Source organism: Cohnella fermenti (assembly GCF_004801405.1).
Taxonomy (GTDB): domain Bacteria; phylum Bacillota; class Bacilli; order Paenibacillales; family Paenibacillaceae; genus Cohnella; species Cohnella fermenti.
In genome coordinates, this window is the sequence record NZ_SSOB01000011.1 from 115,343 (window position 1) to 173,013 (window position 57,671).

General features: G+C 59.2%; 41 protein-coding genes (1 of these 41 cut by a window edge). 9 read left to right on the forward strand and 32 right to left on the reverse strand.

Annotation, left to right across the window (positions count from 1 at the left end; all coding sequences use genetic code 11):
• From E6C55_RS10685 to E6C55_RS10710, 6 genes are all read right to left on the reverse strand, one after another.
• On the reverse strand, positions 1 to 314 hold the 5' portion of the coding sequence (locus E6C55_RS10685; protein WP_136369778.1) for a DinB family protein. It extends 160 nt beyond the left edge of the window; only the first 314 of its 474 coding nucleotides appear in the window; it begins with the start codon at positions 312 to 314; its stop codon lies beyond the left edge, outside the window.
• 382 nt (positions 315 to 696) lie between these two features.
• Complete coding sequence (locus tag E6C55_RS10690; RefSeq protein WP_168735574.1) at positions 697 to 1,314, reverse strand: SGNH/GDSL hydrolase family protein; 618 nt, start codon at positions 1,312 to 1,314, stop codon at positions 697 to 699.
• 28 nt (positions 1,315 to 1,342) lie between these two features.
• A complete protein-coding gene (locus E6C55_RS10695; protein WP_136369780.1) occupies positions 1,343 to 2,473 on the reverse strand; it encodes an SGNH/GDSL hydrolase family protein in 1,131 nt (376 codons plus the stop codon).
• Positions 2,470 to 5,610 carry a right-handed parallel beta-helix repeat-containing protein gene (locus E6C55_RS10700; RefSeq protein ID WP_136369781.1) on the reverse strand — a complete coding sequence of 1,047 codons (3,141 nt, stop codon included), beginning with the start codon at positions 5,608 to 5,610 and terminating at the stop codon, positions 2,470 to 2,472. Before E6C55_RS10700 ends, E6C55_RS10695 begins: the two co-directional genes overlap by 4 nt.
• Before the next feature lie 133 nt (positions 5,611 to 5,743).
• On the reverse strand, positions 5,744 to 6,583 hold the full coding sequence (locus E6C55_RS10705) for a hydroxypyruvate isomerase family protein (protein ID WP_136369782.1): 840 nt from the start codon (positions 6,581 to 6,583) through the stop codon (positions 5,744 to 5,746).
• Between the two features lie 30 nt (positions 6,584 to 6,613).
• The gene (locus tag E6C55_RS10710; protein WP_136369783.1) at positions 6,614 to 7,666 is read right to left on the reverse strand and encodes a zinc-dependent alcohol dehydrogenase; all 1,053 of its coding nucleotides are present in this window, start codon (positions 7,664 to 7,666) and stop codon (positions 6,614 to 6,616) included.
• Positions 7,667 to 7,778: 112 nt separating this feature from the next.
• Between E6C55_RS10710 and E6C55_RS10715 the strand changes: the two genes are divergently transcribed.
• Complete coding sequence (locus E6C55_RS10715; RefSeq protein WP_168735575.1) at positions 7,779 to 8,645, forward strand: helix-turn-helix domain-containing protein; 867 nt, start codon at positions 7,779 to 7,781, stop codon at positions 8,643 to 8,645.
• A gap of 738 nt (positions 8,646 to 9,383) precedes the next feature.
• On the opposite strand, the gene E6C55_RS10720 is transcribed toward E6C55_RS10715, so the two are convergent.
• The 11 genes from E6C55_RS10720 to E6C55_RS10770 all read right to left on the reverse strand — a co-directional run bounded on the left by E6C55_RS10720 (position 9,384) and on the right by E6C55_RS10770 (position 27,852).
• Positions 9,384 to 11,102, reverse strand: coding sequence for a sensor histidine kinase (locus E6C55_RS10720; RefSeq protein WP_136369785.1), 1,719 nt, complete (start codon positions 11,100 to 11,102; stop codon positions 9,384 to 9,386).
• A 15-nt stretch (positions 11,103 to 11,117) separates the two neighbouring features.
• Entirely contained in the window at positions 11,118 to 12,734 is a 1,617-nt protein-coding gene (locus E6C55_RS10725; RefSeq protein WP_136369786.1) for a response regulator, read from the reverse strand.
• A gap of 34 nt (positions 12,735 to 12,768) precedes the next feature.
• Entirely contained in the window at positions 12,769 to 16,725 is a 3,957-nt protein-coding gene (locus E6C55_RS10730) for a chitobiase/beta-hexosaminidase C-terminal domain-containing protein (RefSeq protein ID WP_168735576.1), read from the reverse strand.
• A 100-nt stretch (positions 16,726 to 16,825) separates the two neighbouring features.
• Positions 16,826 to 18,748 carry a type 2 periplasmic-binding domain-containing protein gene (locus E6C55_RS10735; protein ID WP_136369788.1) on the reverse strand — a complete coding sequence of 641 codons (1,923 nt, stop codon included), beginning with the start codon at positions 18,746 to 18,748 and terminating at the stop codon, positions 16,826 to 16,828.
• A 55-nt stretch (positions 18,749 to 18,803) separates the two neighbouring features.
• On the reverse strand, positions 18,804 to 19,700 hold the full coding sequence (locus E6C55_RS10740) for a carbohydrate ABC transporter permease (RefSeq protein ID WP_136369789.1): 897 nt from the start codon (positions 19,698 to 19,700) through the stop codon (positions 18,804 to 18,806).
• 12 nt (positions 19,701 to 19,712) lie between these two features.
• Positions 19,713 to 20,636 (reverse strand): ABC transporter permease, encoded by a 924-nt coding sequence (locus E6C55_RS33765; protein WP_168735577.1) that lies wholly within the window; start codon positions 20,634 to 20,636, stop codon positions 19,713 to 19,715.
• 1,013 nt (positions 20,637 to 21,649) lie between these two features.
• Complete coding sequence (locus E6C55_RS10750; RefSeq protein WP_136369791.1) at positions 21,650 to 23,833, reverse strand: beta-galactosidase; 2,184 nt, start codon at positions 23,831 to 23,833, stop codon at positions 21,650 to 21,652.
• A 128-nt stretch (positions 23,834 to 23,961) separates the two neighbouring features.
• Entirely contained in the window at positions 23,962 to 24,180 is a 219-nt protein-coding gene (locus E6C55_RS10755) for a hypothetical protein (protein ID WP_136369792.1), read from the reverse strand.
• Between the two features lie 31 nt (positions 24,181 to 24,211).
• Complete coding sequence (locus E6C55_RS10760; RefSeq protein ID WP_136369793.1) at positions 24,212 to 24,682, reverse strand: nucleotidyltransferase domain-containing protein; 471 nt, start codon at positions 24,680 to 24,682, stop codon at positions 24,212 to 24,214.
• A 52-nt stretch (positions 24,683 to 24,734) separates the two neighbouring features.
• Positions 24,735 to 26,282, reverse strand: coding sequence for a glycoside hydrolase family 31 protein (locus E6C55_RS10765; RefSeq protein WP_136369794.1), 1,548 nt, complete (start codon positions 26,280 to 26,282; stop codon positions 24,735 to 24,737).
• Between the two features lie 694 nt (positions 26,283 to 26,976).
• On the reverse strand, positions 26,977 to 27,852 hold the full coding sequence (locus tag E6C55_RS10770) for an Rpn family recombination-promoting nuclease/putative transposase (protein ID WP_136369795.1): 876 nt from the start codon (positions 27,850 to 27,852) through the stop codon (positions 26,977 to 26,979).
• Between the two features lie 139 nt (positions 27,853 to 27,991).
• Between E6C55_RS10770 and E6C55_RS10775 the strand changes: the two genes are divergently transcribed.
• Entirely contained in the window at positions 27,992 to 28,861 is an 870-nt protein-coding gene (locus E6C55_RS10775; protein ID WP_136369796.1) for a helix-turn-helix transcriptional regulator, read from the forward strand.
• A gap of 394 nt (positions 28,862 to 29,255) precedes the next feature.
• Here E6C55_RS10775 and E6C55_RS10785 read toward each other — a convergent pair whose 3' ends face one another.
• Both E6C55_RS10785 and E6C55_RS10790 read right to left on the reverse strand, forming a co-directional pair.
• On the reverse strand, positions 29,256 to 30,137 hold the full coding sequence (locus E6C55_RS10785; protein WP_136369797.1) for an SMP-30/gluconolactonase/LRE family protein: 882 nt from the start codon (positions 30,135 to 30,137) through the stop codon (positions 29,256 to 29,258).
• A gap of 95 nt (positions 30,138 to 30,232) precedes the next feature.
• Complete coding sequence (locus tag E6C55_RS10790; RefSeq protein WP_168735578.1) at positions 30,233 to 30,913, reverse strand: GntR family transcriptional regulator; 681 nt, start codon at positions 30,911 to 30,913, stop codon at positions 30,233 to 30,235.
• An 89-nt stretch (positions 30,914 to 31,002) separates the two neighbouring features.
• Here E6C55_RS10790 and E6C55_RS10795 point away from each other — a divergent pair, with 89 nt between their 5' ends.
• The 5 genes from E6C55_RS10795 to E6C55_RS10815 all read left to right on the forward strand — a co-directional run bounded on the left by E6C55_RS10795 (position 31,003) and on the right by E6C55_RS10815 (position 35,667).
• The gene (locus E6C55_RS10795; protein WP_136369799.1) at positions 31,003 to 31,638 is read left to right on the forward strand and encodes a GntR family transcriptional regulator; all 636 of its coding nucleotides are present in this window, start codon (positions 31,003 to 31,005) and stop codon (positions 31,636 to 31,638) included.
• Positions 31,639 to 31,762: 124 nt separating this feature from the next.
• Positions 31,763 to 32,911: a mandelate racemase/muconate lactonizing enzyme family protein gene (locus tag E6C55_RS10800; protein ID WP_168735579.1), complete on the forward strand. Its 1,149-nt coding sequence runs from the start codon at positions 31,763 to 31,765 to the stop codon at positions 32,909 to 32,911.
• A 15-nt stretch (positions 32,912 to 32,926) separates the two neighbouring features.
• A complete protein-coding gene (locus E6C55_RS10805) occupies positions 32,927 to 34,000 on the forward strand; it encodes a zinc-dependent alcohol dehydrogenase (RefSeq protein WP_230986643.1) in 1,074 nt (357 codons plus the stop codon).
• Between the two features lie 41 nt (positions 34,001 to 34,041).
• Positions 34,042 to 34,881: a fumarylacetoacetate hydrolase family protein gene (locus E6C55_RS10810; RefSeq protein ID WP_136369801.1), complete on the forward strand. Its 840-nt coding sequence runs from the start codon at positions 34,042 to 34,044 to the stop codon at positions 34,879 to 34,881.
• Between the two features lie 18 nt (positions 34,882 to 34,899).
• On the forward strand, positions 34,900 to 35,667 hold the full coding sequence (locus E6C55_RS10815) for an SDR family NAD(P)-dependent oxidoreductase (protein WP_136369802.1): 768 nt from the start codon (positions 34,900 to 34,902) through the stop codon (positions 35,665 to 35,667).
• Positions 35,668 to 35,724: 57 nt separating this feature from the next.
• Here E6C55_RS10815 and E6C55_RS10820 read toward each other — a convergent pair whose 3' ends face one another.
• From E6C55_RS10820 to E6C55_RS10850, 7 genes are all read right to left on the reverse strand, one after another.
• Entirely contained in the window at positions 35,725 to 37,740 is a 2,016-nt protein-coding gene (locus E6C55_RS10820; protein WP_136369803.1) for a discoidin domain-containing protein, read from the reverse strand.
• Positions 37,741 to 37,758: 18 nt separating this feature from the next.
• Positions 37,759 to 38,589: a response regulator transcription factor gene (locus E6C55_RS10825; RefSeq protein WP_136369804.1), complete on the reverse strand. Its 831-nt coding sequence runs from the start codon at positions 38,587 to 38,589 to the stop codon at positions 37,759 to 37,761.
• Positions 38,583 to 40,289, reverse strand: a complete 1,707-nt coding sequence (locus tag E6C55_RS10830; protein WP_136369805.1) for a sensor histidine kinase — start codon at positions 40,287 to 40,289, stop codon at positions 38,583 to 38,585. The genes E6C55_RS10825 and E6C55_RS10830 overlap by 7 nt, the downstream gene beginning before the upstream one ends.
• 22 nt (positions 40,290 to 40,311) lie before the next feature.
• Positions 40,312 to 41,967 (reverse strand): ABC transporter permease, encoded by a 1,656-nt coding sequence (locus tag E6C55_RS10835; RefSeq protein WP_136369806.1) that lies wholly within the window; start codon positions 41,965 to 41,967, stop codon positions 40,312 to 40,314.
• A complete protein-coding gene (locus E6C55_RS10840) occupies positions 41,960 to 43,084 on the reverse strand; it encodes an ABC transporter ATP-binding protein (protein ID WP_136369807.1) in 1,125 nt (374 codons plus the stop codon). The genes E6C55_RS10835 and E6C55_RS10840 overlap by 8 nt, the downstream gene beginning before the upstream one ends.
• Before the next feature lie 77 nt (positions 43,085 to 43,161).
• Positions 43,162 to 44,208: an ABC transporter substrate-binding protein gene (locus tag E6C55_RS10845; RefSeq protein WP_136369808.1), complete on the reverse strand. Its 1,047-nt coding sequence runs from the start codon at positions 44,206 to 44,208 to the stop codon at positions 43,162 to 43,164.
• 175 nt (positions 44,209 to 44,383) lie between these two features.
• On the reverse strand, positions 44,384 to 46,756 hold the full coding sequence (locus E6C55_RS10850) for an alpha-L-arabinofuranosidase C-terminal domain-containing protein (RefSeq protein ID WP_136369809.1): 2,373 nt from the start codon (positions 46,754 to 46,756) through the stop codon (positions 44,384 to 44,386).
• A 128-nt stretch (positions 46,757 to 46,884) separates the two neighbouring features.
• On the opposite strand from E6C55_RS10850, the gene E6C55_RS10855 reads away from it, so the two are divergent.
• Positions 46,885 to 47,673 (forward strand): helix-turn-helix domain-containing protein, encoded by a 789-nt coding sequence (locus tag E6C55_RS10855; protein WP_168735580.1) that lies wholly within the window; start codon positions 46,885 to 46,887, stop codon positions 47,671 to 47,673.
• Between the two features lie 31 nt (positions 47,674 to 47,704).
• On the opposite strand, the gene E6C55_RS10860 is transcribed toward E6C55_RS10855, so the two are convergent.
• Both E6C55_RS10860 and E6C55_RS10865 read right to left on the reverse strand, forming a co-directional pair.
• Positions 47,705 to 48,649, reverse strand: coding sequence for an ROK family protein (locus tag E6C55_RS10860; RefSeq protein WP_136369810.1), 945 nt, complete (start codon positions 48,647 to 48,649; stop codon positions 47,705 to 47,707).
• Positions 48,650 to 48,695: 46 nt separating this feature from the next.
• Positions 48,696 to 49,874, reverse strand: a complete 1,179-nt coding sequence (locus tag E6C55_RS10865) for an ROK family transcriptional regulator (RefSeq protein WP_168735581.1) — start codon at positions 49,872 to 49,874, stop codon at positions 48,696 to 48,698.
• 327 nt (positions 49,875 to 50,201) lie between these two features.
• Between E6C55_RS10865 and E6C55_RS10870 the strand changes: the two genes are divergently transcribed.
• Positions 50,202 to 51,308, forward strand: coding sequence for a GntR family transcriptional regulator (locus E6C55_RS10870; protein WP_136369812.1), 1,107 nt, complete (start codon positions 50,202 to 50,204; stop codon positions 51,306 to 51,308).
• A 349-nt stretch (positions 51,309 to 51,657) separates the two neighbouring features.
• Here the strand turns inward: E6C55_RS10870 and E6C55_RS10875 are convergent, their stop codons facing one another.
• The 4 genes from E6C55_RS10875 to E6C55_RS10890 form a co-directional block, all read right to left on the reverse strand.
• Positions 51,658 to 52,761, reverse strand: coding sequence for a sialidase family protein (locus tag E6C55_RS10875; protein ID WP_136369813.1), 1,104 nt, complete (start codon positions 52,759 to 52,761; stop codon positions 51,658 to 51,660).
• A gap of 95 nt (positions 52,762 to 52,856) precedes the next feature.
• Positions 52,857 to 54,902, reverse strand: coding sequence for an RICIN domain-containing protein (locus E6C55_RS10880; protein ID WP_168735582.1), 2,046 nt, complete (start codon positions 54,900 to 54,902; stop codon positions 52,857 to 52,859).
• 88 nt (positions 54,903 to 54,990) lie between these two features.
• On the reverse strand, positions 54,991 to 56,085 hold the full coding sequence (locus tag E6C55_RS10885) for a glycoside hydrolase 5 family protein (RefSeq protein WP_136369815.1): 1,095 nt from the start codon (positions 56,083 to 56,085) through the stop codon (positions 54,991 to 54,993).
• A gap of 23 nt (positions 56,086 to 56,108) precedes the next feature.
• Entirely contained in the window at positions 56,109 to 57,578 is a 1,470-nt protein-coding gene (locus E6C55_RS10890) for an ABC transporter substrate-binding protein (RefSeq protein WP_168735583.1), read from the reverse strand.
• Positions 57,579 to 57,671 lie beyond the last annotated feature (93 nt).

Here is a 57,671-nt window from a genome sequence, read left to right on the forward strand (position 1 = left end):
TCTTCGGCCATCTGCTCGTCCGTCCACTTCGCTTCGGTCTTGTACGCCTCGGCGATCTCTTCATACTTCGCCGCGACGTCCGCGATTCGGTCGGGCGCCGGGGCGCCGCGCTCCGCAGCCGGTATCTGCAGCCCCGCGATGAGGCCGAACGCTCCCGCCGTTCCGGTCAGATGCCAAGCCAGCCAGTTCAGCGTATTGTGTCCCTCGACGATTGCGGTTTCTTTTTTCTCATCGGTAATCGCTTTGAATACGGCCAGCGTGCCCGCGGCCGAAGCCGACCAATCCTGCAGGAAATCTTCCGTTGTCCGGTACATTCGTATGTTCCCTCCACAAAGTAAGTAAGTATCTCTTCTATTGTATGTGGGATGAGCGGCGAATTCAAACGGAACGGCGGACGAACGCCCCTGGCACCATTCGTCCGCCCCCATACACGGTTCTTTTTTTAAAGCCAGGGCCTCCAGCATAACGCGCCACACATCGCCCCCTCCCTCGTTCTCGATGCCTTCCGCCTCAGGCGGACATACGGCAACAGCCTCCATCGTCCGGATCGGCGCCACGTATTCGGCTTCGCGCACATAGGCCATAAAGGCGCTGCCGCCTTGAATCGGCGGAATTGCTCCTGCTTCACCGAGCGCGCCGACAGATCAAAGATGGGAACCCACGAAGCAAATTCCCTGACAGCCAATTGCAGCCGAATCAGTCGGCTGCGCGCGCTTCGCATGAAAGTCCCTTCACGAATCCCGCGATATAAGCCGCCTGCAGACAGCGGGCTTCCTCCGTAAAGTGGACGTGATCGCAATAGACATGCTCTCCCAGCGCGCGGCTGAAGGCATAGAGATCCAGCACCGGAATGCCGTACCTCCCCGCCGTTGCTTCTGCCGCTTCGTTAAACCGCAGAAGATCCCGATCATAGCGTTTAAACTCGCTGACTCCGGCATTGTGCCGTTCGTCCGGCACGGGAGTGGATTGAATCCAGACGACCTGCCCGATCCCCGTCCGTTCGAGGACCGCGAAGATCGCCGCCAGATTGCTCTTGTAGCTGTCAAGCTCGACCAGTCGGGCGCCCGTTCGCGGGTCCCGCTTGATGTCGTGAAGACCGCAATTCAGCAGCAAGCCGTCGTAGGCCAGATCGCCGAGCACGGCTCTCTCCCGCACATACTCCAGCACCCGGCCGCTGTCGCCGCCGTTCGCCCCGGCGGGCCGGTCAAGATTCGCCGCCGCGTCCCTGTCGCCTTCCTTCGTATGAACGTCGTATTCGCCCGCCAGCAGCCTTCTCAAATACGGGGTGTAATGGAAGGCGATGCTGTCTCCCAACACCAACAGCCTCTTGTTCCGTTCGATGCTAATCCCTCTCCCTTCCGCCGCTTCCGCCGATCAGGAACGCCCCGATCCGAATCCATGTCCCCGCGGACAACGGCTGGCGCTCCGATAGGATGGTCAACGTGCACGTGTGCATCGCGTCGTCCAATCGATCGCACAGCAGCACATAATGGGCCCGTGCGAATTGCGTTGCATAGCGATCCCAAGCGGACGCCCTCTCGGGAACGGAGCCGTCCACCGACCACTCGATGTCCCCGGAATCCTCCGCCACCAACCAATAGATGCCGAGCGCCGTGCCCGCGAACGTGAACCGCAGCACCGTTCCCGGCTCATTCGCTGTCAGCATGTGCGGATATTTGCCCTTTAAGGAGCGGCTGTCCCTCCGCCACCCCGGCTGCGCGACCTTCCATGCGTCAAGCAGATGGCCCTCCAACGGCTGCCTGTGCAGCGCGGGCGGCAGCAACGGTGCGGATGGCATCGGCAACTGCCGTTCCCCGCGATCCTCCCGCGCGCGGCAGAGGTATCGCATGCGCTCCTGCTCCAGATACTCCCCCACCGAATCGGCGTAGAGTCGATGCCCTCGATCGGAAGGGTGCGTCCCGTCCGGCAAGAGGAGCTCGATTCGGCCCGCTTCCCCAGCCGCGAATAACGCCATCGCCCGACCCGCGTCCACCGATCCAAGGCCGTAGTGCTTCGCGATGCGCTCATGGGCCCTCACGCTGCGGGGAACCTGCTTCGTCTTGTCCTCCAGCCAGCGGCGAATGGCCGTATAGACCAGCACGATACCGGCCTCGGGACGCCGGCGCCGAATCTGCCGCACGATTCCTTCCATCGCTCGTTCGACCCTGGTCTCATCCGTTCCCGCATCGTTCACGGCGAACTCCACGAATACAAGGTCCGGGTTCGCGTCCAGCAGGTCCTCCCCGCAGCGGAACGCCCCCAGGTCGGAGCCCGTTCCTCCGATGGCCGCATTGCGCTCCCGGATGTCCGCGCCGGGGAACCGTTCCCGGAACCAGCGCGTCGTCAGCGCTCGCCAAGAAGCCGTCTCTCTATCGGATGCCCCTTCTCCGACAGTAATGGAGCCGCCGAAGTAGCCGATGACGACAGAATCTCCGCCTGCCGCCCGGCGCCATACAGCATCCAGCTTGCTCACTGCGGTTCGCTCCCTTCCTTGCCGTCCCTTGCTTCATTCGGCGGTTCCCGAAGCGTGATGCTGCCCCGGGTGACCGTAAGTCCGAAGTATCCGGGCTCCCGGATGCAGCCGTCCCACCGGTCCAGGGCAGCGAACACTTCCTTCCCGTCGACCCGCAGCGTCAGCCGAACCCCGTCCGCTTCATTGACGGCAGCCGTCTCCAGGCAACACGGCTGCCCATTGCGAATGAAGGCGTTCGGAATGGTATCCCCCGCCAACGCGGGATAGGGATACACATTGCCGAACAATTGCGTGCGCTGACGATCCCGGAAGCGATGAAGCTCGATCCCCTTCGGCGCAATAACCATGACATAGCCGGCATTGTCGGCATCGAAGGCTCGGCCGGAGGGCTGTCGGCTGCGCAAGTATAGGCAGACCAGCTCATTGTCTGCCGCTTCCAGCAGCAGGCCGAAGCGCAGCCGCTCGTCGCCGAAGGCCCGCCCCCGATACACCGCCGTGCCGATCCCGCCTTCCGTGAACGCCCGCAGCAGGCCGGGGCCGTTCGCGATCTCCATATCGGGACTGACGCTCCAGTAAGCCGGATCGCGAACGAAGCGGCCCGCCGGGTCCGGACTCCCGCATACGCGAACCTCGGTGCTCGCTCCTTTCGCTGCGTTATTTTCCCCTTCGCCTGTCCCTGTTCCCGAACCCGCTTCCGCCCGAAGAAGCGCTTGGCCCGGGGCCGCCGCGGTCAACTTCCCATCCGGATCGACCCGCAGCACCTCCGGCCGATCGGAATGGAAGCGTGCCTCCTCGTCGACATAGCTTCTTCCCAGACTCGTGCGGCAGACCAGACGGGCTCGCTGGCTTGCGCCGGGCAGCATCGCATCCGTCTTGAGCTCGATGTGCCTGCCGACAACGGAATCTCCGACATAGACATCGATGTCCGCCGACTTGACGATTCCCCTCCGTTCGACCGTTACCCGAATTCTGCAGCGCCCCGGGGCGATCCCCCGCGCCATACCGCGCGAATCCGCCGTCGCAATCGCGTCGTCGTCCGACGAATAGTGCACAACAGCATCTGCCAGATTGTCGATGCGCACGCCGCGCACCGTCCGGGCGACGAACCCGGGCACCCGCTCGCCGCCGACCTCAAGAAGCAGACATTCCTTGTCCGACAGCACCTCTCCGAGATCGTCGTAGTCCGGACGAAGATGGGCATAAGCGGGCGGCAGCCCGGCTTGCCGAATGACCGCCTCCACCGGCTCGGGCCAATTCCGGCGAGGATATCGCTGCGGCTCTTCGATCTCTACACCCGCCTGGCCCAGGCTGCGATTCATGTAGCAATACCCTTGATCGATCCAGGTGTTCGCAATGGCAATATCGTGAAGCTTGCGGCTGATTCCGCTGATGTTGCACCACAATTCCGTCTTCTCGAACACATTGCCGTCCGCCTGCCAGTCGGAGCTGCCCTCGTCGAAGTAGAAGCCGCCGTACTTGGGTTCGACCTGATTGCGTATATAGTTGTTGGAGATAACGTTCGGATGCTCCCGCGTTCCTCCCGTCGCCCCGATAAAGTACATGCCTCCTCCATCGAACATGGTCGTCATGAAGGTGTCCACGACATTCCGGCAGATGCTCATGCCGCGAGTGCAAGTCACATCTGGCACATCCCAGCCGTATCCGATATGCAGAGCCGAATAGGGGACCCGGCAGATCTCGTTGTTGCGGATCTCCGTATTCCGGGTAAACGTCGCGGAGATGGCTGTTGCGGACCGGTATTCCAACCCGATGTCGTGCAAATAATTGCCGACGATCCGGTTGTCCGAGATCATGTCCGCTTCTTCCGGCAAGCAGTTGCTCCGGTTCTCCGGATTGCGGAATTCGGGGTCGCCGATGCTGATCCCGCCCCCCGATACGTCGGCGATCTCGCACCCTTCGATCCGGTTGCGGCAGCTTGCCTTGGTGATCCGCAAGGCGGTGATGCCCAGCTTGGTCAGCCGGCAATCCTCGAGCGTCACATCATCGGCATACTCGATCTCCACAGCCGCATCGCTCTGATGGTCGCTGTCGAACTCCTCCCCGATCGATTCCCGAATATAGTTGTTCTGGCTGTCGCAGTGCCCGTTGGCATAATTGGGCCGCAGCCAACCGGCATACTCGAAGTCGAGGCTGCGGAAGGTCAGACGGCCTGCCTTGCGGGAGGATGAGCTTCCTCTGACGGACAGCAGCACGTCGATCGTCGGCACCACCGCCTCTGCCGTGCCCATGTCCTCTTCCGGAAGCGGGATGTAATACAACAGGCCTTCGCCGCTGTCCAGGCACCACTCGCCGGGATTGCGAAGCAAGCCGGGGTCGTTCTCGATCCATGAGGGCAGCTTGGCCGACGTTCCGTATTTGTGCGTGATGTAGAAAAAACCGGGCTGCTTCATATAGATCGCCGTTCGGTTCCCGAGCGGCTCCACCCGGTCCACGGTGCAGCGGGACATGGTAAAGCTGTTCGGGTAGACGAGTTCCACATCGCCCGGATTGCGCCACGAGAGGGGGGACGGATCGTCCGTGATATAGGCGGGGCCTCCGGTCAGGCGGCATTCGGGATCGAACTCCGTGCGGCCGAGGAACCCCCGATCGCTGCGGGCGCGCTGGGCTCTGCGTCCGTTGACGTACAATTGCCGGGTCGACAGCGTGCCGACGAAGGCCCGATAGATCCGCTTCTCCTCGTCGCAGCATTCCCATTCTTCGATGCGCCGTCCGCCCGAGATGACCGCCCGTTCTCCGGGATACGAGCGGTAGACGACCTGATGGCCGTTCCTCCCCGAGTCCTCCTCGCCGAAGATCAGGCCGGATTCGCGCAGCGGATAGCGGTCGTCCGTTCCCCCGAAGCGGTTAAACAGCGGCACGCTGCGGGTCTGCCAAGACGGCCGGTAGACGCCGCCCCGGAGATAAACGCATAGGTCGGCGCTTATCCCGGGAATGAGCGATCGCACTCTTCTCTTGGCTTCCTCGATCGTCCGCAGCGGGCAATCGAGCCCTCCTTCGTTGTTGTCATCCCCATGAAGTGCATCCACGTAGAGGCTCGAGCCGTCTGCCGTATCTGCCACATCTGCCGTAACTGCCGTCCCTGCCGTATCTATCGTCACAGCTATCTCTGCCGTCATTGCCGAACATCTCCTTTGGTATAATCGACGCTGTAGCCTCCCTCATTATAAATTTGGAGCATAACCCCCGTAAGATAGCGTTTCCATTAAAAACCGTGCGAAAGTGACGATCGAGACGTACTATTTTCCACATTCACCCGTTTGGCTTCCGGAACAATTCGTGCACAGAGACGACGGCTCGAACTTGCTGCTCTTCCGTTAGGGCCTCAAAATGGAGAAACTGGCTCCGCATCTTCATTAGACTTGTCTTCGCATCGGACAACGGAAAGTATTCCATCCCGACATACCCGTCGTAACCCGCTCCGCGAATCGCCTCAAGGACATTCGGATAATGAATCTCGCCGGTGCCCGCTTCATGCCGTCCGGGATGATCCGCCATATGGAAATAGGCGATTCGATCGATATGGGAAACAATCGCGGGAATGAGATTGCCTTCGGTGATCTGCTGATGATACATATCGAAGACAAGCTTCACATACGGGCTGTCCACTTCGTCGATAATGGCGAAGGCTTCCGACGAACGCTCCAGATAGTAACCCGGATGGTCGATCCGGGTGTTAAGCGGCTCGATGAGCAAGGTGATGCCGGCTTGTGCAAGCAAAGGCACGGCTTCCTTCAGACCGGCGATCAGGCTCATCCGCTGCGCCTCCCGCGACACGCCCGGCAATAGGTTGCCTGTCTGGCTGATCAGATGAGCACAGTTCAACCGGCGGGCAACGGTCAGGCTCTCCTGCAATCCGGCGATATAACGACTGCGGCAGGCCGGGTCCACCAGAGAAACCATCCGTGTGCACATCGAAGCCAATGTCAATTCGAGACGATCTTTGGCGCGCTCCAGCTCGTCCAGTTCCTTGTCCCACCAGCCCCACATTTCAAAAGCGTTGTAACCGATCGCCCGCACCAGTTCCAGTTGTTCGCCGATGCTCATGCGCGTTTGCCCGAAAACAGCATCGATTGAAGGAGAAAATATCATATCCGCGCTCCTCTTCTTATCCTTTACTTTTTAATAGGTCAACACGACCTGAATGATATCGTCGGCATGCGAATCGATCATACGATAAGCGTCGGCCGCCTGTTCATAGGGAATGCGATGAGTGATCAGGTTGTCCAGCTTTAATCTCGCGAGCAGCGACAGACAGGTCTCTTCCTTCCGCTTGTGATCCCACATATGACGAATGTCGGGATTGATGCGGCTGGTCTGCGAGGACTTGAGCGTGATTCGATTGTGGTGGAACTCTTCCGCCAGGTTCAAGTCGACGCACGCCCCCTGGTACCAGCCGAGCGCCGTCACCGTACAATCCGGCGCCGCCATGCGAATCGCCTGCTGCAACGCCCGCTGGCTGCCGGATACCTCAATGACTGCATCCGCCCCTCTTGCATTCGTCAGCTTGCGAATCTCGTAAGCGACATCTTCCCCGGACGCGGCGTTAAACACGTGATCGGCGCCGACCGCAAGAGCAGTCTGCAGCCGCTTGTCCAGCACGTCGACGCCGATGACCCGATGCGCCCCCGACATCTTGGCCATCTGCACGACCAGTTGCCCAAGCACACCGAGGCCGGAGACGACGACCGTGTCGCCCAGTTTAATCCGGGTATCGAGAATACCGTTATAGGCCGTCATCAGGTTAGTAAACAGGACGCCAAATTCAGGAGGCAAATCTTGAGGAAGTTTGATCACTTCCCTGTGGGACTTGACCGCTTCCGATTGATGAGGCGCATTAGCGTAAACGAGATCGCCGGGCTTGAGGTCCCCCGCATCCTCGCCGGTCTCCACCACCTCTCCTACGCAGGCATAGCCCATATACCACACGCCGGGGTCGCAACTGCGGATCGGATAATGCCACGCTTCCTCTGTCTCGACGGGACGGAACAACCGGTATTCGCTGTCGTTGTTGCGGCTAAAGAAGGGGGCGATGCCCCGGTAAACGTTCATCTCCGAGCCGTGACTGATACCGGAATATAATGTGCGAATACGGACTTGTCCCGGCCCGGCCTCCAAGTCGCCTCTTTCGACCACTCGCAATTGCTTTGGACCTTCATATACCAAAATTCTCATCGCAGCCTCCACCTTTCCGATTCTTTCACCAGAAGTATACTGAAATTCCGGCTTCGACATGTTATCGTCGATACAGAGGAATTTACCACTTTTACAGATATCGGAGGCAGCCATGTTAAATGATCGACTGGAGGAGACGATTCATTTTCTACTGCGCAAAGCGGAATTAAACATTCTGGCTTTCGAACAGAATCGCCGGACGAAGATGGGCTTTATGAATCGTCGGCTCCCCTTCTATGTGATGTCCTATCACAAGGAAGGCACGGCAAAACTGCGCATCGGCGGCGATCAGTTGATCGAGGTTCCTCCGAAAACCGTTTTGTTCATCCCTCCGTTCGTCCTGCACGATCACTTCAAAGATACGGGCGAGCGCACGGAATTTATGTACTGGCACTTTACCTTCATGATAGATCGCGTGTTTGACGTGCTGCAGTTTTTTCAAATCCCGTACCAATTCCCACTGAGGAACTTCAAGCTGTTTGAAGAGACCTTCGCCGGTTATCTGGCAGAATTGGAGAGGCCGAAGACAGGCTTCCCGCTAGGGCCTATTCTGGAAAAGGCGAAATCCTACGAGTTGCTATATTATCTGCTGCAGGAAGCATTGGCTTGCGACGAGATGAGCGCCTTGACTTCGCAAGCCCACCGTTTCCTCGACATTCTGGTGCATATCTTCCAAAAACCCGAGCAGCCGCTGTCGCTGCGGGAGCTGGCCGTCGACTACCACATGAATGCCACTTATATCTCGAACAGATTCAAGGCGCTTTACGGTATCGGTCCGATTCAACTGCAGCGTGAAGTGCGCATTCAGAAAGCCCGGTCGCTGCTGGCTGCAAGCGATCTGCCCGTCGCAGAGATCGGCCGGCTGGTCGGCTGTGAAGAACTGCAGCATTTCTCGCGGCTCTTTAAATCCATCGTCGGCATGTCTCCGTCCGACTATCGGAGAGCAAGCCGGAATTCTATCAAATCCGAGCTTCTGTAAACGAAAAGCGTAAGCGTAAATTGCCGATGTACTGTAACTGTGCGATCGGTGATCCATCGAGCTTTCTCATCCCGCCGTGCGCTAGCTCTCCTTCTCTCCACCTCCTCGCAAGAAAATTTCCATATTATAGTTGATACAAGGCCGCTATCCCCCCTTCTGCGCGGTTATGCCTCTTCTCCCCTTGGATCAGGAACCTCCGCTTGCCGATCATGCCCTTGGGTCTTAGGACAGCCCATTCCCCTTGCACCTCCTTATCCTGAACGAAAGGGAGAAGAGACCTAATGCCGCCAGAGGAATTACTCAAGTGTGGGCGTTCGAGCGGGCATGGTGGGGGCAGATGAGTAACCACGGGTCAACTGGAGCGGCGATTGGCGCGCGGAGGGACTGAGATGAGTCACCATTACTCAAGTGTGGGCGTTCGAGCGGGCATGGTGGGGGCAGATGAGTAACCACGGGTCAACTGGAGCGGCGATTGGCGCGCGGAGGGACCGAGATGAGTCACCATTACTCAAGTGTGGGCGTTCGAGCAGGCATGGTGGGGGCAGATGAGTAACCACGGGTCAACTGGAGCGGCGATTGGTGCGCGGAGGAACCGAGATGAGTCACCATCACTCAAGTGCGGGCGTTCGAGCAGGCATGGTGGGGTCGAAATAACCAAATGGGACGCAGCGGAGGTATCCCCGCTGCGTCCCGTTTGTATTCTGGCCAATTGCCGCTTCAAGCGGAGACCGTCCGCCCTCACTCCTCTTCCTCCAGCTCCTTGTCCGGAATCCAGATCGACACCTCCGTGCCCTGCCCCGGTTCGCTGTCAATCGCCAGCTCCGCCTCCGGGCCGAAGTACATCTGCAACCGCCGCAGCAGGTTCTTCATCCCGTAGCCGCCGGGCGAGGCCGGATGGCTCTGCCCGTTCAGAAGCTGCTCCCGCCGCTCCGGCGGAATGCCGGAGCCGTTGTCGACGACGGTGAATACCGTCCGTCCCTCCCGCGCGGCGATCGAGATGCGAATGACTCCGCCGCCCTCGCGCCCGTTAAGGCCGTGCAGAATCGCATTCTCCACAATCGGCTGCAGCATATGCTTGAAGATGCGCCGCCCGCGAACGTCGGAATCGGCCGCGATGATCAGCTCGTAGCTGCAATTGTAGGAGGTCTCGTTGATTCGCACATAATCCTCGACCATGGCCAGCTCCTCCGCGACCGTGACGATCGTGTTGCCTTTGTTCAAGGAAGCCCGGTAATAGCGGGACATGTAATCGATGAGCTGCGAGGTGCGCCGGTCCTTGTTCCATTGGGCGTTCCACTTGATGACCGACAGCGAGTTGTACAGCAGATGAGGATTGATGCGTGCCTGCAGCAGCTCGAGCTCGAACTTGGCGCGGTCCCGGTCGGCCTTGAGCCGCTCCTCGTGCAGCCGGTTCATCCGTTCGAGCAGCATATAGAACTTGTTCTTGATGATCGCGATCTCGTGATCGTCCGCCTCCGCGGCGAATTTATCGGCGGTCCAGAACCGCTCGTCCGTCTTCAGCGTGTCCAGGAATTGCTTGAGGATGCGCAGCGCCATCCGGGACGAATAGCCGGACACGTACAGCATAATCGTGAGCGCCACAACAAAAATCAGCACGACGAGCGCCACCATGCGCAGAATCGACTGCAGGACGACCGTCTCCGGGACGGCTGCGATAATCGTCAGCGACGGATTCAGCGTTCGAACGGAGGTCCGGTAGCCCTTGCCGTCGAACGGGGAGCCGACAGCGGCCGCGAACGTCCCGCCCCGGGCATACTGCACCGTCCCGCCGCCATCCGCGAGCAGCAGCGAAGCCTTCTCGGGCAGCGCCGTATTGTCCGCAATCTGAACGAGCTGCGCGAAGGAGATGTTGGCCTCCAGAATGCCGAGCCCGCCATTGTAGCCGCGAATCTCCCGGTAGAACTGCAGGAACTTCGCATCTCCCCGGTACTTGCGAACGCTAAGCGCCTCCGCCCAATAAATGCCGGACGCGCCGGCCTCCTGCAGCTTCTGTTCGATATGCAGGTCGCGGATTCGGTCGTATCGTTCGATGAAGCTGCCCTCGTAGATACTCTCGTTGTACGGATACACGGTGAAGAAGCTGCGGTCCCGGCTCCCCAGCGGCTCTGCGATCAGCAGCTCGAGGTTGTCGTACAGCGGCAGCATCTTCTCGATATCCTTGTCGTATTCCACTTGCAGCGCCTGCAGCAAATAACGGTTCTGCACGACCATATCGCTCTTCAGGTAGACCGTCTCGATCTGGTTGGCGATCAGTTGCCCGCTGCTCTCGGCGGCGTCGCGCAGCCCGCGATTGAATTCCTTTGTCGTATCGTACGCGATGTAGAAGCAGATGGCGACGACGACGAGCAGCAGCGGAATGCTCGTAATGAGCACCATATTTTGCCGCACCCGGCGTTCCAGTCCCGTACGGACGGCTGCTTGTCCCCCGATGTCCATAAGTCCTCCCGCTTCTTATCCGACTGCGGATTCCTGGAACTTGCTGGGCGTCATGCCCGTATGCGCCTTGAAGACGGAGCGGAAGTGCGCCTCGGTGCGATAGCCGACCCGCTCGGCCGCCTCGTAAATCTTCATATAGGGGTCCTTCAGCATCTGCTTCGCGGCTTCCACTCTCCGGTAGGTTAAGTAATCGAAGATCGTCTGCCCCGTCTCCTTCTTGAAAATAACGTTGGCATGGCTCGCGCTGATCTGCAGATGGCCGACAATCTGGTGCACGCTCTCAATCTGCGCGTAGCCCCGGTCGATAATCGCCTTGATATCGTCGACGATCCGGGCATTCTTGCCGATCGCCTCGTCGTGGATCAGGCCCCGGCAGGCGGAGGACAGCAGCTCGCGAATCAATTCGCGCACGTCGGCCATCGTCTCGAACAAGGACAGCTCCTTCCACACCTTAAGCTCGTCCCCGCACACATCGCCCAGGCTTTTGCCCGCCTCCAGCAACGACGTCTGTATCGCATGAACGATGGCGTATGCGAGCGTCTTCGCCTCTTTCTCCGAATAGTCCGCCCGCTCCCCGTAGCGCCTCTCCATGAAGGCGTCGATCTCCGTCGGCTGCTGCGTCGCCAGCAGGCTGCGCACCTCCTTGGCGATCTCGCCCGGGCCGATCTCCGGCTGCGTCCCTTGGCGGCCGACCTCCGAATAGAAAATCACGCGGTTGCCGCGGCTGTAAAACTTCGAACGGGCGGCCGATTCGGCCTGGCGATAGGCGGCGGATACGGCCGTCCAGTCCGACGAGAGCTCGCTGATCCCGATCGTGATCTGAAGCTCAAGCCGCTCGTTCGCGTACTCGATGCAGCGGTTGGCCCATTCGGTCGCTTCGTTCAGCGTCGTCCGGCCCGACGTGACGCGGCAAGGCACGAGCGCAAGCAGCGTGTCGTAATGATCGGCGGCAACATAGCCGGAGAACGTATCCGCGATGCTCGATCGCACGAACGTCTGCAGCGCCACCATCAGCAGGTGCCGCTGCTGAAGCGGCATCTCCTTGTAGCGAACCTCGTAATTGTCGATCTGCACGAACAACACGGCATAGCTGCCGCGGCCCGCTTCCAGCTTCAAATACCTTAAACGCTCGTCCAGCTCCTCCAGAGGAATGCGCTCGCGGAACAGCAGCTCGCGGATAAATTGCTCCTGCAAGAGCGGCAGGCTCTCCTCCACCAGCTTGTGAAGCTTCTCTTCCGCGAGCCGCTTGTGATTGTCGCGCTCCTTCACCCCGCGAAGCTTCTCGAACACCCGGACGAGCTCGTCCAGCTCGATCGGCTTGAGCACGTAGGCGTTCACTTCCAGATCGATCGCCCGCTGCAGATAAGCCAGATCGTCGAAGCAGCTCATGAAGACGAACCGGGTGTCGGGCAGCTCCCGCTTGATCTTCTCGGTCATCTCGATCCCGTTCATCATCGGCATCGAGATGTCCGTCAGCACGAAGTCCGGACGCAACTCGATGGCCTTCCGGTAACCGTCCTCGCCGTTGACCGCCGTACCCGCCACTTCGATCCGCATCTCCGTCCAGTCGACCAATCCCGTCACGCCGATCCGATCGTTCGGATTGTCGTCGACCACCAGCAAGGTGTACATGGCGCTCCTCCCAAGTCGTGTGCCTGCCCGAGCGTTACTCTGTCTCTTCAATCATACCATTGCTGATTATACCATTGCCGATTATAACATTGTCGATCTGCATGCTTCCAGACACGGAGACGTCGTTGCCGAAGCGAATCTGCTCGATCTCCGCGCTTGCGGTGCGGAAGCTCGCCTGATCCAGCAGCTTGACCCCGTTCAGATACAGATCGAACGTGTCCGTATCCGTGTCCGCCTCGATGCGGAGATGGTACCAGGTGTCGGCTGCGAGCGAAGCCAGTTGATCCTGAACGCTTCCTCTGTTGTTCACCAGGTAACCGTTCATGATGCCGAGCGTAATCACCGGCTCCGAGCGCGCATTCAGCAGGTAAGGCGCCAGCCGGAAGCCCGACGTGGCCGACGTCTTCAGATCGAGTTCGATCGACAGCTTGCCGTGCGTATTGCGGAAAATACGGTAAGCGACGACGGCGCCGCTGCCGCTTCCCCCGCTGTTCAGCTCCAGCGCTTGGCCGCTCCCCGTCGGCGCAACGCGGACGGTGCCGCCGGTCTCCACCTTATCCCAGTTCAGCGGGTTGCCGCCCGGTGTGTACGACTCGAAGTCGTCGTCGACCAGCTCGCCGTCCGCTTCCTCCTCCGGAGGCGGGCTTGCCGGAAGAATATCGCTGTAGACCGAAGTAATGCCGCTGTCTGCGATAATATCCAGTGCGGCCTGCGGCCACTCCCCGTCCGTGACGAACGTCGTGCCGGTCAGGATGCCTTCCGGCGCCGCGATGCCCAAGGTGTCGGAGAAGTTGCCCGTTCCGGAGATGTTGGCGTTGCCGCCGTTCGTGACGAACAGCTTCTGGGACTGCCGAACGACGTTGTCGTTCACCCGCCAGTCCGAGGTGCCCTGGTCCAGATAGATGGCGCCATGGTAGTTGGGCACGCCTCTGATGTCATTGTCGTGAATGAACGACTCATGGCCCGTTCCGTAGGAGCTTCCGACGGCGTAGATGGCGCCGCCGTCGTGGAGCACCTGCATGACGTCGCGGATTTTGTTGTAGGCGATCTCGTTGTCCCGGGTCGCGTTGGCCGGGAAGTTGGACCAGCCCCAGCCGATGTGCACGGCGCTGTAGGGCAGCCGCGCGAATTCGTTGCGGGCGATCGTCAGACCGACCGGATATGCGGCGGACACGCCGACGCCCGAACGGTATTCCACGGCGATGTCGTGAATGTAGTTGTTGTCCACCGAGATATTGCGAAGCAGGTACTTCGGGTCCGACGGATAACGGTTGTTCGGGTCGTTCATATCGACCTCTCCGATCTGGATCGCCGAACCCGATATATCGTAGAACCGGCTGCCGCGAATATACATATCCTGGCTGCCTTCCAGAATGTTCAGCCCCGTCGCGCCGAGCCGCGTGAAGTCGTCCCGTTCGAAGTCGATCTGCCTGCCCGTCCGCACGACAACGGCCGCATCGGCGATGAACTCCTGCGGATACGCGTTCCCGGGCAGAGCGGGCTCGCGAATATAGTTCGCCTGAATGTCCGCGTGGCCGGAATCCGTGCTCGGGCGCAGCCAGCCGGCGTCCGCGAACGTCAGCCCCTCGAATGCCATGTCGTGCACCGGCTCGTCGATGCTGTCGCCCTCAATCGTCACCAGCTCGGTCAGCGTCGGCGCAACGACGGACACCGTCGCCATGTTCTCTCCGGCTCTCGGCTTGTAATAGAAGTAGCCCGCGGATTTATCCAGGTACCACTCGCCGGGGCTGTCCAGCAGCTCGTAGGCATTCTCGATATACCACGGCACGGTCGGCGCCGTGCTTCCCTTGGCCAGACCGTACGCCCAGCCCGGCTGATCCATGACGATCGTCGCCGTCGAGCCGCTTGCCGTGATCTGGTCGACGCTGAAGCGCGGCGCGGTCCAACGCTCCTTGTAGACGAATTCGATATCGTCCGGATTCGCCCAGCCGGCCATGTCCGTCCAGGTTGTCGTATGCCCCGCGCTGTCCGCCGTCCCGTCGGGCAGCCCCAAGTCGCTGCGGGCGCGGACGGCGCGCTCGCCGTTCACATACAACTGCCTGGTGTCGATCGAACCGGACGGGGCGCGGTAGATGCCGTTCACGCTGTCATACAGCGTCCAGCCCGCAACGACCGTCCCGCCGCTGAGCACCGGCTTCTCCCCCGGATAAGCCCGATAGACGACGCGGAAGCTGCGCGTGCCGGAATCCTCCGTGCCGAACGCGAGCGTATCGTCCAGCGAATAAGTGCCGCCGCGCAGGAAGACAACGATATCTCCCGTCATCGCGTCATTAAGAGCGCGCACCGCATCGCGCGCCGCCTCAATCGTCTTCAGCGGCTCGGCGAGCGAGCCGGCGTTCGCATCGTCGCCGTTCGCCGGGTCCACATACAGCTCCGCTTGCGTTCCCGGCGGCAGATACGTGAAGGCTTGCGAGACCGCAACGCTCGCGTTCCCGCTGCGCACCGCGATTGCCTTCAGCGTGACGCTGCTCTCCGGCAGCACGACATCGGCTTCCTCCTGCGCCGCCAGCGTTCCGTTGGTCGCAAGCCCCGTTGCCGCATTGTACGCCGGCGCCGTCCCGTCAAGCGTGTAGATCAGGCCGTCGGCATTCACGGATCGTATCCGGATCGACTTGCTCTCGTGGTAAAATCCGTCGTGATAAGGGGCCGGGTCCTCCAGCTCGACCTCATTCGGCAACGCCGTATACGTGCGCATCAGACTGGCCGTCTTCGTTCCGGCGACGAACGCGGCAGCCTTCAGCGTCGTCGTGTCGACGATTGAGATATAGGTGCCGAAAGCGACATCGCCGGTTATCGCCGTCCCGTTCGTCAGCGTCGGCTCGCTGCCGTCCAGCGTGTAGCGGATCGTGTCGGCACCGATCACCGAGAGGCCGATCTCCGCCGACGAATCGGTGAACGAGAACGAATCGTCCGCCGTCAAGAGCGCCGCGGGCGCACCGTTCATGACGTAGCGGTCCTTGTACATCGTCAGCTCGGTCTCGACGCCGGTTCGGTCGCTCGTATAGAACGGAGCCAGCTTCACGAGGTATACGCTGTCGTCGTCGATTGGAATCGACACGGTCTCCCCGCCCGTTCCGGTATAGCGATACACGCTGTCGGCAACGGACGTGCCGGACAGATTCCGATAGCGAACGTTAAAGCCCGCGATCCGATCCGGCGTCTCCGGCACGCCGACCTCCAGGCTGCCGCCCGAGACCGACGCGGCGAACGTCGGACGCTCGGACGCGTCCGGCACGACGTTAAGCAGAAAGTTGTCGATACGCGTCGTGATGTTCGGGAACGTGAACAAGCCGACAAACCCGGATGTCTGATATCCGGTAAGCGCATTCAAATTGTTGTATTCGACAACTGGCGTCGTACTGTCGTCCACATAGGCTTGGACGGTTCCATCCGCCACGACGACCTTCAAGCGGTAAGACGGCCACGGGAATGAGCTGGGCGCAATCGCGGGCCCGCCGTAGGAAGCGATCGCATGGCGATCCGTCAGCCGCGTCGTCCCGTTCAGGAAGGCCATATAACCCGACGTGTCAAAATATACTTTCTGATGCTCCCCCCAGCCGTTCGACCAAATCTTCTTCCCGAATTGCAGCCCCACATTGCCGCCCTGCGTGAAGCCCGTCAGCGTCACATCGAAGGAAGCCTCGAAGTTCGCGAAGGTCGCAACCGGCGCGGAGGCGAAGCCATCCCCGAACACGCCGATCGTCGAGCTGCTGGCGGAGCCGAGCTGCAATTGACCGTCCTGCAGCGACGCGTGCGCCGTGTCGCCGGCGAACTTCCACACATTCGCGCCGTCCCCGTCCTGATACGTATCCCCCGTTATTTGCCCGGCATTGAAGTCCGTCAAATACGCCTGGCCATCGGTATCCAATAACGATGTTGCTCCCGCTTCCGACGGATCGGCCAAGGCGAGCAGCGTACCTGCCGCCAGGGCAGCCCCGGCGAAGCCAAGCCAGCGAATCGTCCGCTTCATATCCTTAATCCTCCCTCCATGGATAAGAGCCGGGAGCGGCCTTCGCGCGCCTGCCGCGCAAACGATCTGGACAGACACGCTCCGGCCGTTCCCTTCCCGTCTAGTCTCTGGCCTCCAGCTTGCTGAGCGCAGGCTCGAAGATTTGCCATTGCTTCTCGAGAAGCTGATCGATGTCCGCATCCGACTGCAGCGTCTTGATCGCCTCCTGCCACTTTTTCTCAAATTCCGTGTCGTTCTTGGCAATCAGCGCATACTTGAAGGCGTCCTCCCAATCCGCGCGGGCATTGAGCAGGTCCGTCACTTCGGGGATATCCTTGAAGTCCGCCTTCCAGGTGGACATCTCGGGCATCTTGATGACGCTTGTCGCATAAGGACTTGTCGAAGGGAACTTCGTCATCGCGTTGATGATGTTCTTCTTCGTATTGCGATACATGAACTCGTATGACCATTCCGTCGGATAGCGTTTGATCTCGAAGAAGAGATTGTCCGGGCTGCGCGTATAGAAGCCCTTCAGATCGCGGGCATCGATGCTGGAATCCCCTTCGATCAGCCCTTGCTGCAGCGTCGCATCCTTGAAGGCCCGTACGCCGTTCTCCTCCGTGTACAAGCCGAGCTCCGCCGGCCCCCAGTACTTGATCTCCTCGTATTCGTCCGTGAAGAACGTATTGAACCAGTTCAGCACTTGAGGAAGGTCCTCTTCGGCAATCGTCTTGAGCAGCCACATGTAGGAGTTCGCACCGCCGCTGACAGGCACGACATACTGCGCCGGGTATTCCGGCAAGTTCGGGATCTGCGTGAACAGCGGCACGTATTGGAAGTCGGCGCCGTTATCCTTCAGCATCTCGTTCAGCTTGTCAAGGTTGCCGATGCCGACCATGGCCGTCTCCAGCACGGACGTAATAGCGTACTGCCCGCTGAGCAGCTTCTCTTGGAACTGCTCCGACGTGTGCACAATCGATTCGGGATCGATCACCTCGTCGCGGATCATCTGGTTCTGGAGCTGCGCGGCCTTCTTGACCGCCGGGGTCATCAGTCCGAACTCCAGCTTGTTCTCCTTCGAGTTGTACATGGTCATATAATTGTAAGACTTGTAGCCGACCATCTCGCTGCCGAGCGCAGTCAACGCGGTCCAGTTGTCGCCCTTGGGATAGCCGAATGCGTAAACCGGACGATTGTTCACCTTGAGGTTCAGATTCTTGATGTTGTACATCAGCTTCACATAATCGTCCGTCGTCTTGATCGGCAGAATAAACTTCTCCGCGATGCTTCCGTCGGTGCTTCCGATCAGCTTCATCGCTTCCTCGTAATCGAGCGCGTCGGGATAAAGCTGCTTCAGAATGTCGTCGCGAATCAGGAATCCGCTCGAGCTGCTGGTCGAGCTCCAGGTGACGCTCTGCGGAGCAGGACCATAGTAGCTCAGCCAATCCGCGGACTTGCCTTCCACCTCGCTGTAGAGCGTGTTCTGCAGATCGAACGGAATGCCGTAGATCTTGCCGTCCTTCTTGACGGCATCCCAGGCGTAGGAAGGAATGCTCGCCCAGACGTCCGGCGCATACTTCTGAAGCGTCTCCGGCGTCAATTCCCACAGCAGATTGCCCTCGAGCGCCTTGTCGAAGCCGATCTGATTGGAGGAGAAGGCGATGTTCGGCAGCATATTGCCCGCAACCATCATCCCGAGCTTCACGATGGGGTCCTGACCGCCGTTGCCGATCGCTTCCTTGAGATGAACGCCGGTCTTCTCTTCCAGCCAGGTGCCGGGAACGTTCTCCTTCGGATTCGAGATGGCCGGGATGTCCGACCCGTGCGAATACCAGTAGGACAGATTCAGCTTCTTGTCGAAGCGAAGCTCGCCGGATTCCGCCGCCTGCGGGGATGCCGATGCCGTCTCTTCCGCCTTGCTTGTGCCGCTCGCACTGCTTGCGTTGCTCCCGTTATTCGCGTTGTTGCCCGCGCAGCCCGCCAAGATTGCCGCCAGTGCGAGCATGCCGGATGCGAACCGGAGCCGTCTGCTTGTTCTGGTCATGTGTAGTCGAGTGCCTCCCCTTGTTTACATTCATAATCGATGGCCCTGCCGTTGTCTACTCCTTGATCGCGCCGAGCATCACCCCTTTGACGAAGTGCTTCTGGATAAAGGGATAGACCATCACGATCGGCAGCGTCGAGACGATCAGCGTGGCGGCGCGGACGGAGGTCGGCGTAATGGTCGGCATGGCGCCGGACGATTCCCCTCCCTGCATCGACCGCTCAACGGCCATCTGCATCATCAACTCCGATTCCTTCAGCACCTTGTACAGCATGAATTGCAGCGTCTGCGTCCGGGTGTCCTGAACGAACATCAATGTTGTCGTCCAGTCGTTCCAATGCGTCACCGCGATCCATAGCGAGATCGTTGCGACGACCGGCATGGAGAGCGGCAGGTACAGCTTAAACAGAATCTGGATGCTGTTGGCGCCGTCGAGTTTCGCCGACTCCTCGAGGCTTGCGGGAATCGTCTCCAGATAAGCGCGCATGATCAGCATGTTGTAGAACACGAAGATGGACGGAAGAATGTAGACCCAGAAGTTGTTGATCAGGTGCAGCTCCCGGTACAGCATGAAGGTCGGGATAAGCCCGCCTTGGATAAAAGTCGGAATGAGCAGCAGCGTCAGGAACGCGTTCCGGCCGGGGAGTTTCTTGTTCAGCAGGGCGTAAGAGGCGGCCAGCGTCACGACCAGCCCCGTCGCCGTTCCGACCACCACCCGAGCCACCGTCACGAACAGAGCTCTTGTGAAGGACTCGTTCGAGAACACGGCAGCGAAATTTTCCAACGTCCATACTCTCGGGAAGATCGTAATGCCGCCATAGGCCGTGTCCGCCCCGTCATTCAGGGAGATGGCCAACTGGTTCAGGTACGGGTACAGAAACAGAATGCTGAGCAGACTCAGCAGCGCCATATTCAACGTTTGAAAAACTTTCTCTCCGCGGGTAGTCCTCATGCCGGTTCCTCCTCACCATATTCCGATGCGGCTGGTCTTCTTGGCCAGCTTGTTGACCGCATACAGGATAAGGAACGAACACACGCCCTGCGCCAGCCCGAACGCCGTCGCCAGCGAGAACTTCCCTTGCTGCAGCCCGTACTTGTAAACAATCGTGTTGATGACCTCCGTATCCTTCTGCGTGTACAGGTTCTGGAAGCCGATAATCTGCTCGAAGTTGGCATTCAGAATGCCGCCGGCCTGAAGAATAAACACGATCATGATCGTCGGCAGAATGCCCGGCAGCGTCACGTAGAACACTTGCTTAAGCCTGCTGCAGCCATCCACCTTCGCCGCTTCGTACAGTTGAGGATCGACACCGGCCATCGCCGCGAGGAAAATAATCGTGCTCCAGCCGATCTCCTTGTACACGCTTGAGAAGAAGATCAGTCCGAGGAAGTTGTCCGGTTCCATCAGAATGTTGGTGCGCTCCGTCCCCGATCCGAAGATGGACATGCGCAGATCGTTAAACGGGCCGTACAGCTCGAAGAACGAATAGGCCAGCGATGCGACAGCGATCCACGACAGGAAGTGCGGCATGTAGCTGATCGTCTGCACGATGCGCTTGAACAGCATAAAGCGCAGCTCGTTCAGCAGCAGGGCCAGAACGATCGTCAGCGGGAACCCCAGCACCAGCTTGACTCCGCTGTACAGCAGCGTATTGACGACCGCATGGCTCAGCGCCGGCGTCTCGATGATCTCGACGAAGTGCTTCATGCCGACGAACGGGCTGCCGAACACTCCTTTGAAGATGTCGTAATCCTGGAACGCCATGACAATGCCGACCATCGGCGCGTACTCGAACACGATCGCCCAGACGACAGCGCCGCTGAGCAGCACGTACAAGAGCCGATTGTGCTTGATGCGCTTCCATAAATCGCCGGACTTCTTCGCCATGGGCGCCGCTGCGGAAGCCAGGTTTGCGCTCTCTTGGATGATGATCCACTCCTTGTTCTCTGTTTGCTTCTTGTTCCTGGTATCAGTATAGAATCGAAGACGGGCGGGCAAAAAGATAGCGTTTTCATTAAATGCGGTGGGAAAATGACGATTCGAGGGGGGGCGGCGGGCCGTGGTGGGTCCGAACAACCTCTGCTGCGGCTCCAGGCCCCTTCGATATGGCCCGTCCCCCTCCGTCCGACTCCGAACCGCCAATGCTACGGCTTTGAACACCCCGCTCTGGCTTCGAACGCTCTGACTCCGTCTCCGAGCATCCCGCTCTGGCTTCGAACGCCCTGCTCCGGCTTCGAACATCCCGCTTCGTCTCCGAGCATCCCGCTCCGGCTTCGAACACCCTGCTCCGTCTCCGAGCATCCCGCTCCGGCTTCGAACACCCTGCTCCGGCTTCGACTCCCTCAATCCGCCGTTTTTATGTGATTTTTCACATTCATTTGGCTCCGAACCCCCTCGATCCGCCGATTGTATGTGGTTTTTCACATTCATTTCGCGTTTTGCGATACTTTTCGGCGGATGTATGTGGTTTTTCACATTTATTGCGCATTTTGCGGTACTTTCAAGCGGATGTATGTGATTTTTCACATTCGTTGCGCTTTTGCGCCGCTCGCCGCCGATCCATACTCAAGCCGCTCGCTCACCAGACGCGCAACTCCGGCACTTTCGAGCGGGATGTATGTGGTTTTTCGCATTCATTTCGCGTTTTGCGATACTTTTCGGCGGATGTATGTGGTTTTTCACATTTATTGCGCATTTTGCGGTACTTTCGAGCGGATGTATGTGATTTTTCACATTCATTTTGCGTTTTGCGGTACTTTCGGAGCGGATGTATGTGGTTTTTCAAATTCATTTGACTTCGCGCCCCCCCCTTCGGCGGCAACGGGCGCACACACGCACATACACATACAAGCGCAAGAAGCGGCAGCCCCTCCGGAGGGCTGCCGCTTCTTGCGTGTGCATTATTGTTCTTGCAGAACGAGTACGCCGTACGGCTCCAGTTCGACGTCGCCTGCCAGCGAGCGGCCGCTCGGCAGATCGACGGCGCTGCGATGCAGGCGGAGCGTGACTGTGTCCGCGGAATAGTTAAGTGCGAATGTGCAGGCCTCGCCGGCAGCTTGGCGGCGGACCGCCAGCTCCACCTCGGGCGGCGCCGTCAGCAGGCCGGCCGCCGTCTTCCGCAAGCCGAGCAGCGGCAGCAGCCTGCCGACGACCGCTTCGTTGTACGCCGCGCCGTAATAGAAGACGCGCCCCTCGCCAAGCTCGTTCACGGTCAACGCCGGTGCGCCCGCGTAGTAGTCCGAGGCGTACTCGGCCAGCACCTTCACGCTGCCGGACTCCACGCGCAGGATGTCGTTGAAGCCGTCGGCGGTGATCGATTCGCCGGCGGCCGCAGACAACGCGACTCCGCTCTGCTCGCCGCATGCCTCGCCGCTATCCCCTTCGCCGGCTCCGCTCCCTTCGCCGCCTACTCCGGCCTTCCCTCCCGCCATCTTATCCGCATCTTCCGCTTCCGCCGTCCAGCGCAGGGCCGGAGCCTTCGCGATGCCGTTCACCATCGTGAAGTCCTCAACCGTCACTCCGCACAGGGAGGCGGCGAAGCCCGGCATCGGCAGCATGCGGCAATGCCCGCGTTCGTCCTTGTAGCCGGTTCTCGCGCCGAACAGCACGGCGCCTCCGGCTTCCGCGTAGGCTCGCAGCAGCTCGGCCGTCTGCTCCGTCAGGATGGCCGGATGCGGATAGACGAGCGCCTTGTAGCGCCGAAGCTCGTCCAGCGTCGTCCGCTCCGTCAGCGTCAGGCTGTCAACCGCGATATGCTCCCGCTGCAGCGCCTTGAACCAGGCCTTCGTGCTCCGCGCGGTCAGCGGCCCGTGCCACGAGTCGAACTCTCCGTCCCAAGCGTTGTCGTAGTCCGAGACGATCGCGATGCTCGCTTCGTAGCGGCTCTGCGCAATCCTGCCGCCAACGCGGCCGAGCTCCTCGCCGATCCGGCCGGCTTCGCGCACCCGCCGGTTCGGCCGGTTATGATAATCGTTGATTCCGTGCCAGTAGATCTCGGTGCCGAACGTCGCCGTGCGCCAGCGGAAGTAGAGTACCATGTCCGCGCCGTGCGCGATCGATTGGTACGTCCACAGCCGCATCTGGCCGGGCTTCGGCGACGGCATCGCCATCCGGTTCACCCAGCCGCCCGGACCGGACTGCTGCTCCATGATGCCGTAGTTCGGCGAGATGGAACGGACGTTGCTCAGGTGCCAGCTCGACATGCGATCGAGGAACGGATTCGGCCCCTCGTCCGGATGAATCGCGGCGAATTGCGGATACGAATCATACGTGTAGAAGTCCAGCAGCTCCTCCGTCATCCGATGATTGTCGAGGTGACCGAACATTCCGTTCGTCGTGATCCATTGCTTGCCGCCTGCGACTTCTCTCAGAATATCGGCCTGAATGCGGGCGAATCCGATCGCGCTGTCGGAGATGAATCGCTTCTCGTCGAGCATCAGATGCGGGTTCGGCGAATTGGCCGGTGTCGGCCGGGAGAGATGAACCTGCTCCCACTCCGTATAGGTCTGGCTCCAGAAGACCGCTCCCCACGCCTCATTCAACGCCTCCAGAGAACCGTACTTGCGCTGCAGCCACTCGCGGAACGCGGCATGATCGGCTGAGGAATAGAACTCGTTGCTCTCGCAATTAAGCTCGTTGTCGATCTGCCAGCCGACGACGGCGGGGTGATCCTTGAAGTGCTCGGCCATCTTCCTTGTGATCCGGCCGCACAGCTCGCGATAGACCGGACTGTTGTAATTGGTATGCCTCCGCATGCCGTGGCGATATAGAGTGCCGTCCCGCGTCCCGTTCAGCACCTCCGGGTACTTCTGCGTCAGCCAAGCCGGGGGCGTGGCGGTCGGCGTGCCCAGGATAACCTTCAGGCCGTATCGATGTGCGGCGTCCAGCGCCCGGTCGAACAGCTCGAACCGGAACGTTCCTTCCTCCGGCTCCATGTAAGCCCAAGCGAACTCGGCCATCCGAACAATCGAGAAGCCCAGCTCCCGCATGCGGCGGAAGTCGTCCTCCCACAACTCCTCCTCCCAATGCTCCGGATAATAGCAAACTCCCAGCCGGACAGTCTCCTCCCGTAACGTCTTCCCCACGTTGCCGCACCCTCTCAATGAGTTTTATAGTAATATTTTGCGCATATGTGAATCCCCACTTCCTATTGTAATCTCGTCTTAGTCATAGTAAATATCAGGATCATGCCATCGATGTGAAAATCTTGCGCTTATCGGTCGGACAGAGGGGGTGCGTGATTCAGCCAGTTCCATTCGTTGTTGTCGATGAAGAGGCTGACCGCTTGCCCGACGGGCAATCCCGGGTCGCTGAAGTCGAGCAGCAGCTCGGCGAATCGTCTGCACTTGTCGGCATCCGGCTCCCGGAGCAATTCCTCCGCCTGCCGGGCGAACCCGTCCGGCTTAAGCGGCGCGCGCTCGACCGTCTTCATCAGATCCTTGTGGCACGGGAACAACAGGCGGTTATGGGCAAGAACGATTCGGCCGCCGAACAGGACAAGCTGCGTTGCCGAATGACAGAGCAGATACGCATCGTTCGTCTTGGCCGCCTCCTTCGGGATAGATCGGAATGCGGTCGACGATCGCCTGCAGCCCGGGAAGCCGGGAGAACACAACCTCGGAGCCGGCGAACGCGGCCCGGGTCGGCTCGCTGCCTCTCGCCTCCGCCTGCTGCAACAGCTCCAAACTGACGATTTTCCCATCGATGTAGCCGCCCTCGTAATCGCACACCTCCCGGTTAAAGTACGTCAGATCGTTATTGCGCTTGCGCCTCTCGTAAGCCTCGTCCGTCACGAGCAGGAAGACATCCACATCCGACGATTCCCTGGCCCTCCCCTGTGCGACGGAACCGGCGGTTATCAGCCCGAGCATGTCCGGGGCCCGCTGCAATTGCGCGGCGAGCGCGTCCAGCGCCCTCCTATGATTGTCGTGCAACAAAATAACAAACCGCCTTGCGGGGGCAAGGCGGCTGCTGGCGGTCAATGGCCTATTCGCGATTCTGGCCCGGACGCTTCCGATACCACGGCAGCCGCGACAATGGAGCCTCGACCTCAAGCTCGCAAGGACCGCTCACCTCGCTGCCGTCGTCGCCCAGCCATGCGCCCGGCGGGAAAACGATGCGCCTTGTCGTCGCTCCTCTCTGCAGCACCGGGGCAACGAGAACGTCGCTTCCGAGCATAAACTGATCGCTCACCCGCTCGTATCCGCCGTCGGGGAATTCGTACGCCAGATGTCGCATAATCGGCTCTCCGGTCTTGGCCGCGTGCCGGGCCAGCTCCTCGATGCAGGCGCCCATCCGTCCATGAAGCCGCGCCGCTTCCACGCACCACTCCAGATGCTGCTCGTCGAGCACTCGCCAAGGTGCCGTAGACAACTGCATCATGGGGAACAAGGCCGAGCACTGCGCATACCGAACGAACAGCTCCTGGTCCACTTGGAAGTCGGGCTTGATCAGATCCCCATATTGTCCGCCCCCCACCATGTCTGGGCAGTTGAACGCGTAGCCGGCCAGCCCTTGCGCAAGCCCGTTCGGAACGAGGCTGGCGAGCCCGTCGGTGCCCCAACTGTGATCCTTGTCGCACAGCCGTTGGACAAGCGGCTGTCCCGCCAGCTTCCAGCAGGCCCGGTATTCGTTGAACGCGTACCGCAGGCCGAATCGGGCCCAGGCCTCGCATTGGTCGTTCGGCGTCGCCGGCGCCCAGGTGGCATCCTCCGCTTGGTAATATTGCGGATCGCCCGCATCCAGCTTGAAGCCGTCCACGCCGTAACGCTCCATAAGCCGATCCAGTTCCTCCGCGAACCAGCGGGCCGCTTCCGGATTCGTGCCGTCGAGAACGGCACTGTACCCGTTCCACCACTCGCGAATAACCGGCTTGCCGCCCGAATCGCGGATCAGGCAGCCCTTGCCCTGCAAGTCGCGGAACACTTCCCCGTCCGCGCTGATGAACGGGCTGACCCACAGCAGAACGTGGAATCCGAGTCCGTGCAGCCGATCGATCATCGCCTTCGGATCGGGGAACCGGCCCGGGTGAAAATCAAGCGTGCCATAGTCCTCATGCCAGTTGTCGTCGATCATCAGAATTCCCGGGGGGAGTCCGTTCGCCAGAATCGCATCCGCGTACGCCAACACCTTCTCCTGGGTCGGATGATAGCTCATCTCCATCCAGGTGTTGTACTGGGGGACGGTGAAGAAGCGGACATCCGGCAGCGTTCCCGACGGCGGGAAGTACGCTTGGGACGCCTGCATAAACGCATCGCGCAGATACTTCCCCGTCTCCTCCACTCGAAGGGTTCCCTTCACTCCGTCGACGACCAGCTCGCTTCCGTCGAAGGAATAGCGGAATGGCTGCTCCGACCAGACGGTTCTTCCCTTGCTCGAGAGCAGCAGCGAATTGGCCTGGTTATAGGCGAGATTGCCGAACAGATCCCGCTTGAACGCCCGCGCGCCGAATGGCATCTCCGTCCCGTCCGCCACCGCTCCTCCCCACCAATGCTCATCCTCCAACAGCGTCACGCGAATCGTCTCGTTGTACATGGTTAACCTCCGTTTGGGCTCGATAGTCTGACGTTGAGCTCGATAGTCTGACGTTGGGGCCCTAGTCTGGCCCGATCTCCTCTTCGATCTTATCGCCGGACGGAAGGTGGGACAATCTTAATGTTGTGCGCTATTCTATAACAGAATTGACATTCGGGGAAAGGAGAGTCCTATGCTCAAGCACACAGCCCGCGCCTTCCGCAACGACGTTCGGGCGCTCCTGGCGTCGGGCCTGATCGACGGGGGTTATCGGCGAGTTTGATCGGCAGGCGTGATCGGAGGCGTGATCGGCGGGGGTGATCGGAGGCGTGATCGGCGGGCGTGTGCGTCATACTGGTGTGTCGGCCGTGCTGATGTGTCCGCCATCTGGTGCGCCTGCTCCTCCTCTGGCCGATGACTTTTGCGATTTATATGATTTTTAACATTCGCAGGCTCGATTCGGCAGGAATTGAGGCGTTTTATACGATTTTTCGCATATATCCGGGACTTCGCGCCGAAAGTTCCTCCATGTATGCTATTTTTCACATATAATTGCTCAATCCACCCGGTATCGGGGGTAGCGAATGTGAATTTTCACATTCATTCCGGGCATGGAGTATACGGCGGGCGCAGGTCCCCACAATAGGGTACGAAATTACGAAAAAAGCCAGCCCTCACGTTCAGGCTGACTTCGTCTGTCTCTTCCATCTTGGCATTATTGCAGCGGACGCAACGCCTCTACTTCATGTGCGGAGAGTCCCGACGCTTTGGCAATGGCGTCAACATCCAACCCCATTGCCAGCAGGTTCTTCGCGATTTCCTCTGCTTTCTTTTGTTCTCCCCTTGCTTCTCCTCTTGCTTCGCCTCGTGCTTCGCCTTCCGCCCTCGCTCCCTCAATCCGCGACTTCTCGTCGCTGAGGGCTTTCATGCGGGCGTCGTATTCCATTCTGGCTGCGGCGTTCTGACTCAAGAATTCCAACGTATCCATCGCCTTCTTCAACATCGGTTCATTCATCGCCAACACCTCCCAGTTTGATTTGTCCGCGCCTTGCAAGAACAACAGCCAATTGACCAATCCGCCTTCCTCAAGCTGCACCGCGTATTCATCAAGCTTCGTCAGTTCGATCACATGAATCTCGATATCGTCCAATAACGGAATTCCAGTATGATCTTCGCGCAGATGGAAGACGCTGTGGTAGCGGTCGTTGCTGAGGCAGGAGTAATTCAGAATGTTGATGGTCACGCATTTCTTCAGTGTATTGTAGTTGCTGCCCCTCGGAATCTGATGGAAGTACATCTCGCTCCAATAGAACAGCGTCCGCTTCTCCATATGGTAAGGATTGAACAACTGCATCTCGATATTGATGAGCTCTCCGTCCGCCGTCTTCGCTTTAATATCCATGATGGACAGTTTATCGTCGGGGCTGTCCGCTTCCGTATAGGGATTGAGCAGCACGATCTCTGTCAGCGGCGGCTCTCCGGCTTCCCGGAATGTGCTGTTCAGGAATGCCAGCAACACATCCTTGTTATGTTCACTTCCGAAGATTCGTTTGAAAATGACATCCACGCGGGGGTCGAGCAGTTCCTGCATCAGCCGGCAGCTCCCTTCTTCCAATTCATTATATCACTTCGACCTGTACCGTGGAATCATTGAGACGGAGGGAGGGACATTCTTAAGCTTGTGCGCTATACTGTAACAAAATTGATTCTCGGGAATGAAGGAGACCCTTATGCTCAAACCCGTATCCTACGCCTTCCGCAGCGATGACCGGTCGATCCTGACGCTGGACTCGATCGGCTGGCAGACGATTCATACCAAGGAGTACAGCTTCTCCGGCGAGGAGCGTCCGGATTGCGGGCATGTGATCTTCCAATATACGCTCAGCGGTATGGGATATATCGAGGTTGACCAGACGACGCACGCTCTTCCGCCGGGAAGCGGCTTCCTGGTCAAGATTCCGAGCCGCCATCGGTACTTCTACTTGGAGTCGGAGGAGCCTTGGGAGATGATCTGGCTGAACCTGCGAGGGGACGAGGCGAATCGAATCTGGGATCTCGTGACGGAGCAGGAAGGGACCGTTATTCGGCGAGGGCATGACTCGCCGTTGATCCGGCATTACTGGAAGCTGCTTCAGGCGATCTCGGAAGAGAAGGTGACCGACAAGTATCGGCTGTCCGCCCTCGTGTTCGAATGGATGCTTACGCTGGTGCAATCAAGTCGGGACGCGGGCAACGAGATCAGCGCCGGCTCGAGCTCGATCGTTGATCGAACCAAGAAGTACCTGAAGGAGAACTACGCCTCGCCCCTTACGCTGGAAGAGATCGCGAAGCAGGCCGGCATCAGCAAGCACTATCTGTGCCGGCTATTCCAGAAGGCCGAGCAGGTCTCCCCGCTTGCCTACCTGCGCGACCGCAGGGTCGAAGCGGCGCTCGCCCAGCTTCGGACGACCGATCTGCCCGTTCAGGAGATCGGCCGCCGCTGCGGCTTCGACAGCCCGAGCTACTTCGGCAAGGTTTTCCGGGAGTACATGGGCATGACTCCGAAGGACTACCGGCTGAAGAAGCTGGAGTTCCCTTATGACGCGGTTTATTACGAATAGAATGCGAAAGCGGCATCCTCGGCTCAGCGCCGGGATGCCGCGAAGATTTACTGCTCTCCGGGAAACAGAACAGCAACGATCCAGACTTCATTCCCATGATGTTCAAAGTAAATCCTAAACCTCTTCACGACGATGCGCGACAGTCCCTCATAGGTACCGTTCCTCTTTATAAGCCTTGCTTAATATCGGATTGAAGAGTATGGCTTCTATCTCAAGAATTAATTGAGATATGAAATCTAGCGTCTCCTCGGGCTCATATTCGAAATGTTCTCCATCAACTCTTCCGGTGAATTGACCTTGTCCATTCGATGTCACCCCTGTCTTCGGCATTCCGCTAATTTATCCCCAGTATAACATATACCGCTTCGAATCCAGAAGTTGCCGGAAGCGCCCCCTATCCCCCGAACACCGCCGAGGGAAGCCCCGTCGCGCCGACTTCCGCACAGAACAAGCCGCCGGCCTGCGGCTGGGCGTCCCGATCCTCCGCCGACAGCCCGACTCGCGCCGTGGTGATGTACAGCTTGTCCAGTGCGGGGCCGCCGAAGGCGCAGGAGGTGACCAAGGCAGCGGGAACCGGGACGGAGAGCAGCTTGTCTCCCGTGAGCGGATTCCATCGCGACACTTGCCAGCCTCCCCAGTGGGCGATCCAGAGCATTCCGTCCGAATCGATCGTCATTCCGTCGGGATAGCCCTGGTCCTCCGGGATCGCAATCGCGATTCGGCGGCCCGAGATTGCTCCCGTCGCCAGGTCGTAATCGTAAGCGACGACCTGCCGTGTCGGCGTATCGATGTAGTACATCGCGCTTCCGTCCGCGCTCCACGCCAGGCCGTTCGAGCAGCCGATGCCGCCGACAAGCGTGCGGACGGCGTGCTCGGCATCCAGCGCGTACAAGGCGCCTTGGCCCGGCTTGTCGGACAAGGACATCGTTCCGGCCAAGTAACGACCGACGGGGTCGCACTTGCCGTCGTTAAACCGATTGCCCGGCTTGTCTCCTTCGACCTCGGCGAGCCGCGCCAGCTCGGCCGTCGCCGGGTTATAGGCATAGTAGCCGTCCTGCCGCGTGACCGCCCATCCGCCGGAGCGTCTCGGAACGACGGAGCTCACGAAGGAGCCGAGTTCGTGAGAGATGCCTGTGTTCGGGCGCTGCGGATCGTACTCATGGATGCGGCCTGCGACAATATCGACCCAGAGCAGACGCTCGCTCGCAGAATCCCATACCGGCCCCTCGCCCAGCTCCGCCTTCGTGTCGTGAACCAACCATAGCTTCGTCGTCATGACAGCCCTCTTTTCCCAATAAATGATTTAAACGTAACACGATTCGCGCAACCCGCTCAAGGCGTCTCGCTTGTATACATGAGAGTTGCCGGGCGCTACTGCCAGGTCATCTTGAGCAATCGCAAGTAGTCGAACAGCGCGAGCCGGTACGCCTCGAAGTTCAGGCCGACAGCACGAATCAACTCTGCGACCTGCTCTTGCGCCTGAAGGCGATAAGGGGCGTGCCACCGCCTGTCGTTCCGGCTCCAGTACAGCCGCGAAGTCGCGTTGCGATAGGTATTCGCCATCTCGGCGTTGTTGTTGAGGGAGATCAGCCTTCCGAGCAGCTCGTGCTCGAACGCGATGAGGTCTCCCGGGCCGGCATTGAATGAATGGGTGGCATCCTCATGACCGGAACCTCCTCCCGAAGCTCCGTAAGCCCCGCCGCCAAGAGCCTGGAATCGCTCCGCCAGCTCGCGCGACAGCTCCTTCAGCCCCCTCTCCCTCGAGACATGCGCGCTGCCGACGGAGAACAACGCCATGGAAGCGACGACTTCGAGCAGATCCCCGATTCGCTGCGACGAGGAGTCGAGAACGAGAACGCCGTGCTTGGAGGCGATGCGGACGAAGCCTTCGAGCTCCAATTGCTGAAGCGCCGCCCTCACGGGCGTTCGGCTCATGTCGAGCTCCCGGGCGAGATGGACTTCCGAAGTGACCGCTCCCTTCGGAAGGTCGCCGCTCTCAATCTTGGCCAGAATCTGGCCGTACGCCTGCTGGCGCAACGTCGGACGAGCCATCCCGCTCTCCCCTCCTTCCCGAATCGATCGACTGTCGAGTATGATTATCATGATAGAACAAGTAGCGAGGGAAAGGAAGATCGCAATCCATGTCCATGGGCGAACCGACGCTGAGAGACCGGGCCTATCAACGCATCAAGAGAAGCATTGTCGAAGGGGAGTGGGACGGCGGAACGTTCCTGTCGGAGAAGTGGCTGAGCGAGAAGCTGCAGATGAGCAAAACCCCCATTCGCTCGGCGCTGGACCGGCTGGAGATGATGGGGCTCGTTAAGCTGGTGCCGAACCAGGGGTTCGTCATTCAGGAGATTTCGCTTAAGCGCATCCTCGACATCTACGAGCTGAGGCTGTCGCTCGAGACGTTCGCGGTCAGCCGCCTGACCGGCCGAATGGACAGGACGTTCTTCGACATTCTCGACGCCAATCTGGAGAAGCAGGCCGACGCGGTTCGGCGGCAAGACATTATCGGATACGTGGAGCTGGACCGGCAATTCCACGAAGCGATTATCGCGGGGATGGACAACGAGGAATATGCGGAGGCCGCCTCCCGAATGCAGGACAAGTTCCTTCTGGCGGTTCGGACCACCTTCTACAAGAATAAGGAGCGCTTATGGGGCAGCCTGGATGAGCATCGGCAGATCCGGAACGCGCTTGCGGGCACCGATCCGGCGCTCAGCGAACGGCTGGTTCGAAGCCATATCGAATTCGTGAAGCAGATTATGCTCTGATGATGTATGGCTGTTGATGTTGATGTTGATGTTGATGTGATATTGATGTATACAAGTGAGACATCTTGAGCATCTAATCGCCCCCGTGCTACCTTAAACTCATCCTAGCATGGGGGTTGGTCGCATGAAGATCACGGATGTTCGAACGTATATCGTCGGGAATCCTTGGAAAAATTGGCTGTTCGTCCAGGTCGATACGGATGAGGGAATCAGCGGGTTGGGCGAAGGCACGCTTAACGGCTTGGCCAAGACGGTCGAGGCGGCCATTCACGAGTTGAAGCATCTGGTGCTCGGCATGGACCCGTTCGACGTGGAGACAATCTCCCTCAAGATGATTCGCGACGTCTATTCGGACGGAGGCCAGGTGCAGGGCTCCGCGCTGGCCGCCATCGAGACGGCTTGCTGGGACATTATGGGCAAGGCGACGGGGCAGCCGCTCTACAAGCTGCTCGGCGGCAGGTGCCACGACAAGCTGCGCTGCTACGCCAACGGCTGGTACCGGGGCGGGGCCGACGAGGAGAGCTTCTATTCCCAGGCGAAGGAAGTCGTCGCGAAGGGGTACACAGCGCTGAAGTTCGATCCGTTCGGCGCGGCTTGGCGCACGGTTGAGCGGGCGGATCACGCAAGCGCTGTCCGCAATATCGCCGCCGTACGGGACGCAGTCGGCCCCGACGTCGACATTCTGATCGAAGGACATAACCGGTTCAGCGTGCATACGGCACTGCAATTCGCGGAAGCGATGGCCCCGTACAACCCGACCTGGTTCGAAGCGCCGGTGCCGCCTTATCGCGTCTCTTCGGTCGTCGAGGTAGCGAAGCGCAGCCCGGTGCCGATCGCTTGCGGGGAGGATTATTACAACCGCGAGCAATTCGCCGAGCTGCTGAAGCACGACGCGGTTCATATCATCCAGCTCGAGCCGCAATTCCTGGGGCTTGCCGCCTCGAAGCAGATCTGCGGAATGGTTCACGCGCACAACGGAGTGACGGCTCCGCACAGCGCGCAAGGGCCGATCTGCTCCATCGTCTGCTCTCATCTGAACATGGCGACTCCGAACTTTTTCCTGCATGAGATATTTGACGACTTTAATCATTCCTGGGCGCAGGATATCTTCTCTCCCCCGTTCAAGGTCGTCGACGGCTACTTGCAGCCGCCGGAGCGCCCCGGCCTCGGCGTCGAGCTCAACCTTGAGGAAGCGGCCAAGTATCCGTATCATCCCGGCCATTGGCTGCCGCTGTTCAAGCAGGGCTGGGAGAAGCGGGAACGGGTCGAATAGGAGGCGCGAGCGGATATGGGAACGACTGCGAGTACAGGCAACAATGAGAACAAGAGCATGAGAGCCTTGATTTACGAGGGGCCTCGTACGATGAACATGCGGGAGGTGCCGATTCCCGAGCCGGGGCCGGACGAAGTGCTCATCCGCGTCGAGCGGGCGGGCATCTGCGGGTCCGAGCTGGGCGGCTACCTCGGCCACAATTCCTTGCGCAAGCCGCCTCTGATCATGGGGCACGAATTCTCCGGCGTGATTGAACGGGTCGGCGAGCGGGTTGGCGGGGCGGACAGGGAGTGGGCCGGCCGGCTGCAGCCGGGCGACCGCGTCACGGCGAATCCGCTCGCAACGTGTGGCTCCTGCCGATACTGCCGCAACGGCGCATCGCAATTGTGCCGGGAGCGGCAATTGCTGGGGGCGCATCGCCCGGGAGCGTTCGCGGAATTCGTCGCGGTGCCTGCCCGCAATGTCTACCTTCTCGGCGACAGCCTGTCGTTCGAGGAGGGCGCGCTGGCCGAGCCGTTCGCATGCGCGATCCACGTCTGCCGCCTGCTGGAGCTGACTCCGACGGATCGGCTGCTCATCTACGGCGCGGGGCCGATCGGCCTGTTCGCGCTGCAAGCGGCGAAGGTGTATGGCGTTCGGGACGCGGTCGTCGTGGACCTGAACGAATCGCGGCTTGGCATCGCGAGAGAGCTGGGCGGAATTGCGGTGACGAGCGTGGACGAGCTGCCGGAGGAGGTGCGCGGCGAATTCGATGCCGCGATCGACGCCGTCGGCGCGCAAGCGACGAGGCAGCGCAGCGTCGAGGCCGTTCGGCCCGGCGGCCGCGTCGTCTTCACGGGTCTGCACGAAGCGGCGAGCGCGCTGCCGATCAACGACATGATCCGCAGCGAGATCAGCGTCAAGGGGGCATTCGCCTATTCCCAGGAAGACTTCGAGACGGCGCTGCTCTGGATCGGTCAAGGGCGAACGGGCTTGCTGCCCTGGACGGAGACCGTACCGATTCGCGAGGGCGCTGCGGCGTTCGAGAAGCTGATCGGCAGACCTGGCCCGGTGGCGAAGATTCTCCTCAGCTTGGCACCAACGGAATAACAGAAGCAACGAAGACACCCCGAACGGGAGGAACCTCAATCATGAAGCTGGTGCAATTCTATGTGCGGCAAGACCCGGATCGCAAGCCGAGAGTCGGTGCGGTCAACGGCGAATCGGAGATTGTCGCCTTGAAGACGGAAGGAACGATGCGGGACGTCATTGAAGCCGGCGGCGCTTCCGATCTCGGCAAGGGCGACTCCCATCGCCTGGAGGACGTGAAGCTGCTCTCCCCTCTCACCAATCCTGACAAAATCATCTGCATAGGGCTCAACTACCACGACCACGTGATCGAGTCGAACATGCAGGTGCCGAAGGTTCCGGTGCTGTTCCCGAAGTACAACAACTGCCTGCTCGGCCATGATGACGAAGTGACGATTCCGGCCGAGGTCGAGCAGTGCGATTACGAGGTCGAGCTTGCGGTCGTCATCGGCAAGACGGCCAAGCGGGTGCCGCTTGAGTCGGCGATGGACTATGTGTTCGGCTACACGATTCTGAACGACGTCAGCGCGCGCGACATTCAGTTGAACGAGCCTCAGTGGACGCGCGGCAAGGCGATCGACGGCTTCGCGCCGACGGGGCCGTGGATCGTCACCGCCGACGAGCTCGCAGACCCGGGCAACCTCGGCATCTCCCTCACGCTGAACGGAGAGACGATGCAGAACTCGAACACGAAGGAACTGATTTTCAACATTCCGTACCTGATCTCCTTCCTGTCGAACACGATGACGCTGCAGCCCGGGGACATCATCAGCACCGGCACGCCTCCGGGGGTCGGCATGGGGAGGAAGCCGCAGGTGTGGCTGAAGCCCGGAGACGTCGTCGAAGCGACGGTCGAAGGCATCGGAACGCTGCGCAACGCGTTCGCGGCGGAGCGAATCTAAGGAACGGCGAGGTGCGCCATGAGCTGGGAAAATAAAGTTGTTATCGTCACGGGGAGCGGAGGGGGCATCGGTCGGGCGGTCGCTTGTCGGTTCGCAGGCGCCGGCGCTTCGGTTGTTCTTGTCGGGCGAACGTTCGGCAAAGTGCAGGCCGTCGCCGACGAGATTGCGGAAGCGGGCGGCAGAGCCGTCGCCATGGCGGCGGACGTCTCCTCCGAGGAAGACGTCGCCCGGGTGCTCCGCGATACGGTCGCCGCGTTCGGCCGGATCGACGTCATGGTGAACAATGCGGCCGTCTGCCCGCAGGTCAGGCTGACCGACATGAGCCTGGCCGAATGGAACGGCGTCATCACGAACAATCTGACGTCCGTGTTCCTGTTCTGCCGGGGCGTGGTCCCCCACATGCTGGAGCAAGGCGGCGGCGCCATCGTGAACGTCAGCTCCGTTCATGCGCTGGCGACGCTTGACGGCTATTCCGCGTACGCGGCGTCCAAGGCCGGCATCGCGGGGCTCACTCGGGCGATCGCTCTCGATTACGCGAAGATGAACATTCGCGCGAACACAGTGCTGCCGGGAGCGGTGCGGACGCCGATGCTGGAGAGCAGCCTGAAGAATCTGGACACGCCGCAGGAAGAGATCATGAAGCAGTGGGACGACTCCCAGCCGATCGGCCGGGTCGGCCAGCCCGAGGAGATCGCAGCCGTCGTCATGTTCGCCGCCAGCCCGGACAATTCGTTCATGACCGGCGCAACGCTGGTCGCGGACGGCGGCATGACGGCGGAGCTGTAGACCTCACGACAAGAAGACCCGCCGATCCGGTTGCGATCGACGGGTCTTCCACATTAATCAGTTAATCTTGATAGAGGACACGACATCGTTAAAGCCGTCGTCCGACAGCTTGTTGTCATCTGCCGTCCGGGTCAGCACGTCGCCTTGGAAGTTGTTGTTCTTGTACAACTCTACCGTGCTGCCGCCATATACTCGCAGCGAAGAGAGGCTGTCGTTCGAGAAGCCTGCTTCTTGCAGTTGAGCCAGCGTGTAGCTTCCCTTCGGCAAGGATACTGCGATACCGCCATAATCGGCGTCCTTATAGAACGTTGCTCCTTCTTGCAAGCCGAACGCTTCGAATTCATAGATGCGGGCGGCGGTATTGCTTGTCTGAGTGGCGTCGGTGATATAGAGCCTCAGATAGCGGGCGTTCAGATTGACATTGTGCGTCGTAACGTTAGCCGTATTGTCCGTCACAACGGCGGCATCGGTCCAGTTCGTGCCATCATTGCTATATTGGATTTGATAATCGGCCGTGTTGTAGTTCTTGGTCTCTCCTCCGCTTGCTGCATGCTTGACAACGAACTGATAGATGTTCATGACCGCGCCCAGGTCGATCTTCAGCCAGTGCGGCTCGGCGCCCGATGCGCACCACTTGCCCGTGGACACATACCCGTCGGCGCCCAGGCCCGGCTCTTCCCCGGAATTGTAGGCATCGGCCGTCTTCGTTCCGGCAACTGTCAGATTCACATAGTCGTACAGCTCGATCTCCGAGATCTGGAAGTTCGACCCGTTGTTGCTCGTAAACGAGAACCGGATATATTCGTATCGGGTCGTGTTGCTCATTCGGAACTCTCTTGTCTGATAACGAAGCGGGAAGCTCTCATTCGTTCGCGTGTCGATCGTCGTCCAATTCGTACCGTCATTGGAGCCCTGAACCGTCCAGCTCTTCGGGTCCCGAATGCCGGAATTGTCGTTAGCCGACGTCAGCTTGTACCGATTGATGGCATACTTCCCCCCATTGCCGAACTGGTACTGGAGCTTGACGTCTGTCCCGTGGGGCACGTAATACTTGGTCGTCTTGTCGTTATCGAACGCCTTGCTCATATCCTCATTCGTCGGACTGTCCGTATACGTGGCTGTTATCGTTCCTCCGGAGGCGCGATCCGCCTGCGGCTCTCCCGTTCGTGGAATATCGACGTTCACCTGCAGCGGGTAGTGATCCGACGGATACAGGTCGCTCTCGGTGTAGTAATTGATCTCGACCGAATTGACCTTCACCGCGTTGCGCTGGAAGATCCAGTCGATATGCTGGTTCGCCATATCCTTCTCGCCAGTCCATTGGTGTGCCGTACTATCATCCGTGAACGGCTTCCCCAGTTGCGCCCACGTGTCCTGGAAGCTCGATCCGTTCAGCGTGCTGTACACCGACGAAGTCTCGTCGCTGTTGAGGTCGCCCCCGATGAAGACCGGCGTGTTGTCCGGCTTGACGTAGCTGGCAATCCGGTCGAGCAGCAGACTCGCTCCTTGCGCTTGTGCCGCTGCTTTGAGAGAGAAGTGCGTATTGAAGTAATAGAAGATCGTCTGGTTGTCCGATTGGGCACGGAACTTGGCCCAGGTCACGATGCGCGGATAGCTGCTGTCGCTCGCGCTCTTACTGCCTGCCACGTCGGGCGTATCGCTGATCCAGAACTGGCCGGTCTCCATTACGTCGAACTTGTCCGTACGGTACATGATATTCGAGTATTCATTGGTAGTATCTCCGTAGCGGGACTGCCCGATGGAGCCGTAATTGGGCAGTTGATCGAGGAAGTAATCAATCTGCACCTTGTACGCCTCCTGCATGCCGATAATATCCGGGCCATATCCATTGATGACGTTGACGGCTCGTGACTTGCGGTTGTCCCAGGAGTTGACGGTCCCGTCGTCGCCGTTCAGATTGCGTACATTGAAGGACATCAGCTTAAGGTTGTAGGAGTCCGATCCGGAAGGCTGATAGAAGGCCTCCACGCTTTGAATGCGATTACAAAATAAACCGGCAAGCAGCATGGCTGCAAACATGACAATGATAAGCTTCGATCTGGTTATGGACAATATTCTCTCTCCTATCGATTAAGGGGATGGTCTTCCCTGGTTCTGACTTCTTACGATCGCCCAGCTCCCGCTCTTCTGCACGTCGGACGGCGATAAGCTGGTATATTTCTTAAACACGGTGCAGAAGTGCTTGTAATCACTGAAACCCGTCATGTCGGCAATCTCGTTGATGCGGTATTGCCCGCCGCACAGCAGCTCGATCGCCCTCTGTACCCGGTGCTTGCTGAGAATCTCATGGAAGGTATGCCCCGTTGCCTCTCGGAACTTCCGGCTCAGATAGCTTGAACTGACCCCCAGCTCGCAAGCGATGAATTCCAGACTCACCTTCGTCGCATAGCTGCTCTTGATCCGCTGCAACGCTTGTTCCACATAATAGTTAACCGGCTTGTCTGCAGCAACAAACATCTCCAGATCGGAGAGATCGGGCCCTCCGGAGCTGCTTCGCGTCTTCTCCATGATCTCTTCCCGCGCCCGTTCCTGACCGACTTCTCGCCTGATTCGACCTACGATCCGCTGCAGCTTGAATTCATCCACAGGCTTCAACAAATATTCGGTGACACGAAGGGAGATCGCCTGCTGAGCATATTCGAATTCGGTATAGCTGGTCAGAATGATGCTGCTGATCGGGCGAATCTCCATCATTCTCTCCAGCATCTCTATCCCGTTCATGCAGGGCATCCGGATATCCGTGATCACGAGATCAGGATGAAGCTCTTCGAACAAGCGAAGCCCTTCCGTTCCATCGCCGGCCTCTCCAACAACGATACAGCCCATCTCGAGCCAGTCGTACGTATGCACGAGCCCCTTGCGGATGATCTCCTCGTCTTCCACGATAAGCACCTTCAGCATGCGTCGCTCCTCCTCGCTGCGGGAAGCACAATTCGAATCAAGAAGCCGCGAAGCTGCCCGTTGATAATCTCGACTCCATAATCTTTGCCGTACATGAGCTGTACTCTCCGATGAACATTGTATAGCCCGATATGCTTCGTCGGATTGACGCCTGCACGGAATATTCCATTGAGCTTGGTCTGCATATCCTCGGTTATTCCTGATCCATCATCCTCGACGACGACCTCCAACTTGTCCTCGACCTGTCTTGTGAACACGCGAATCGACAAGGTCGGTTGATCGGCGAAGCCGTACTTGATCGAATTCTCGATCAGAGGCTGAATAAGCAGCTTCGGAACGATACAATCCTCCGTCTCGGCCTCCGAATGAATCTCGTATTGAAGATTTTTGCCGAAGCGGCACTTCTGGATAAGCAAGTAATTGTTCGTATGAGCGATGTCCTCGTCCAGTCGAACCTCGTTAACCGTATGGTTGATGCTGTATCTCAGCAGTTCGGACAAACTGACGACGATCCTGTCGACAGAAGACGGGTCCATCTTGACCAGATAGCGAATCGTCTCAAGGGTATTGTACAGGAAGTGAGGATCGAATTGGGATTCCAGTTGCTTGATCTCCGCAACAGCCATTTGCAGCGCTCGTTCCTTGTTCACGTCGATCAGGTTCTTGATGTCTGACAGCATCTGATTATAGGCTTCCGCGAACACCTGGAACTCGTTGTTCGTATTGAGCTCCAGACGTGTATCCAGTTTGCCGGCCTGAACGTTCTCAATCGCCCGGACAATATCGTCCAGAACCTGAGTTTTGCCATGGGCAATCTTGCGAGCCAACAGCGAGGTTGCCAGCATCAGCAAGGCGAAGAGCAGTACCAGAAGAACCCCGACAAGCAGCAGAATCGAGTTGTAGAAGCCGATGGAGGTGAACGTGTAGACGTACAAGCTTCCGTCCAGAATTGCGCTTCGGGTCACATAGTGGCTGTCCGCCTCCGACTTCACGATGCCTGATTCATCCCGGAATCCGACAAGCAGCTTGCCGAACGAGTCGACCAGCAGCTCATTCGTATGCGCAAGCACGTAGCCGAACGAATCGGTCACCACTGTGCTTGTCGAATAGGTATTGCTGATGAGACGAACCAGGCCTTGTTCATCCATATCGAACACCCCGTACCCCAGCACGTTGCCGTTCTGCACGATCGCTCGGCCGATGGCCAGGCTTGTATCATCCGCCTGAATGGAAGACTGTCGGGAGAGAATCGTATAATCTGGAGCCGACTTCAGACTGCGCATGATTCCCCACCCGAGCGAGTTGGCCGACTGGGCATATTCCGGAATGAAGTTGGAGCTCGCAATAATCGGTTGAAGATTAGCGTCGAATACGAAGAAGTCGGCACGAAGGAGATTGGCGTTGACGAAGTCGTACAGCTCGGCGTACGCCTTGATGCCTCCCTCTCCGCTGGCCAGAGAATCGAGAACGGCAGCACTCTCGAATAGAGACTGCGCCTTCTCCTGATAGCGCGAGATTACCGAAGATAACGCTTCCGATGCTCTAACATTAATTGAGGCATTGCGGTTGGCGATGGTCTTGTAGAGAATGGAGAAGGACAAGGCGTAGCTGGACAGAGCGATAACGATGACCGGAATTAGTGCATAGAGCGTGAAGGCTCTCCGAATATCGTCTCTGTAGCGTCCGTATACTCGTCCCACAATGCCACCCTCCTCTACTGTTTTATGCACTAACCTCTCTGCTCCCGGTGAACTTGAAGAAGATGAGCAACGAGATGATCGTCGTCAACGTCAATACGCTCGAGATCGCAGCCGCGGTTCCATAGCTCGACTTGATGACCTCCGCGTAAATCGCGACCGACATGGTCTTGGTGCTTCCGGTATATAGAATAATGGAGGCGCTAAGTTCATTGATAACCGTAATCCAACTGAGAATGCCTCCGGCCAGCACGCCGGGCAGCATCATCACGGCCGTCACCTTGAAGAAGGTTCGGACAGGCGAACAGCCAAGACTGATCGATGCCTCCTCCAAGCTTGGGCTTATCTGATAGAGAATCGCCGCACTTGAACGGAGCGTGTAAGGCAGCCTTCGAACCACATAAGCCGCGATCATGATAATGACGGTGCCGCTAAGCAGCAACGGCTGCTTGTTGAAGGCCAGGAGCAGCGTAATGCCGAGTACGGACCCAGGCAAAATATAAGGGAATATCGTGATCATGTCAATAAATGACGTCAATACGTTCTTCTTGCGCGTAGAGATATAAGCGATAAACATCCCCAGCATCAGGATCAAGGCGATCGCTTCAAGTCCCATAATATAAGTGTTGGCAATCGCGTCCCATAGCGAATCGAATACCGTGCGGTAGCTCTGCAACGAGAAGGACGACAGGAACCGTGAGCCCCGGGTCGCCAGGAATGACGTGACGATAACCGTAACCTGCGGCAGTGTGGCAAGGAAGACGACTGCGTATATCGCCGCATGCACAGCGATGCTTGTCACACCCTGCATCCGGGCAGGACGGATCGGCCTTAGCGAGCTCATCGTGAATGACTTCTTCGTAACAACATACTTCTGGCCCATGAAGAGGACTGCCGTCACAATGACCATGATTGTCGCCATCGCCGCGGAGAAGTTCGCTTGTCCGCCAACCTCGCTGATGAATTCGGAATAAATCATGACCGGCATGACATTGAAGCCTTCCCCGATAAGCATCGGAGTACCGAAGTCAGCCATTGCATTCATGAAGACGAGCAGGGAGCCTGCGAGCAACGTGGGCAGCACCAGCGGCAAGATTACCGTGAACAGCTTCTTGACCGGGCTGCAGCCGAGGCTCTCCGACGCTTCGATCAATGAGGCATCTACCTTCTTCAGCGCCCCGGATACGTACAAGTAAATAAACGGGAACAGCTTCAATGTCAGCACCAGAAGAATCCCGTCGAATCCGTAGATGCTAGGCGGCACAATTCCGAACCAGTCCTCGAGCAGACGAGTGATAAGCCCGCTTCGTCCACTGAGCAGAATCCAGGAATACGCGCCAATAAAGGGAGGAGAGAGCATCGAGATGATGATCAGAATCTCGATCAGGTTCTTGCCCCGCACGCGGTAGGCGGTCATGAAGTACGCCAACGGCGCACCGATAAGCACAGCCAGAACCGTCACGCAGCAACTAATCATCAAGCTATTGATAAGCCCTTGGTAATAATACTTTTTCTCGAAAAAACGGGTGAAGTTGCTCAGCGTGAATGCGCCGGTCGACGAATCCTTAAAGCCATTAATGAACAAGGAAAGCAGCGGGTATACGAGAAACAGAGCGAACAGAACAACGATTCCGAGCGTAATGAAGGTCCAGAAGTCCGGTTTGCGCCAGCGCTTAGCCATACTTCTTCACATCCTTGATCAAGCTCTGCTCCCCATCTACGGTGAAGACATTGATCTTGCCCGCCTTCGGCGCAAGATACAGCCTGTCACCCGGATTGATAATCACATCCTCCGCACCCGTATCTTGAACGAATACGCCGGTTGATCCAGAGCCCCACACGACATCATCGTTAAACTTCACCGTATAATGCACATACTGGCCCAGAAACGTGCTATTGACGACCGTAGCCGCCAGTCCGGAATCTGCGAGGACAAATTCCTCCGGCCGCACCGAGACGACGATCGGCTGTCCGTCCTTGACATCATCGCTCAGATTGTCCATAACGACCCGACTTCCGCCCCCGAGCAGCACCTGCTTCTCGTTGCCACGGCGGCTGATGCTACCGTTGATCAGGTTGGAGTGCCCGATGAACGTAGAGACGAACACATTCGCCGGACGTGAATAAATCGCTCTCGGCGCTCCTACTTGCTGGACAATTCCGTCCTTCATGACTGCGATCCGGTCAGAGATTGCAAGGGCCTCCTCCTGGTCGTGAGTCACATATACCGTCGTAATTCCGACCTCCTTCTGGATATCCCGAATCGTCTGCCGAATCTCGATGCGAAGCTTGGCATCCAGATTGGAGAGCGGCTCATCCATAAGAAGCACGTGCGGATGAATGACGATCGCCCGCGCCAGGGCTACCCGTTGTTGCTGCCCGCCAGACAACCGTTCCGGCAGTCGATCGCCATACGATGCGATCTTGACAACGTTCATGATCTCTTCAGTCCGCTCTGCTCGTTCTTGACGGGCCAACTTCCGGAACTTCAGCCCATATTCCACGTTCTGCTTGACAGTCAGATGCGGGAATATCGCGTAGTTCTGGAATACCATGCCGATATTGCGCTTGTGGGTGGGGATGTCGTTGATTACCTCGTCGTTGAAGCGGATCTCGCCCCCTTCGATCGAATTGAAGCCGGCTATCATTCGAAGCAGCGTTGTCTTGCCGCAGCCCGACGGTCCGAGCAAGGTGAACAGTTCCCCATCCTTAATATCGAGGGACAAGCCGGGAATAACCGTAATATTGCCGTTATCGTATTGCTTCACAACGTTGTCAATATGGATCTCTACGCTCATATCGCCTCTCCTTTAGCTGGACGGGCAGGTCGCTCTCGCAACCTGCCCGCTTGCTACTCTCTCTTAACTACTCTCTCTTAGCTAGTGAAAATATCCTTGAACTTATCCAGCCATGCCTGGCTGTTCTCAAGCGTCTTGTTGACGTCCTCGGGGACGATCGTAATCTCCGAGATTGCCTTCAGCCCTTCCGGTGGCTCGACATCGCTCCGGGAAGCTCTCATGTTAAGCTCGGTCGAGGTCAACGTCTGCAATTCCTTCGAGGTAATAAAGTCGACGAACTTCTTGGCATTCTCCATATTCTTGGCGCCCTTGATAATCTGCACCGTACCTGGAGAGACAAGCGTCCCCTCCTTCATATAGACGATCTCGACTGGCGACCCGTCCCGGACAGCGGAAGAGGCCAGCTCTTCATGCGTCAGACCGACAATATATTCGCCGTCCGCCACACCCTTGGGTACGGCGGAAGAGCTTGCGAGCAGCTTGCCATCCAGGTTAGCCGTAAGCGATGTGACATAATCCCAGCCCTTGCTCTCGTCAGTTCCGCCGATCGTGTTCAGAATATTGACGAGGTGGCTGAAGGAAGTCGACGACTTGGCTGGGTCGGAGAAGGCAATCTTCCCCTTGAGCTTGGGATTCAGAAGATCCTCATAGCCTTCGATCTTGATATCGCCAATCAGGTTCTTGTTGACGATCATGACCATCGGAATAATGTTATTGCGAGTAATCATTCCGTCCGTGTTCTTCGTCGAATCCAGTTGAGCACTCTCGTTCGGAGAGAGGTAATCCTCGAACAGCTCCTTCTTCGGAGCGATAACGGATACAACGCCGCCCCACTCGATATCGCCGAGCGGCTTCGCCTGCTCCGCTTCGATCCGCTTCAGCAATTCGCCCGTGCCCGCCGTCACCAGTTCAACCTTGATGCCCGTCTTCGCTTCGAATTCAGGAATAACCGCATCGATAACGTCCTGGGCAGATGCCGTGTAGATAACCAACTCATTCGACTCCTGAACTGCCGTCTGTGAACCTGTGTCCGTGCCTTCGCTTGCATTCTTTGTCTCGTTCGATGTGCAAGCGGATAACCCCAGCATGCCGACCAGAGCCAGCATGGCAATAATCTTCTTCATGGTTGACCTCCTTGTTTTATTAGTACGTTTATTATGTTAGCTACGATTGAAAGCCTTTACAATCCGATAAAAACGGATAAATATCCGTAAAAGTGAACTTCGCAATCGTCAACAAAAAGAAGCCCCTCAAGGAGATGAGGCCCATGACTAGCTCATAAAATACCGTAATTAACGTCTATACTCGCGCTCTGATCACCGTAACAGAGCGGGCCGGAAACTCATGCTCGAACGCCGGACCCGATACCGTCCGCGTGGAAGCAATTGGGGAGATGCGGGTCGGCTCCTCGAACGAATTGACGTCGTCCAGTCCATGGCCGGACAGCTCCTGGACGTCGAGCGTTACCGGACCGTCGCCCGGCCAATCCTCCAGCACGATGCGGGCCGACTCGGCTTCGCCGCGGACGTTAACGACCTTAAGGATCGTGTCGCCCGTCGCTTCCTCGTGGCTGGCGGTATAGTAGAGGGGCTCGATAAGCGGAACCCGGTCCTCCGTCTCGGAATAAAGCTCTCCGTTGACCGACGCGCGAACGGTCCGGCCCGATACCTGAAGCTCCAGGTCGTACACGGCTCCGTTCTCCACCTCGAACAGGCTGTGCGTCAGCACCGAGCCGCGCCCGCCGACGAGCGAATGGATGATGCAGTCCTGGTTCTGCCAGCCGCCGAGCTCCCAGAACAAGTGATTGGCTTCATCCTTCCAGCCGAAGATAAGCGCGAAGCCGTTCGGACCGCCGCCGAGCTTCGTCGCCTTCAGCCGAAGCGTGTAGTCGTCCCAGTCGATCTGACCCAATTGCACGATTGGCTTGTTCGTCTCGACCGACGCTTCCAGAGCCGCATCCTCGTACGAGAGCTGCTCTCCCGTGACGTTGTTGACGATTCGGATGTCCGTATAACGAACGCTGCTTCCCGAGGTGCCCAAAGCGATGGAGCCGCGAATCGCTCCCGGCTCGGTCAGCGGCGCCGCTGCCCCGAAGCCGCCCGCTTCGATCGGCACGAGCGCGTCTCCCTGGTTGTGCATGAACAACCGCTGCACATAATAGTTGGCGGTGCCAAAAACCTGATGATTGTTAAACCAGATCAGGTCCGGCTTCCAGTTGACGTAATCGACGTTGCACAGCAGCGGAGCGTAGCAGGCCAGCCCGACCGCGTGTGCATTCCGTTCGAGACCGGTCATGAGTGCCGCTTCGGCCAGCGCGTTGTAGTACGCATTCCCCCACGAGGCGTATTCGCCCAGGAACACCTTGGATTCGTCGGCCTTGAAGTCGTCGTAGCGGTCGACATGGGCCAGGAACCATTCGGGTGACTGATAATAATGCTCGTCCACAAGATCCGAGCCGTTATCCCGGGCGGACTTCCAGCCGCGTTCGTATTCCCCGCCCGCGGCGAACGGGCCGCTGGAGTTGATGATCTTGATGTCCGGGTACTTCGCCTTGATCGCGCGATGGAAGTAATCGTACCGCTCGAAGAACGGCGCCCCGACCTCCTCGTTGCCGATGCCGATGTATTCGAGGCCGAACGGCTCCGGATGACCGAGCTTCGCGCGGATACCGCCCCACTCCGTCGAGGCGTCGCCGCGGGCGAATTCGATCAGATCGAGCGCATCGTCGATCCACGGGCCAAGCTCGTCGATCGGAACCGCGCGCTTATGGTGCGGATCGTAGCCGGCGGGCAGGATCGGAATCGCCTTAGCGCCGATGTCCTCGCAGAACTGGAAGTATTCGTAGTAGCCTAGTCCGAGCGTCTGATGATAACGCCAGTTGTTGCGGCGCGGCGGGCGCTGCTCGACATCTCCGATCGTATTCTTCCAGCGGTACATGGAGTCCCTGTCGTCCGGGTTCAGCGAGCCGTCGTGAACAAGGCAACCGCCGGGGAATCTCATGAACCGGGGCTTCAGATCCGCCAGCATAGTCGCGATATCCTCGCGCAAGCCGTTCGAACGGCCGCGATAGGTCTTCGCCGGGAATAGCGACACCATGTCGAGGAACAGCTTGCCGCCGCCCTTCGTAACGATCGTCAAGCGGCTGCCGTAATCCGTTGCGCTGGCGACGAGCTCCGCTTCGTAGCGCTTCCACTCGGCGGAGTCCACCGCGATGACCGCCTCGCCGTATACGCGCCCGTCCGCACTCTCCAGCGCGATATGGACCGGCTCTTCCCAGGAGGCGTCTCTGCGGGCATGGACCGAGAAGCGATACGCTTCTCCTTCGCGAACCGGAATGCCCGTGTTGAAGCCTTCATTGGAGAGGCCGACGCCGTCGCCTTCCTCCTGAATGTCGAGGACCGCATAGTGCAGGTTGCGGGCGTTAAGCGGATGCTCGTTCGCTACGGACAGCCCGGCCCGGCCGCCTCCCCTCTCGACCTTGCTCCAGGCCGTCAACGAATCGTATCCGTCGCGATCGATCGGATCGAATTCGAAGGAACGGTTGCGAACGAGTTCGGCGTACAAGCCCCCGTCGGCGGCATGGTTCAAGTCTTCGAAAAAAATGCCGAATAAATCCCCCAGCCGTGCCCCTCTTTGTCCTGTCTTGATCGTTATTGTCCCTTGCTGCGTCATCCGCGTTCACTCCTAGCGAGATAGAGTCTCCCTCTATCGTAGACATTTCCCAATCCCGCAACAATCGATTATCCTATGAGTAACTGACTTATCGTGCTTTTTTTCTATGAAGGCGGGAGGTGACTGAGATGATTGAATTGCTAAGCTGCGGCTACCGGTTCGTTCATCCGAACGGGGTCAAGCTCGATCGGCCTTACGGCTCGGGCGACTATGCTTTTGTCTTCTTCCGGAACCGGTCGGAGGTGGTCATCCGGGGAGAACGAACGATCTGCAAGCGGGATTCCTATATCCTGTTCGGACCGCGAACTCCTCATTCGTACCGGGAGTCGGAGCTGCCGTTCGTGAACGATTGGTTCCATTGCCTCGGTGACGAGATGGAGTCGCTGCTCGCCGATCTGGGCCTCCCGCTCGACACGCTCCTTCCGGCGACGGACCCTTCGTTGATCTCGAGAAGCATCATGGAGATGCACCGGGTTCGGAAGCTCGGCGGTCCGCTGGCGAGCGCCATCCTCGATACGGAGATTCGCTCGCTGCTCATGAAGCTGAGCAACCTCCGCGAGCTGTCGCTCAGCGAACGGCAAGGCCGCAGCTTCCGCCAATTGTCCGAGCTTCGCGACACCCTCTACAATTCGCCGCAGGAACGCCACACGGTGGAGTCGCTGGCTTCGCGGCTCCACTTGAGCAAGTCGTATTTTCAACACTTGTACAAGGAACTGTTCGGCTGCTCCGTCGTCACGGACATCATCAACGGAAGGATGGAATACGCGAAGTACCTGCTGCAGCACAGCTCGTACTCCGTCTCGGAGATCGCCGCGATGTGCGGCTACAACCATGACACCCACTTCATGCGCCAGTTCAAGAAGTTCGTCGGCGTCTCTCCGGGGCAATTCCGCGCGGGGGCGCTTAGACGGGAATAAGGGAGGGACCGAATCCGGCCCCTCCCTCGCTTCAGGAGAGCATCAACGCAGCGCCGATTGCGCCCGCCTGCACGCCGAGCTTCGGAGCGACGAAGCTCACTCCTCTTCTCATCGAGCCAATGGTATGGGCCTCGATGTATTCCCGCATCGGCCCGAGCAGAGGCTCGCCGATGCGGGACGCTCCGCCGCCGAGAATGATGACCTCCGGATTGGCGATATGGATCGTGCTGACGAGTCCCGCACCAAGCGCCCGACCGGCCGTGCGCAGCACTTCCAGCGCCAGCCCGTCGCCTTGCGCAGCCGCTTCGCCGACATGGCGGGAGTTGATGCCCGCAGCATCCCCGCCGGCCAGGGCGAGCAGCCGTGCGCCCCGAACCGGGTCCGCCGCTGCCGCTTCCCGCGCTTGCCGACCGATCGCCGTGCCGGAGGCGTACATCTCCACGCAGCCGATGTTCCCGCACGGACAGGAACGCCCTTGCCAGTCGATCGTAATATGGCCGAGCTCCGCCGCGCTCGCGTCGCGGCCGCGCATCAGCTTGCCGTCGCAGACAATGCCGCTGCCGATGCCGGTCGAGATCGTAATGAACACGCAATGTTGTGTGCCGATGCCCGCTCCGGCCTTCCACTCGCCGAAGGCGGCCGCGCTCGCGTCATTGTCGACGGTCACCTTGACGCCGAGCAGACGCTGAAGCTCGCCGCCAAGCGGCACGTTCGACCAACCAAGGTTCCCGGCGTACTCGACCGTCCCGGTAACGGGATCGAGCGTCCCGGCCGTCGCCACGCCCGCTCCCTGAAGGGAATAATCCTCCTTCACAAGCCGCTCCACCATCTCCGCCATCGTTCGAATAATCGCTTCATGTCCCCGCGACGCTTCCGTCGCTTGCTCCTCCGATGCCAGAACCTTGCCTTCCGCATCGACGATAACGGCCAGAATCTTCGTACCGCCCAGATCGATCCCCGCATATACCGGAATCATGTTGCCATTCCTCCCTCTCGTCCATTGGACTTATCCTATCGTCTTGTTAGCCTATCGTCTTGAATACTTGCTGAAGCATAAACACGGCGGCCCCGTACAGAGGGCCTTGATCCCCGTACGACGAGAGCAGCAGCCGTTCCGCCCCGAACGGCACCGGGAACGGAATGCTCTGCATCTCCGCCCGAAGCTTCTCCATGAACTTCGGCGAGCGGGCCATCCATCCTTCGAGGATGACCGCTTCCGGACTCACGAGGTTGACCGCCGTCGTCATCATCTGCACAAGCGCCGCGATGTACCGATCGAAGAGTGCGTCCAGCTCGCCCCCCGACTCGTAAGACGCGAGAGCCTCGTTAAGCGTCTCCGGGGGCCTGGAGCCGCTCGTCATCGCCGCGCGCCGGGCGTCATCCGCAATCGAAGCAGCCGACAGCATCGTCTCGATGCAGCCGCTTCGCCCGCAACTGCACTCGCGCCCGTGCGGCTCGACCGGAATGTGGCCGATCTCGCCGGCGCCGCCGCGGTAGCCCGAGAAGATCTGCCCGCCCAGGATCAACCCCGATCCCATCCCTTCGTGGATGTACAGATAGAGGAGATGGCTCTTCCCGACGCCGGCGCCGTTATAATATTCCGCGAAGGCGGCCGCATTCGAGTCGTTGAAGAGCTGAACGGGAATGCCGGGGAAGCGGCTCGCCAGCTTCTCCTTAAGAGGAAGCCGCTCCAGCTTCAGGGCCGTCGAGTAAATCACGCTCGCGCCGACTTCATCCACGATGCCCGGAGCCGACACCCCGATGCCCAGAAGCTCCCCCGTGCCGAGCGTCTTCGCCCTCTCCATGCCGCGAGCGACAGCGGCGAGCGCCGCTTCGGACACCGCCTCGTTGCCGGGGCCAACCCGTTGCCTCGCTTGTTCGACGATCTCGCCGTACAGATCGACGATGGCGCTATCCAGCCATTCGCCGCTGAGCGAGAGGCCGAGCACATAGCCGCCGCGGCGGTTGATCCGCAAGGCGATCGCCTTCCGCCCCGCTCCGGCGGAGGGGCGTTCGCCGACCTCCTCCACCTTCCCGGAGGCGATCAGCTCCTCCACCAGCGCCGACACGGTCGTCGGGCTCAGCTTCGTGATCGCCGCAATCTCCGCGCGGGAGAGCATTCCCTCCAGGTGAAGCAGGTTGAGGATGGCGGCCGTATTGATCTCCTTCATGAATTGCAGATTGCCTTTGGATCGCTGCATCGCTTCTCCCTCCACATCTCCGTTCTTAACCGGTTCTCTCCAGTCGTCTTCGGTCTTCATAGGCTTCATCGCGCTTCATTGGTTTCATCACGCTTCGTCACGCTTCTTCACGCCTCATTGGTTTCATCGCGCTTCATAGGCTTCTTCAGGCTTCTTCCGGTGCTCGATTGGCCCCATTCTACCATAAATAAGTCCAGTAGACAAATTAATTACCTTATATTGTAATTCACAATGAGCGAAGATAGCGACAAATGATTCGCATCCCCACCATGAATATGGTAAAGTTCAAATCAGGATACCCTTCTATATAATGGAGGATTTGTTGCAATGGGCTCTAACCCTCTCTATAAGCAGATTCAACTCTATCTTCAGGAACAAATCTTATCCGGCAAGCTTCGCCCGGGCGACCGGGTTCCTTCGGAGAGAGAGCTGTCCGCCCAATTCCAAGTCAGCCAGATCACCTCCAAGCAAGCCCTCTCCGCGTTGGCCGACGCGAACATGGTCATCCGGGTCAAAGGCAAGGGGACGTTCGTCGCGGGCCGCGGCGACAAGGATCTGCTGCACTCCGTCAACAAAGGCTTTAAGGGGATCGTGGGCATCATCTTCCCTTCGATTCATATGCCGATCGAGAGCTTGCTGTTTTATTTTATTCAGACGCTGCTGCACGCCGCCGGGTATCAGACGCTGATTCGCGTAACCGAGGATGACAGGAACAAGGAAACGGAGGCCATTCGGATGTTTAAGCTATTCGGCGTCCGCGGCTATCTTATTTTCCCGGCTATCGACGAGAGCTACAACGAGGAGATTCTACGGCTGTCGTTGGAGAAGTTCCCCCACGTGCTCGTTGATCGCCACTTGCCGAACATTACAAGCAGCAGCGTCATCTCCGACAACATCCACGGGACGATCGGAGTCATTCACCGTCTTCTCGATTCCGGCTGCCGCAACATCGCGTTCCTTACTCAGCAGAGCATGAATACGAATACGCAAGAACGGATGTCCGGATTCGAGAAGGCGTTCACGTTGCGGGAGCTTCCCATTAACAAAAAATATTGGTTCTTCGTCGATAAAGGACCCCGGAACGATCGGGAGACGATTGCGAGGCTGAAGCAATTCTTCGAGGCCCATTCCGAGATCGATGCCGTGGTCGCCGTGGATACGGTTGTCGCGATGCTCGCTTACAGCGTTCTGCAGGAGATCGGCTTGACCGTTCCGGACAGGATGAGGCTCGTCTCGTTCGACGATCCGAAGCTGCCGTTCGTCCCGTTCATCAAACAGGATGTCGAGAGCATCGCGAAGCATGCCGTCGACATTCTGCTCCGTCAGATGGAGTCGGCCTACAAGGTCGAACGCGTTATCGTGCCCGTGCGATTTATCGAAAATGTCCGCTACCCGTTCCCCAGCGATCTCCGAGATAGAGATCATGACGCCTAGATGCCGGCCGGCAAACATAAAGCTTCTCCGGCGTCCTCAGACGCGGGAGAAGCTTTGCGGAGACGATGCAGACAATAAATAAGCGCGAAGCTTATAAATTCGGTTGGCGATTTTATGCGGTTTTTCATATTCGTCGGCTCGGTTCGGAGGGAATCGCGGCGTTTTATGCGATTTTTAGCATACCTACGGAGAAGGGAGCCGGAGTTCCCTCCAGGAATGTGATTTTTCGCATAGAATCGTCCAAACCGCCCGGTATCGGGCTGTGCCAATGTGAATTTTCACATAAAATCCGGCATCGGGCGGCATCGGAGGCTTCCGTCTATCTTGCCAGGGCTCGAATGGGGCTCCGCTATCGCACCTGCGTTATTCGGCCGAACCGGATCTGGATCTGATGTCCCTCCGACTCTTCTCCCGGCCTGGCGCGGGCGACGGACGTCACCACGGCAAGCTCGTCTTGCCCCGTCTGATAGATGCTCGGCCAGACATTCTCATACGTCGTCCAGGAGCCGAACGGGGCGGTCTCATTCGTGTGCCAGGTCGCTCCGAAGTCGCCGCTGTACGACAGCTCGTGTGAGTTCGAGGTAACGACGACCGTCCCGTCCGCAAGCGACTCCACATAGGGGCCGCCCTTCTGATGGGGAATGGGCGTGCCGATTCCTTCCCCCCAGATGACTCCGTCATCGGAAGTTTTGAAGTAGACGTCGCACTTCTCCGTCCCGCACACTTCCAGAACGACGATATACTTGCCGTTCGCCATTCTCGTCCAGACGGGCATTCCCGGCCGGGATTGCTCGCGCTTCTCGTCCCAGGAGACCCAGATCTCGTCCCCCCACGTTCTGCCGCCATCCTTCGATATTTTCTGCGAGAGCACCTGACTGTAGGCCGGAGAAGCCAGGGCGTACTTCTCGCTTGCGTACATCACCCCAAGATCTCCGTTGTCCAGTTGACAGAAGTGCGTCTCGTACACGCCGCGGTCCGGGTTGCCCAGCTCTCCCGGCTCCCCTTCGTTGGAATCGATCAGGCTTAAATACGTCCAGGTACGGCCCAGATCGGTGCTCCGGTATGCCTCAACCCGATAGGATTGCTGCCAGATGACGGACCTTAGCCCCAACAGCAAGCTGCCGTCCTCCAACTGAATCATCTGGCCGTTGTCGAGATCCCTGCCCGGGTCGGACAAGGAGCCGATGACCGTCCAGGTTCTCGTACCGTCCGAGCTGACGGCGAATTCCAGCGTATTGCCGCCTTCAGGGTCCTTGCCGTATCCTTTGTTCGCATAAATCGTATAGACGATGAGCCAATCGCCGTTGCTCAGCTTCGCCATCCGTCCGTATTGGGAGCCGAACTTCCCCGGACGGATGTCCCGCGCGTCCCTGCCCGCATCTTCGAAGAAGGGCTGATTATGAATCAGGATCGGCTCTTCCCAGGATATCCAAGCCTTGCGTTGTTCGCTCATTCTCTTAGAACCTCTCCATTCCGGGCATCATGAATTCGCCAATGCATGGTTCATTTAGCCGCGCCTCCGACTGCCGATTGCCGCATCTTCGGAAGTTACTGCAGCTCCAGCTCCCACCGCTGCGGCGGCAGCCCGTTGTCGGTATATTGCTGAATGTTCCCTCCGGCGCTCATCGAGCCTCCGGCGACGTCGAGCGCAAGTCCGCTCTGCGCGTTCGTCAGCTTGTAATAACCGCTCCCCGTATACTCGATGATCCAGCGTTCCGGCGGCAGCCCGTTGTCTTCCCATTGCTGCACGTTGGCGCCGGGGACTCCGGAGCCCGCGTCGACATCCAGGCACTTCCCGCTCTGCGCGTTCGTCAGCTTGTAGGAGCCGTCCCCCATGTCCTCGATGATCCAGCGCTGGCTGGCCGAGCCGTTGTCGGCTTCCTGCTGCACGTTCGCTCCATTCGCGAGCGAGCCTCCGGCGACGTCCATCACGAGCCCGCTCTGCTGGTTCGTCAGCTTGTAGGTCGCTCCGGATACGATGCCTCCTTCAACGGGGACCAGCTTCCAGCGCTGCGGCCGGTCGCCGTTCTCCGTCCACTGCTCCGCCACGGCTCCGTTCGCGGTGGAGCCTGCGGTGACATCCAGGTTCAGGCCGCTCAGCTTGTTCTGAATCCGATAATTGCCTCCGCCGACATGCTCCGCCTTCCACAGCTGGCGATCGCTGCCGATATCGCTCCATTGCGTCACGCTGGCTCCGGGTGTCACGGAGCCGCCGGACACTTCGAGTAGCTTGCCGCTTTGCTTGTTGACGATCTTGTAGTAGCCGCCTCCGGCAGCGACGAATTGCCAGATCTGCGGAGGCAGATCGTTGTTCTCCCACTGTTGGACCTTCGCCCCGTCCGCTCCGCTGCCGGCGTCGACATCGAGATTCTTGCCGCTGTGCTGCGCCGTTATCTTGTAATAGGCACCCGATACGATGCCCGTGGATACGGCGTCGTAAGTACCCAGCCGAATCTGCACGTTGTGGCCTTCCGTATATTCATTGTAGGCGGAACGCCCTGCCGAAGTCATGACGGCGATCTCGTTCGTTCCCGTCTCGTAGATGCTCGCCCACAGATTGTCGTACCCGCCGAACAGCGATCCGTAAGGAGCGGTGTCGTCCACGTACCAGGTCGCTCCATAATCGTCGCTGAACGACACATTATGGGTATTGGACACGATCGCCAGACGGTTGTCGGAGAGCTGCGCCACGTACGGCGCCCCCCTCTGCAGAGGAATGAGGGTCCCCAGGCCGCCGGACCAGGTCGTGCCGTCGCTCGAGGTTTGGTAATGAACGTTGCAGTCGTCCACCCCGCACACTTCGAACACCAGCATGTACTCGCCGTTGTTCATCTTCGTCCATACCGGCATGCCCGGTCGGGCGTTCGAATCCCCCGGCGCCCAGGCCGCCCAGATCTCCGTTCCCCAGCTGGCGCCATCGTTCGCGGAGACCTTGAGCGAGATGATCTGGCTGTAAGCCGGCGATTCCGTCACATGCTTCTCATTGGCGTACATAACCCCGACGTCGCCGTTATCCAGCACATACATATGCGGCTCGTATACGCCCTTGTCGGGATTGCCGAGGCTCCCTGCGGCGCCGCTGTTCTCGTCGATCGTGCTCAAGTACGACCAGCTCGCTCCGTTGTTCGCGCTCTTGTACACGTCCAGCTTGTACGATTGCTGCCAGATGACGGACCGGCAAGCCAGCAGAATCGTTCCATCGTCCAACTGGACCATCTGAGCATTGTCCAGGTCCCGGCCCGGATCGGCGATCGTGGCCAGCACGGTCCAGCTCTGGCCGTGGTCCGTGCTGCGACTGAGCTGCAGCTTGTTGCCGCCGTTCGAATCGTACTTGTACCCGTTGTTGTCGTAGATCGTATAGGAGGCAAGCCAGTCCCCGTTATCCAGCATCAACAGGCGACCGTATTGGGAACCGTATTTGCCGGGCAGCACGTTCTTGGAATCGGCGCCCATGTCGGTATACTGCGGGATATTGTTGACCACTACGCTCGGGCTCCACTGAGTCGGCCCGGATTCCGCCGCGGCGCTCGCGGCGAATACAAGCGTAAGCATAAGGCATAACCATGTTGCGCCTAGCGTTCTCAAGCGCTTCATACGATACATTCCCCCATCCTCGCTATCGTTGCAGCAGGCTTCTCTCTTCCCCGTCCGGACTCCGGACACCTCATCGGCGTCATTCTCTCTATCGGCTTGCTCCGGCGCCCGCAAGCCGACGGAACAGCTTGATCTCCTCTTCGTCGTAAGCGGTACCGTCGGGGAGGAACAAGTCGTGCTGCCATCGGCTGAAGTCGAGCGGCCGGTCCGCGATCCAGTCCCACGGCTCGTGCGTCTGCGTCTTGCCGTTGACGAGCCCCCAATGGAAGCAGCCGATCTCCTCCTTCAGGAAGAGCGGAAGGTGCTCCGCCGCTTCGTTCCCGAACGGCCGGTGCAGCCATTCGGTTACGAGCAGAGGACGATTCCATTCCTTCAGGCTGTCGATCAACCGGCGCGTTCCGCTCAAGTCCCCGTAATAATGGAACGAGATCAGATCGGACAGCTCCGCCGCCCGCTTCTCGATGGCGGTCAGCTCGCCAAGCCGCCTGTTCTCTTGGTCCAAGTGATAGAAGTCCCACACCCCGGCCGTCAGCGGCTGGCTCGGCTCCATCTCCCGGCACCAGATGAAGGCCGCCTCCATCGCCTCGAGGCTCGAGCTGCAGTTGCCGCGGCCGTCCTTGCCCGAGTTGCCGGGCTCGTTCCAGATGTCCCAGGCCAGCACCCTGGAATCGTGCCGATGGGCGCCCGCCACGTCCTGGACGAATCGCTTCATGTCCGGCCAATTCGTTCTGTCGTCGCTGTAGTGATAATGCGGATTGCGGCTGTTCGGGCACGGGGCGGCCGGGCCGCCTCCGTGATGCCCCGGCTGCGGCTCCGGCTGCGGGCCGAAGGACGGAAGCGGATCGTAGTTCTCCGCCGGCCCTCTCCCGCAGTCGTCGAAGAAAACCGGCATCAGTTGCATGCGGCGGGAATCGAGCATTCGCAGCACCCGCTCCAGCCGCTCCATGAAGCCATCCCGTTGGTAACGCCACACCTCGAACGGCAGCAGCATCCGCACGGCGTTCAGCCCGATGGACCGGGCGAGGTCGAGCTCCCGTTCCATGTCCGCGGCAACCCGTTCGAAGCCGTACTCCTGCCAGATCTCGATCAGGTTGATACACCCGCTTGGAATGTAATTGCAGCCGACCGTCCACGGCCTGGCGCGATGCCAGGCCCAAGCGCGCTCTTCCGTCCAGACTTCCATTCCGTTGCCTCCATGACGGCTCCTTACTTCTGCAAGCCGGCCGCCTTCAATTCTTTGTCGAACGATTTCGCCATCATCTCGATTGCCTTCTCGGGCGTGGACTTGCCGCTCAACGCTTCCTGCATGCCGAGCTCGACGATGTCGTTAAGCTGCGAGGACAGTCCCGGCGCATCGACATCGGCCAGAATTTTCCCCTTGGAGAACGATTCGAACAGGACCGGGTACATCGTGTTCGACGCCGAGATCTCCGGGCGGTTGTAGTTCGAGGTGCGGGTCGGGTCGACCGTATGCTTGAGCATCAGCAGTTGAACGTCCTTGCCTTCAATGAACTCAATCAGCTTGTAGGCAAGCTCGGACTGCTTCGATTGGCTTGCGACGGACAATCCCCAACCGCCGAGCGTCGGAGCGCCTCCCGGGGTTACCGCAATGCCGACCTTATCCTTCACGGCGGACCCGTCCCCCTGCACGGTGCTGTACAGCCCCGGCCACTGCTCCATCATGGCGACCTTGCCGTCGGCGAACAGTTGGTTGGCGGTCTCCCATTGCAGCTCCATGAACTCCTTCGGAGCGTATTGCTTCAAGTCCACCGCATCCTGCATCGCTTGGATTCCCGCCTCGTTGTTGAAGCCCGGCTGGAAGTTCTCGTCGACGTCCGTGCCTCCGTAAGCGCCCAGCCGATTCGTCCAGATCCAGCGGCTGTTGCCCTTGGAGCCCATGTGGCTGTAGCCGTAGTCCGTCGGCGAATCGGGGTTCAAGCTTCTCGTGAAGAAGGCCGCCGTCTCCTTCAGCTCGTCGGCCGTCGTCGGCACCTTCAGGTCCTTGCCCGTCTTCTCCTTGAACTTGGCCTGGATATCCGCATCCTCGAACAGATCCTTCCGGTAGAAGAACAGTTCGACGTCGGGCTTGAACGGGAAAGCGATCAGCTTGCCTTGGTACTTGCCGTACACGTCAAGCAGCGCCGGGATAAAGTCGTCCAGATCCAGATTCGGGCTCGCCGCATTCTGAGTGAAGGAGGTAAGATCCTGAATCAGCCCGCTGTTCGCGAAGCCGTGAAGGTTGGCAATCGGCATCAGCACGGCGTCGAAGTTGTGCGTCACCTGCAGATCGAGCTGAATCTTCTCCATATACGTCTCCCCGGGGAAGCTCTGCACGACGACCTTGGCTCCCGAGACTTCCTCGAAGTACGGGGCCACCGTCTTCACCGCGTCGGCGAAATCCCCGTCCACGGTCGCCAGAGTCACGGTCTGGCCGGCATATTGGCCGTGGAGGGTGCCCCCGCTGTCCATATCGGTCAGTTGGACACCCAACACCTCGGGCGCCGCCGCAGCAGCCGTGCCCGAAGCGCTTGCCGAGGCTGAAGGAGCGCTTGATGACGGAGCGGCGTTGCCCTGCTTGTCGGAATTGCCGCCGCAAGCGGACAGCAGCGTGCCCGAGGCCAGTATCGCCGTCAAGACGGTAATGCTTGTTTTGCTCGATAAATTCGCACGTTTCATTTGGACGTCCCCTTTGTAATAAGATGGAACTTGCCCTTGCCCGATCAATCCGAGATGATGAAGTTCAGCCATAGCCGAGCCGCTTCCCGTCGG

What these genes read in the sequence shown, in the direction of transcription:
- E6C55_RS10715 (WP_168735575.1), top strand. Translation starts at nt 7,779, where the DNA reads ATGTTAAATGATCGACTGGAGGAGACGATTCATTTTCTACTGCGCAAA.
- E6C55_RS10765 (WP_136369794.1), bottom strand. Translation starts at nt 26,282, where the DNA reads ATGTACAACGAGACGATTCGCGTGACGCTGTTGGAGGATGAGCATTGG.
- E6C55_RS10800 (WP_168735579.1), top strand. Translation starts at nt 31,763, where the DNA reads ATGAAGATCACGGATGTTCGAACGTATATCGTCGGGAATCCTTGGAAA.
- E6C55_RS10875 (WP_136369813.1), bottom strand. Translation starts at nt 52,761, where the DNA reads ATGAGCGAACAACGCAAGGCTTGGATATCCTGGGAAGAGCCGATCCTG.
- E6C55_RS10720 (WP_136369785.1), bottom strand. Translation starts at nt 11,102, where the DNA reads ATGGACATCGGGGGACAAGCAGCCGTCCGTACGGGACTGGAACGCCGG.
- E6C55_RS10705 (WP_136369782.1), bottom strand. Translation starts at nt 6,583, where the DNA reads ATGATATTTTCTCCTTCAATCGATGCTGTTTTCGGGCAAACGCGCATG.
- E6C55_RS10770 (WP_136369795.1), bottom strand. Translation starts at nt 27,852, where the DNA reads ATGCAGGAACTGCTCGACCCCCGCGTGGATGTCATTTTCAAACGAATC.
- E6C55_RS10805 (WP_230986643.1), top strand. Translation starts at nt 32,927, where the DNA reads ATGGGAACGACTGCGAGTACAGGCAACAATGAGAACAAGAGCATGAGA.
- E6C55_RS10835 (WP_136369806.1), bottom strand. Translation starts at nt 41,967, where the DNA reads ATGGCTAAGCGCTGGCGCAAACCGGACTTCTGGACCTTCATTACGCTC.
- E6C55_RS10880 (WP_168735582.1), bottom strand. Translation starts at nt 54,902, where the DNA reads ATGAAGCGCTTGAGAACGCTAGGCGCAACATGGTTATGCCTTATGCTT.
- E6C55_RS10885 (WP_136369815.1), bottom strand. Translation starts at nt 56,085, where the DNA reads ATGGAAGTCTGGACGGAAGAGCGCGCTTGGGCCTGGCATCGCGCCAGG.
- E6C55_RS10710 (WP_136369783.1), bottom strand. Translation starts at nt 7,666, where the DNA reads ATGAGAATTTTGGTATATGAAGGTCCAAAGCAATTGCGAGTGGTCGAA.
- E6C55_RS10775 (WP_136369796.1), top strand. Translation starts at nt 27,992, where the DNA reads ATGCTCAAACCCGTATCCTACGCCTTCCGCAGCGATGACCGGTCGATC.
- E6C55_RS10735 (WP_136369788.1), bottom strand. Translation starts at nt 18,748, where the DNA reads ATGACCAGAACAAGCAGACGGCTCCGGTTCGCATCCGGCATGCTCGCA.
- E6C55_RS10890 (WP_168735583.1), bottom strand. Translation starts at nt 57,578, where the DNA reads ATGAAACGTGCGAATTTATCGAGCAAAACAAGCATTACCGTCTTGACG.
- E6C55_RS10725 (WP_136369786.1), bottom strand. Translation starts at nt 12,734, where the DNA reads ATGTACACCTTGCTGGTGGTCGACGACAATCCGAACGATCGGATCGGC.
- E6C55_RS10855 (WP_168735580.1), top strand. Translation starts at nt 46,885, where the DNA reads ATGATTGAATTGCTAAGCTGCGGCTACCGGTTCGTTCATCCGAACGGG.
- E6C55_RS10815 (WP_136369802.1), top strand. Translation starts at nt 34,900, where the DNA reads ATGAGCTGGGAAAATAAAGTTGTTATCGTCACGGGGAGCGGAGGGGGC.
- E6C55_RS10850 (WP_136369809.1), bottom strand. Translation starts at nt 46,756, where the DNA reads ATGACGCAGCAAGGGACAATAACGATCAAGACAGGACAAAGAGGGGCA.
- E6C55_RS10795 (WP_136369799.1), top strand. Translation starts at nt 31,003, where the DNA reads ATGTCCATGGGCGAACCGACGCTGAGAGACCGGGCCTATCAACGCATC.
- E6C55_RS10870 (WP_136369812.1), top strand. Translation starts at nt 50,202, where the DNA reads ATGGGCTCTAACCCTCTCTATAAGCAGATTCAACTCTATCTTCAGGAA.
- E6C55_RS10785 (WP_136369797.1), bottom strand. Translation starts at nt 30,137, where the DNA reads ATGACGACGAAGCTATGGTTGGTTCACGACACGAAGGCGGAGCTGGGC.
- E6C55_RS10700 (WP_136369781.1), bottom strand. Translation starts at nt 5,610, where the DNA reads ATGACGGCAGAGATAGCTGTGACGATAGATACGGCAGGGACGGCAGTT.
- E6C55_RS10790 (WP_168735578.1), bottom strand. Translation starts at nt 30,913, where the DNA reads ATGGCTCGTCCGACGTTGCGCCAGCAGGCGTACGGCCAGATTCTGGCC.
- E6C55_RS10810 (WP_136369801.1), top strand. Translation starts at nt 34,042, where the DNA reads ATGAAGCTGGTGCAATTCTATGTGCGGCAAGACCCGGATCGCAAGCCG.
- E6C55_RS10860 (WP_136369810.1), bottom strand. Translation starts at nt 48,649, where the DNA reads ATGATTCCGGTATATGCGGGGATCGATCTGGGCGGTACGAAGATTCTG.
- E6C55_RS33765 (WP_168735577.1), bottom strand. Translation starts at nt 20,636, where the DNA reads ATGGCGAAGAAGTCCGGCGATTTATGGAAGCGCATCAAGCACAATCGG.
- E6C55_RS10845 (WP_136369808.1), bottom strand. Translation starts at nt 44,208, where the DNA reads ATGAAGAAGATTATTGCCATGCTGGCTCTGGTCGGCATGCTGGGGTTA.
- E6C55_RS10865 (WP_168735581.1), bottom strand. Translation starts at nt 49,874, where the DNA reads ATGCAGCGATCCAAAGGCAATCTGCAATTCATGAAGGAGATCAATACG.
- E6C55_RS10730 (WP_168735576.1), bottom strand. Translation starts at nt 16,725, where the DNA reads ATGAAGCGGACGATTCGCTGGCTTGGCTTCGCCGGGGCTGCCCTGGCG.
- E6C55_RS10840 (WP_136369807.1), bottom strand. Translation starts at nt 43,084, where the DNA reads ATGAGCGTAGAGATCCATATTGACAACGTTGTGAAGCAATACGATAAC.
- E6C55_RS10755 (WP_136369792.1), bottom strand. Translation starts at nt 24,180, where the DNA reads ATGAAGACGGTCGAGCGCGCGCCGCTTAAGCCGGACGGGTTCGCCCGG.
- E6C55_RS10740 (WP_136369789.1), bottom strand. Translation starts at nt 19,700, where the DNA reads ATGAGGACTACCCGCGGAGAGAAAGTTTTTCAAACGTTGAATATGGCG.
- E6C55_RS10825 (WP_136369804.1), bottom strand. Translation starts at nt 38,589, where the DNA reads ATGCTGAAGGTGCTTATCGTGGAAGACGAGGAGATCATCCGCAAGGGG.